At 72.2% G+C, this 54,663-nt stretch carries 53 protein-coding genes, 7 tRNA genes and 1 pseudogene; 17 read left to right on the forward strand and 44 right to left on the reverse strand.

All coding sequences use genetic code 11. From position 1 onward, the window contains the following. Nucleotides 1-140 precede the first annotated feature (140 nt). From ACIRQ9_RS34155 to pgsA, 14 genes are all read right to left on the reverse strand, one after another. A complete protein-coding gene (locus tag ACIRQ9_RS34155; protein ID WP_404182503.1) occupies nt 141-680 on the reverse strand; it encodes an adenine phosphoribosyltransferase in 540 nt (179 codons plus the stop codon). Then, nucleotides 677-1,786: a protein translocase subunit SecF gene (gene secF / locus ACIRQ9_RS34160; RefSeq protein WP_404182506.1), complete on the reverse strand. Its 1,110-nt coding sequence runs from the start codon at nt 1,784-1,786 to the stop codon at nt 677-679. Before secF ends, ACIRQ9_RS34155 begins: the two co-directional genes overlap by 4 nt. A 3-nt stretch (nt 1,787-1,789) precedes the next feature. Next, nucleotides 1,790-3,577 (reverse strand): protein translocase subunit SecD, encoded by a 1,788-nt coding sequence (gene secD / locus ACIRQ9_RS34165; RefSeq protein WP_404182509.1) that lies wholly within the window; start codon nt 3,575-3,577, stop codon nt 1,790-1,792. Between the two features lie 141 nt (nt 3,578-3,718). Continuing rightward, nucleotides 3,719-4,258 (reverse strand): preprotein translocase subunit YajC, encoded by a 540-nt coding sequence (gene yajC / locus ACIRQ9_RS34170; RefSeq protein WP_404182512.1) that lies wholly within the window; start codon nt 4,256-4,258, stop codon nt 3,719-3,721. Nucleotides 4,259-4,626: 368 nt separating this feature from the next. After that, entirely contained in the window at nt 4,627-5,694 is a 1,068-nt protein-coding gene (gene ruvB, locus ACIRQ9_RS34175; RefSeq protein ID WP_351320166.1) for a Holliday junction branch migration DNA helicase RuvB, read from the reverse strand. A gap of 27 nt (nt 5,695-5,721) precedes the next feature. Continuing rightward, on the reverse strand, nt 5,722-6,327 hold the full coding sequence (gene ruvA / locus ACIRQ9_RS34180) for a Holliday junction branch migration protein RuvA (protein WP_362178329.1): 606 nt from the start codon (nt 6,325-6,327) through the stop codon (nt 5,722-5,724). After that, complete coding sequence (gene ruvC, locus ACIRQ9_RS34185; protein WP_404182516.1) at nt 6,324-6,863, reverse strand: crossover junction endodeoxyribonuclease RuvC; 540 nt, start codon at nt 6,861-6,863, stop codon at nt 6,324-6,326. The genes ruvA and ruvC overlap by 4 nt, the downstream gene beginning before the upstream one ends. A 124-nt stretch (nt 6,864-6,987) precedes the next feature. Then, nucleotides 6,988-7,740, reverse strand: a complete 753-nt coding sequence (locus ACIRQ9_RS34190; protein WP_351320172.1) for a YebC/PmpR family DNA-binding transcriptional regulator — start codon at nt 7,738-7,740, stop codon at nt 6,988-6,990. Nucleotides 7,741-7,792: 52 nt separating this feature from the next. After that, a complete protein-coding gene (pdxT, locus tag ACIRQ9_RS34195) occupies nt 7,793-8,395 on the reverse strand; it encodes a pyridoxal 5'-phosphate synthase glutaminase subunit PdxT (RefSeq protein ID WP_404182519.1) in 603 nt (200 codons plus the stop codon). Next, on the reverse strand, nt 8,395-9,300 hold the full coding sequence (gene pdxS / locus ACIRQ9_RS34200; protein ID WP_404182522.1) for a pyridoxal 5'-phosphate synthase lyase subunit PdxS: 906 nt from the start codon (nt 9,298-9,300) through the stop codon (nt 8,395-8,397). Before pdxS ends, pdxT begins: the two co-directional genes overlap by 1 nt. A gap of 127 nt (nt 9,301-9,427) precedes the next feature. After that, nucleotides 9,428-9,991 (reverse strand): hypothetical protein, encoded by a 564-nt coding sequence (locus tag ACIRQ9_RS34205; RefSeq protein ID WP_404182525.1) that lies wholly within the window; start codon nt 9,989-9,991, stop codon nt 9,428-9,430. 102 nt (nt 9,992-10,093) lie between these two features. After that, complete coding sequence (locus tag ACIRQ9_RS34210; RefSeq protein ID WP_404182528.1) at nt 10,094-11,254, reverse strand: glycosyltransferase family 4 protein; 1,161 nt, start codon at nt 11,252-11,254, stop codon at nt 10,094-10,096. Further along, nucleotides 11,251-12,159, reverse strand: coding sequence for a phosphatidylinositol mannoside acyltransferase (locus ACIRQ9_RS34215; protein ID WP_404182531.1), 909 nt, complete (start codon nt 12,157-12,159; stop codon nt 11,251-11,253). The genes ACIRQ9_RS34210 and ACIRQ9_RS34215 overlap by 4 nt, the downstream gene beginning before the upstream one ends. Next, nucleotides 12,156-12,833 (reverse strand): phosphatidylinositol phosphate synthase, encoded by a 678-nt coding sequence (gene pgsA / locus ACIRQ9_RS34220; RefSeq protein WP_404182534.1) that lies wholly within the window; start codon nt 12,831-12,833, stop codon nt 12,156-12,158. Before pgsA ends, ACIRQ9_RS34215 begins: the two co-directional genes overlap by 4 nt. A 282-nt stretch (nt 12,834-13,115) precedes the next feature. On the opposite strand from pgsA, the gene ACIRQ9_RS34225 reads away from it, so the two are divergent. After that, complete coding sequence (locus tag ACIRQ9_RS34225; protein ID WP_404182537.1) at nt 13,116-15,314, forward strand: elongation factor G-like protein EF-G2; 2,199 nt, start codon at nt 13,116-13,118, stop codon at nt 15,312-15,314. A gap of 162 nt (nt 15,315-15,476) precedes the next feature. Beyond that, nucleotides 15,477-17,120, forward strand: a complete 1,644-nt coding sequence (locus ACIRQ9_RS34230; RefSeq protein ID WP_404182540.1) for a hypothetical protein — start codon at nt 15,477-15,479, stop codon at nt 17,118-17,120. Nucleotides 17,121-17,177: 57 nt separating this feature from the next. Here ACIRQ9_RS34230 and ACIRQ9_RS34235 read toward each other — a convergent pair whose 3' ends face one another. Beyond that, nucleotides 17,178-17,744 (reverse strand): HIT family protein, encoded by a 567-nt coding sequence (locus ACIRQ9_RS34235; protein ID WP_404182543.1) that lies wholly within the window; start codon nt 17,742-17,744, stop codon nt 17,178-17,180. Nucleotides 17,745-17,811: 67 nt separating this feature from the next. Between ACIRQ9_RS34235 and ACIRQ9_RS34240 the strand changes: the two genes are divergently transcribed. After that, nucleotides 17,812-18,495, forward strand: a complete 684-nt coding sequence (locus ACIRQ9_RS34240) for a potassium channel family protein (protein ID WP_404182546.1) — start codon at nt 17,812-17,814, stop codon at nt 18,493-18,495. Between the two features lie 30 nt (nt 18,496-18,525). On the opposite strand, the gene thrS is transcribed toward ACIRQ9_RS34240, so the two are convergent. From thrS to ACIRQ9_RS34255, 3 genes are all read right to left on the reverse strand, one after another. Then, entirely contained in the window at nt 18,526-20,502 is a 1,977-nt protein-coding gene (gene thrS, locus ACIRQ9_RS34245; RefSeq protein ID WP_404182549.1) for a threonine--tRNA ligase, read from the reverse strand. Between the two features lie 110 nt (nt 20,503-20,612). After that, a complete protein-coding gene (locus tag ACIRQ9_RS34250) occupies nt 20,613-21,839 on the reverse strand; it encodes a hypothetical protein (protein WP_404182552.1) in 1,227 nt (408 codons plus the stop codon). Beyond that, on the reverse strand, nt 21,836-22,402 hold the full coding sequence (locus ACIRQ9_RS34255) for a DUF4365 domain-containing protein (RefSeq protein WP_089103211.1): 567 nt from the start codon (nt 22,400-22,402) through the stop codon (nt 21,836-21,838). The genes ACIRQ9_RS34250 and ACIRQ9_RS34255 overlap by 4 nt, the downstream gene beginning before the upstream one ends. A gap of 169 nt (nt 22,403-22,571) precedes the next feature. Between ACIRQ9_RS34255 and ACIRQ9_RS34260 the strand changes: the two genes are divergently transcribed. After that, the gene (locus tag ACIRQ9_RS34260) at nt 22,572-23,297 is read left to right on the forward strand and encodes a 3'-5' exonuclease (protein ID WP_404182556.1); all 726 of its coding nucleotides are present in this window, start codon (nt 22,572-22,574) and stop codon (nt 23,295-23,297) included. Nucleotides 23,298-23,362: 65 nt separating this feature from the next. On the opposite strand, the gene ACIRQ9_RS34265 is transcribed toward ACIRQ9_RS34260, so the two are convergent. Together ACIRQ9_RS34265 and ACIRQ9_RS34270 are read right to left on the reverse strand one after the other, a co-directional pair. Next, nucleotides 23,363-23,779 carry an ester cyclase gene (locus tag ACIRQ9_RS34265; RefSeq protein WP_404182559.1) on the reverse strand — a complete coding sequence of 139 codons (417 nt, stop codon included), beginning with the start codon at nt 23,777-23,779 and terminating at the stop codon, nt 23,363-23,365. Nucleotides 23,780-23,835: 56 nt separating this feature from the next. Beyond that, complete coding sequence (locus tag ACIRQ9_RS34270) at nt 23,836-24,300, reverse strand: MarR family winged helix-turn-helix transcriptional regulator (protein ID WP_404182562.1); 465 nt, start codon at nt 24,298-24,300, stop codon at nt 23,836-23,838. 211 nt (nt 24,301-24,511) lie between these two features. On the opposite strand from ACIRQ9_RS34270, the pseudogene ACIRQ9_RS34275 reads away from it, so the two are divergent. Beyond that, nucleotides 24,512-25,929 (forward strand): annotated as a pseudogene (locus ACIRQ9_RS34275) (DUF488 family protein). Here the strand turns inward: ACIRQ9_RS34275 and ACIRQ9_RS34280 are convergent. Beyond that, nucleotides 25,892-26,977: a C4-dicarboxylate ABC transporter gene (locus ACIRQ9_RS34280; RefSeq protein ID WP_404182566.1), complete on the reverse strand. Its 1,086-nt coding sequence runs from the start codon at nt 26,975-26,977 to the stop codon at nt 25,892-25,894. The pseudogene ACIRQ9_RS34275 and the gene ACIRQ9_RS34280 sit on opposite strands and share 38 nt — an antisense overlap. A gap of 241 nt (nt 26,978-27,218) precedes the next feature. On the opposite strand from ACIRQ9_RS34280, the gene ACIRQ9_RS34285 reads away from it, so the two are divergent. Next, the gene (locus ACIRQ9_RS34285) at nt 27,219-28,247 is read left to right on the forward strand and encodes a GlxA family transcriptional regulator (RefSeq protein WP_404182569.1); all 1,029 of its coding nucleotides are present in this window, start codon (nt 27,219-27,221) and stop codon (nt 28,245-28,247) included. Here ACIRQ9_RS34285 and ACIRQ9_RS34290 read toward each other — a convergent pair. The 5 genes from ACIRQ9_RS34290 to ACIRQ9_RS34310 all read right to left on the reverse strand — a co-directional run bounded on the left by ACIRQ9_RS34290 (nt 28,234) and on the right by ACIRQ9_RS34310 (nt 30,809). After that, nucleotides 28,234-28,638: a nuclear transport factor 2 family protein gene (locus ACIRQ9_RS34290; RefSeq protein WP_404182572.1), complete on the reverse strand. Its 405-nt coding sequence runs from the start codon at nt 28,636-28,638 to the stop codon at nt 28,234-28,236. The two genes, ACIRQ9_RS34285 and ACIRQ9_RS34290, sit on opposite strands and share 14 nt — an antisense overlap. 116 nt (nt 28,639-28,754) lie before the next feature. Further along, a tRNA-Val gene (locus ACIRQ9_RS34295) sits at nt 28,755-28,829 on the reverse strand. Between the two features lie 39 nt (nt 28,830-28,868). Further along, on the reverse strand, nt 28,869-29,315 hold the full coding sequence (locus ACIRQ9_RS34300; protein ID WP_404182575.1) for an SRPBCC family protein: 447 nt from the start codon (nt 29,313-29,315) through the stop codon (nt 28,869-28,871). Between the two features lie 869 nt (nt 29,316-30,184). Then, a tRNA-Val gene (locus ACIRQ9_RS34305) sits at nt 30,185-30,256 on the reverse strand. 85 nt (nt 30,257-30,341) lie between these two features. Beyond that, entirely contained in the window at nt 30,342-30,809 is a 468-nt protein-coding gene (locus ACIRQ9_RS34310) for a TIGR02611 family protein (protein WP_404182578.1), read from the reverse strand. Between the two features lie 191 nt (nt 30,810-31,000). Between ACIRQ9_RS34310 and ACIRQ9_RS34315 the strand changes: the two genes are divergently transcribed. Next, on the forward strand, nt 31,001-31,414 hold the full coding sequence (locus ACIRQ9_RS34315) for an SsgA family sporulation/cell division regulator (protein WP_004002642.1): 414 nt from the start codon (nt 31,001-31,003) through the stop codon (nt 31,412-31,414). A gap of 270 nt (nt 31,415-31,684) precedes the next feature. After that, nucleotides 31,685-32,245 carry a CGNR zinc finger domain-containing protein gene (locus ACIRQ9_RS34320; RefSeq protein WP_404182581.1) on the forward strand — a complete coding sequence of 187 codons (561 nt, stop codon included), beginning with the start codon at nt 31,685-31,687 and terminating at the stop codon, nt 32,243-32,245. A gap of 115 nt (nt 32,246-32,360) precedes the next feature. Here the strand turns inward: ACIRQ9_RS34320 and ACIRQ9_RS34325 are convergent, their stop codons facing one another. Together ACIRQ9_RS34325 and ACIRQ9_RS34330 are read right to left on the reverse strand one after the other, a co-directional pair. Next, nucleotides 32,361-32,513: a hypothetical protein gene (locus ACIRQ9_RS34325; RefSeq protein WP_404182584.1), complete on the reverse strand. Its 153-nt coding sequence runs from the start codon at nt 32,511-32,513 to the stop codon at nt 32,361-32,363. A gap of 222 nt (nt 32,514-32,735) precedes the next feature. Further along, the gene (locus ACIRQ9_RS34330; RefSeq protein WP_404182587.1) at nt 32,736-33,185 is read right to left on the reverse strand and encodes a hypothetical protein; all 450 of its coding nucleotides are present in this window, start codon (nt 33,183-33,185) and stop codon (nt 32,736-32,738) included. Between the two features lie 238 nt (nt 33,186-33,423). Between ACIRQ9_RS34330 and ACIRQ9_RS34335 the strand changes: the two genes are divergently transcribed. Further along, a complete protein-coding gene (locus tag ACIRQ9_RS34335) occupies nt 33,424-33,942 on the forward strand; it encodes a DsbA family protein (RefSeq protein ID WP_404182590.1) in 519 nt (172 codons plus the stop codon). Nucleotides 33,943-34,028: 86 nt separating this feature from the next. On the opposite strand, the gene ACIRQ9_RS34340 is transcribed toward ACIRQ9_RS34335, so the two are convergent. The 3 genes from ACIRQ9_RS34340 to ACIRQ9_RS34350 form a co-directional block, all read right to left on the reverse strand. Further along, nucleotides 34,029-34,853, reverse strand: a complete 825-nt coding sequence (locus tag ACIRQ9_RS34340) for a GNAT family N-acetyltransferase (RefSeq protein WP_404182593.1) — start codon at nt 34,851-34,853, stop codon at nt 34,029-34,031. A 182-nt stretch (nt 34,854-35,035) separates the two neighbouring features. After that, nucleotides 35,036-35,857, reverse strand: a complete 822-nt coding sequence (locus tag ACIRQ9_RS34345; protein ID WP_404182596.1) for an aminotransferase class IV — start codon at nt 35,855-35,857, stop codon at nt 35,036-35,038. Then, entirely contained in the window at nt 35,854-36,897 is a 1,044-nt protein-coding gene (locus tag ACIRQ9_RS34350) for a chorismate-binding protein (RefSeq protein ID WP_404182599.1), read from the reverse strand. Before ACIRQ9_RS34350 ends, ACIRQ9_RS34345 begins: the two co-directional genes overlap by 4 nt. A gap of 178 nt (nt 36,898-37,075) precedes the next feature. Here ACIRQ9_RS34350 and ACIRQ9_RS34355 point away from each other — a divergent pair. From ACIRQ9_RS34355 to ACIRQ9_RS34375, 5 genes are all read left to right on the forward strand, one after another. Then, nucleotides 37,076-37,148, forward strand: a tRNA-Gly gene (locus ACIRQ9_RS34355). A gap of 38 nt (nt 37,149-37,186) precedes the next feature. Then, nucleotides 37,187-37,260: transfer RNA gene (locus tag ACIRQ9_RS34360), tRNA-Cys, on the forward strand. Between the two features lies 1 nt (nt 37,261). Continuing rightward, nucleotides 37,262-37,333: transfer RNA gene (locus ACIRQ9_RS34365), tRNA-Val, on the forward strand. A gap of 34 nt (nt 37,334-37,367) precedes the next feature. Beyond that, a tRNA-Val gene (locus ACIRQ9_RS34370) sits at nt 37,368-37,439 on the forward strand. Nucleotides 37,440-37,473: 34 nt separating this feature from the next. Next, nucleotides 37,474-37,545, forward strand: a tRNA-Val gene (locus tag ACIRQ9_RS34375). A gap of 54 nt (nt 37,546-37,599) precedes the next feature. On the opposite strand, the gene ACIRQ9_RS34380 is transcribed toward ACIRQ9_RS34375, so the two are convergent. The 4 genes from ACIRQ9_RS34380 to ACIRQ9_RS34395 all read right to left on the reverse strand — a co-directional run bounded on the left by ACIRQ9_RS34380 (nt 37,600) and on the right by ACIRQ9_RS34395 (nt 39,854). Further along, on the reverse strand, nt 37,600-37,899 hold the full coding sequence (locus ACIRQ9_RS34380; RefSeq protein ID WP_404182601.1) for a zf-TFIIB domain-containing protein: 300 nt from the start codon (nt 37,897-37,899) through the stop codon (nt 37,600-37,602). A gap of 121 nt (nt 37,900-38,020) precedes the next feature. After that, entirely contained in the window at nt 38,021-38,938 is a 918-nt protein-coding gene (locus ACIRQ9_RS34385) for a phosphotransferase family protein (RefSeq protein ID WP_404182604.1), read from the reverse strand. Nucleotides 38,939-39,194: 256 nt separating this feature from the next. Continuing rightward, the gene (locus tag ACIRQ9_RS34390) at nt 39,195-39,371 is read right to left on the reverse strand and encodes a hypothetical protein (protein WP_351320232.1); all 177 of its coding nucleotides are present in this window, start codon (nt 39,369-39,371) and stop codon (nt 39,195-39,197) included. 195 nt (nt 39,372-39,566) lie between these two features. After that, the gene (locus ACIRQ9_RS34395) at nt 39,567-39,854 is read right to left on the reverse strand and encodes a hypothetical protein (protein WP_404182607.1); all 288 of its coding nucleotides are present in this window, start codon (nt 39,852-39,854) and stop codon (nt 39,567-39,569) included. Between the two features lie 196 nt (nt 39,855-40,050). Between ACIRQ9_RS34395 and ACIRQ9_RS34400 the strand changes: the two genes are divergently transcribed. Then, nucleotides 40,051-41,373, forward strand: coding sequence for a protein kinase (locus tag ACIRQ9_RS34400; RefSeq protein WP_404182610.1), 1,323 nt, complete (start codon nt 40,051-40,053; stop codon nt 41,371-41,373). A 15-nt stretch (nt 41,374-41,388) separates the two neighbouring features. Here ACIRQ9_RS34400 and ACIRQ9_RS34405 read toward each other — a convergent pair whose 3' ends face one another. From ACIRQ9_RS34405 to ACIRQ9_RS34445, 9 genes are all read right to left on the reverse strand, one after another. Then, on the reverse strand, nt 41,389-42,207 hold the full coding sequence (locus ACIRQ9_RS34405; protein WP_404182613.1) for a TrmH family RNA methyltransferase: 819 nt from the start codon (nt 42,205-42,207) through the stop codon (nt 41,389-41,391). 64 nt (nt 42,208-42,271) lie between these two features. Then, a complete protein-coding gene (gene cobA / locus ACIRQ9_RS34410) occupies nt 42,272-43,519 on the reverse strand; it encodes a uroporphyrinogen-III C-methyltransferase (protein WP_404182616.1) in 1,248 nt (415 codons plus the stop codon). A gap of 588 nt (nt 43,520-44,107) precedes the next feature. Further along, entirely contained in the window at nt 44,108-47,713 is a 3,606-nt protein-coding gene (cobT, locus tag ACIRQ9_RS34415; protein ID WP_404182619.1) for a nicotinate-nucleotide--dimethylbenzimidazole phosphoribosyltransferase, read from the reverse strand. A gap of 344 nt (nt 47,714-48,057) precedes the next feature. Further along, nucleotides 48,058-49,284 (reverse strand): precorrin-6y C5,15-methyltransferase (decarboxylating) subunit CbiE, encoded by a 1,227-nt coding sequence (gene cbiE, locus ACIRQ9_RS34420; RefSeq protein WP_404182622.1) that lies wholly within the window; start codon nt 49,282-49,284, stop codon nt 48,058-48,060. 114 nt (nt 49,285-49,398) lie between these two features. Continuing rightward, the gene (locus ACIRQ9_RS34425; protein ID WP_404182625.1) at nt 49,399-50,028 is read right to left on the reverse strand and encodes a GNAT family N-acetyltransferase; all 630 of its coding nucleotides are present in this window, start codon (nt 50,026-50,028) and stop codon (nt 49,399-49,401) included. A gap of 153 nt (nt 50,029-50,181) precedes the next feature. Continuing rightward, nucleotides 50,182-51,012 carry a MetQ/NlpA family ABC transporter substrate-binding protein gene (locus tag ACIRQ9_RS34430; protein ID WP_404182628.1) on the reverse strand — a complete coding sequence of 277 codons (831 nt, stop codon included), beginning with the start codon at nt 51,010-51,012 and terminating at the stop codon, nt 50,182-50,184. 76 nt (nt 51,013-51,088) lie between these two features. After that, nucleotides 51,089-51,814 carry a methionine ABC transporter permease gene (locus ACIRQ9_RS34435; protein ID WP_351320248.1) on the reverse strand — a complete coding sequence of 242 codons (726 nt, stop codon included), beginning with the start codon at nt 51,812-51,814 and terminating at the stop codon, nt 51,089-51,091. After that, nucleotides 51,811-52,845, reverse strand: coding sequence for a methionine ABC transporter ATP-binding protein (locus ACIRQ9_RS34440; RefSeq protein ID WP_404182633.1), 1,035 nt, complete (start codon nt 52,843-52,845; stop codon nt 51,811-51,813). The genes ACIRQ9_RS34435 and ACIRQ9_RS34440 overlap by 4 nt, the downstream gene beginning before the upstream one ends. A 317-nt stretch (nt 52,846-53,162) precedes the next feature. Next, on the reverse strand, nt 53,163-53,810 hold the full coding sequence (locus ACIRQ9_RS34445) for an HAD family hydrolase (RefSeq protein ID WP_404182636.1): 648 nt from the start codon (nt 53,808-53,810) through the stop codon (nt 53,163-53,165). 69 nt (nt 53,811-53,879) lie between these two features. Here ACIRQ9_RS34445 and ACIRQ9_RS34450 point away from each other — a divergent pair, with 69 nt between their 5' ends. Beyond that, nucleotides 53,880-54,239, forward strand: a complete 360-nt coding sequence (locus ACIRQ9_RS34450) for a hypothetical protein (RefSeq protein WP_404182639.1) — start codon at nt 53,880-53,882, stop codon at nt 54,237-54,239. A gap of 1 nt (nt 54,240) precedes the next feature. Beyond that, complete coding sequence (locus ACIRQ9_RS34455) at nt 54,241-54,654, forward strand: hypothetical protein (RefSeq protein WP_404182642.1); 414 nt, start codon at nt 54,241-54,243, stop codon at nt 54,652-54,654. The last annotated feature ends 9 nt before the right edge of the window (nt 54,655-54,663 follow it).

The following is a 54,663-nucleotide window of genomic DNA, read 5'->3' on the forward strand; positions in this document are numbered from 1 at the left end:
TTACACCCTCTCCCCCAACCCCACCAAGTTCCCATTTGCAGCGGCGGGCCGCCCGGCCGAAATCAACCGGCACCAAAACACCCCCCCCCCCCCCGCCCCCCCCCCCCCCCCACGGGGCTGTCTCGTTTTCGAAGCGGAATTCAGATCGTGAGCACGGCTTCCAGGGGAGCACCCTTGAGCGCGGGTTCCAGGCGGGCGCGGCCGTCCAGGAATCCCAGCTCCATCAGGACCGCGACACCCGCGACCTCCGCGCCCGCACGGCGGATGAGCTGGAGGGAGGCCTCCGCGGTGCCGCCGGTGGCGAGGACGTCGTCGACGACCAGGACACGGTCGCCCACGGACAGGTCCTCGGCGTGCACCTCGATCTCGGCCGAGCCGTACTCCAGGTCGTAGGTCTGGCTCAGGGTGGCTCCGGGGAGCTTGCCCGCCTTGCGGACCGGGATGAAGCCGAGGCCGGCCCGGAGGGCGACCGGGGCGCCCAGGATGAAGCCCCTGGCCTCCAGTCCGATGACCTTGGTGGCGGCGGTGCGCTCGGCGATCTCCGCGAGCGCGTCCGTGAGCGCGGTGAACGCGGCAGGGTCCGCCAGGAGCGGGGTGATGTCCTTGAACATCACGCCCGGCTCCGGGTAGTCCGCGACGTCCCTGATGCGGCTGAGCAGCAGCTCCTTGATGTCCGTCATCGGCGCTTACCGGAAGGGCGGCCACGGCCGCCCCGGTTGCGGGGCGCCGACTGGTTGCGCGGGCCGACGACGGCCGGAGCGGCGTCGTCGGATCCCTCCGGGCCGCCGACCCGGGCCTCGGCCATCTCGTCCTCGGCGGCGGCCTGGGCGCGCTTGGCGAGGACGCGCTTCTTCAGCGCCTTCATCTGCGGCTCGGCCTCCTTGAGGTCGGCGACCAGCGGCGTGGCGATGAAGATCGACGAGTAGGCACCGGCGGCCAGACCGACGAACAGCGACAGCGAGATGTCGTTGAGCGTGCCCGCGCCGAGGAAGCCGCCACCGATGAACAGCAGGCCTGCCACCGGGAGCAGGGCGACGACCGTGGTGTTGACCGACCGCACCAGGGTGCCGTTGATCGAGTGGTTGGCGATGTCGCTGTACGTGAAGCGGGTCTGCTTCGTGATGTCCTTCGTCTGCTCCTTGAGGCTGTCGAAGACGACGACCGTGTCGTAGAGCGAGTAACCGAGGATCGTCAGCAGACCGATGACCGTACCGGGCGTGACCTCGAAGCCGACCAGGGCGTAGATACCGGTGGTGATGGTGATGTCGTGGATCAGCGCGACCAGGGCCGCGACCGCCATCCGCCACTCGAAGGCGATCGCCAGGTAGATCACCACGAGCACCATGAAGATCGCCAGGCCTTCCCAGGCCTTGTTGGCGATCTCGTCACCCCAGCTCGGACCGACCAGGTCGGCGTTGATGGACTCCGGGTCCATCTTCATGTCCTTGGCCAGCGCGGTCTTGGTGGCGTCCGACTTCGCGGTGTCCATGCCCGCGATCTGGATGCGAAGACCTCCCGTACCGAGCTTCTGCACGACCGCCTCGTGGCCGGAGGCCTGCGCCGCGTAGGTCTCCGCCTGGTTCACCGAGACACTGGTCTTGGAGGTGGTGAAGACGGCACCGCCCTGGAAGTCGATGCCCATGTTCAGGCCGCGCACCGCCAGGCCGACGATGGCCGTGATGGTGATCAGGATGGAGACGCCGTACCAGATCTTGCGCTTGCCGATGAAGTCGTAGCTGATCTCGCCGCGGTGCAGTCGGGCGCCGAGGTTGCCGAGTTTCGACATCGCTCACGCTTCCTTCGGGTCGACAGGGCCGGCGGGACCGGCGGGACGGCGGGTACGGCGCAGCGGGGCCTTGGCGCCCAGACCCTTCGGGTCGAGCCCCGACCACTTGTGGCCGTTCGCGAAGAACTTGCGCCGGGCGAGGATCGTCATCAGCGGCTTGGTGAAGAGGAAGACGACGACCACGTCGAGGACGGTGGTCAGACCGAGCGTGAACGCGAAGCCCTGGACCTTGCCGACGGTCACGATGAACAGCACGGCGGCGGCCAGGAAAGACACGAAGTCGGAGACGAGGATGGTCCGCCGGGCACGCGGCCAGGCCCGCTCGACGGCGGGACGCAGGGAGCGGCCCTCGCGGATCTCGTCCCTTATGCGTTCGAAGAACACGATGAACGAGTCCGCCGTGATGCCGATCGCGACGATCGCACCGCAGACGGCCGGCAGGTTCAGCGCGAAGTGGATCGCGGGGCCGAGCAGCGCCATGATCGTGTAGGTGAGGATCGCGGACACCAGCAGCGAGGGGATCGCGACGAGCGACAGACCGCGGTAGAAGGCCACCAGGTAGATGATGACCAGGGCGAGGCCGATGGCACCGGCCAGCAGACCCGCGTGCAGCTGCTCGCCACCCAGGGCGGCGGTGACGGTGGTGACGCTCTGCTCCTTGAACGAGAGCGGAAGCGCGCCGTAGGACAGCATGTTGGCGAGGCTCTGCGCCTCTTCCTGCTTGAAGCTGCCGGAGATCTCCGCCTGGCCGCCGGTGATGGACTGGCTCACGTACGGGCTGGAGACGACCTCGCCGTCAAGAACGATGCCGAACTCGTTCTGCGGCTGCTGGTTCTTGGCGAGGGAGGCGGTGACGTCGGCGAACTTCTTGGCTCCGCTGGAGCTGAAGTTCATCTGGACCTGCCAGCCGGAGGCACCCTGCGTGTCGAAGACGGCCTGAGCCTTCTTGACCTCGGTGCCGTCGACAGCGGCCGGGCCGAGCACGTACTTGTACCAGGCGCCGTCGATCTGGCCGCAGGCCACGGTGGAGTCGCTGGGCTTGGCGGTCTTGCCGGCGGTGGCGCGCTGCGACGACTTGGAGCAGTCGAGCGCGGCGTACTGGGCCTGCAGCTTGCCGGCCTCGGCGGTGGCGGCCGCATCGGCCGAGGAGGAGGCGGAGGGGCTGGAGGAAGAGCTGGGGGACGCCGAGGAGGACGGCGTCGAGTCGGCCTTCAGCGCGTCCGTGACGGCACGGCCCTGTGAGGTGGCGGACGACGACGGCGAGGAGGACGACCCGGTCGCCTTCTCGGACGACGACGCGCTGCTCGACGGGTTCGGGCTCGACGAGGGGTTGGGGCTGCCGCTGGAGGACGCGCTCGGGGAGGTGCTCGGCGCGGCGCCGGAGCTGGCCTCCTGGGCCAGGACCGGGCGGAAGTACAGCTTGGCGGTGGTGCCGACCTGCTGGCGAGCCTCTTCGGAGTTGGTGCCCTTGGGGATGTTGACGATGATGTTGCTGGTGCCCTGGGTCTGAACCTCCGTTTCCGACACGCCCAGACCGTTGACACGGCGGTTCATGATGGCGACCGCCGTGTCCATGTTGGCCTTGTTGATCGCGTTGGGCTGACCCGGCTCGTTCTGCGCCTGGAGCGTGATGCTCGTACCGCCGGCCAGGTCGATACCGAGACGCGGAGTGGTGTTTCCGGAGAGGAACATCCCTCCGGTGAGCGCCACGATGGCGATCAGGATCAAGGCCAGCGAGCGCCCTGGCTTGCTCTGGGCGCTCGCGCTCCGGCCCCTCTTAGGTGCTGCCACCTTCTCGTACTCCCTCTCGGGCCGCCGCGCGCCTGGTCGGTGCGGTCGGCCATGACATGGTGTCGGGATCCCCTGCGGGAAACAGACGCTCCCGGGGTGGGGACGGCACGCGTCAGGCGCGCCGTCCTCCCCGGGACACGGCTACTTCGCGTCGGAGTCGCCGTCGGTCTTCTTCGGGTCTTCGCCGGCCTTCGCCTCGGAGGGCTTGGCCTCCTCGGCCTTGTCCTCCACCGAACCCTCGGCCTTCTCGTCGGCCTTGTCCTCGGCCACGTCCTTCTTGCCGAAATCGACGGCCTTGTCGCCGGAGGCGGCGGCAGCGCCGGCGGGCTCGTCGTCGGTCTCGGTGAGGGCGGAGGCGTCGTCCGGGACGATGGCGGTGTCCGACTTCAGGTCGTGCTCGATGCCGTGCACGATGCGGTTGTACTCGTCGTCGGTGAGCACGGCGCCGATCGCGTTCTTCGCGAAGAGGAGGTCGACGCCCGGACCGGCGTCGACGAGGACCGTGTCCTCGTGGACCTCCTTGACCGTCGCGTACATGCCCCCGATCGTGCGGATGCCACTGCCGGGCTGGATCTCATTCCGCATCTGGGTCGCCTGCTGCTGGCGCTTCCTGTTGGAACGCGTCATCAGGAACATGGCTGCGATTAGGACGACGAAGAAGAGAAGAGGCAAGGTATTCACGAGACGGAATTTCCTTCGCGCAGCCGCGGCGGTGAGCGGCCTGGATGATGGGGGTGTGGGTCGGCGCCGCCCGCAAAGGCAGCATCGGCGGAGTCTAAGCGAGTCCGCGCGCATGGAACAACGCTCAGCATGGCACCTGGGTTCCTGCACCCGCCAATGCCCCGCCGTCACGAAGAGATCACGTCTGCCCACGGGACCCGCGGGGCGGCGGCCGAATTCCAAGGGCTGGAGGTAAGGGAGAGACGGGACACATCCCGCCGGGGACGCGCAGACCGGGCGTTCCACGGCGGCACCGGGATCGGGAACCGGACACGGTCCGAGACCGGGATCCCGGCGGGTCGACCGGCTTCCGGCCCCGGCCCCGCCTCTCAGGCGCCGAACAGGTCCTGCTGGCCGGGTCCCGTCCCGCGGGGAGGCGTCAGCCCCAGGTGGGACCAGGCCGCGGGGGTGGCGACGCGGCCGCGCGGGGTGCGGGCGAGCAGGCCCTCGCGGACCAGGAAGGGCTCGGCGACCTCCTCGACCGTCTCCCGCTCCTCCCCCACCGCGACGGCCAGGGTGGACAGGCCGACCGGACCGCCGCCGAACAGCTTGAGCAGGGCTTCGAGCACCGCGCGGTCGAGCCGGTCGAGGCCGCGCTCGTCCACCTCGTAGACGGCCAGGGCCGCGTGCGCGATCTCGCGGGTGATCAGCCCGTCGGCCTTGACCTGCGCGTAGTCGCGGACGCGGCGCAGCAGGCGGTTGGCGATCCGGGGCGTGCCGCGGGAACGACCGGCGATCTCGGCGGCGCCGGCGGGGTCGATCTCGACGTCCAGCAGGTTCGCCGAGCGGTGCACCACCCGCTCCAGTTCCCGCGGCTCGTAGAACTCCATGTGCGCGGTGAAGCCGAAGCGGTCGCGCAGCGGCGGGGGCAGCAGGCCCGCGCGCGTGGTGGCGCCGACCAGGGTGAACGGAGGCAGCTCCAGGGGGATGGCGGTGGCGCCTGGCCCCTTGCCGACGATGACGTCGACCCGGAAGTCCTCCATCGCCATGTACAGCATCTCCTCGGCGGGCCGGGACATGCGGTGGATCTCGTCGAGGAAGAGGACCTCGCCCTCCTGGAGGGAGGAGAGGATCGCGGCGAGGTCGCCGGCGTGCTGGATGGCGGGGCCCGAGGTGATGCGGATCGGGGCGCCCATCTCCGCCGCGATGATCATCGAGAGGGTGGTCTTGCCCAGGCCGGGGGCGCCGGAGAGCAGCACGTGGTCGGCGGTGGCACCGCGCGCGCGTGCGGCTCGCAGGACCAGGTCGAGCTGCTCGCGGACCTTCTCCTGGCCGATGAACTCGCCGAGGTCCTTGGGGCGCAGGGCGGCCTCGACGGCCTGGTCCTCACGGTCGGCGACGGCGCCCACCAGCCGCTCCGCGTCGGCGCCGGTGTCGGTCGTGTCGTCCCAGTTCATAAGTGATGTGCCTCAGCGGTGGTGGGGTCAGCGGGCGCGGTTGAGGGTCTGCAGGGCCGCCTTGAGGAGCTGGCCGACCTGCGGGGTGCCGGCGGCGGCCTCGGCCTGCGGGGCGACCGCGGTGACGGCCTCCTCGGCCTCCCGGGTCGCGTAGCCGAGGCCGATCAGCGCGGCGTGCAGCTGGTCGCGCCAGCCCTGGCTGACGGGCGAGCCGATCGCGGGGGTGCCGAGGGGTTCGCCGAGCCGGTCCTTCAGCTCCAGGAGCAGCTTCTGGGCGCCCTTCTTGCCGATCCCGGGGACGGCGGTGAGCGCCTTCTCGTCACCGGTGGCGACGGCCCGGCGCAGGGCGTCGGGGCTGTGCACCGCGAGCATGGCCTGGGCCAGCCGGGGGCCGACCCCGCTCGCCGTCTGCAGGAGTTCGAAGGTCTGGCGCTCGTCGTCGTCGGCGAAGCCGTACAGCGTGAGCGAGTCCTCCCGTACGACGAGGGAGGTGGCGAGCCGGGCCTGCTGGCCGGTGCGCAGTCCGGACAGGGTGTTCGGCGTGCACTGGACCGCGAGGCCGATCCCGCCCACCTCGACGACCGCGGAGTCCGGGGCGAGGGCGGCGACCGGGCCGCTCACGAAGGCGATCATGCCGTACGGCCTTTCGTTGCGTTGGCTGCGTGCAGGGCGACGGCCTGCTGGAGTCGGTTCTGGGCGGGGGCGCGCCAGATGTGGCAGATGGCGAGCGCGAGGGCGTCGGCGGCGTCGGCCGGCTTGGGGGGCGCGTCGAGGCGCAGCAGCCGCGTGACCATGGCGCCGACCTGGGCCTTGTCGGCGCGCCCGGAGCCGGTGACGGCGGCCTTGACCTCGCTCGGGGTGTGCAGGGCGACCGGGATGCCCCGGCGGGCGGCGCACAGCATGGCGACGGCGCTGGCCTGGGCGGTGCCCATCACGGTCCGGACGTTGTGCTGGCTGAACACCCGTTCCACGGCGACGAATTCGGGCCGGTGTTCGTCCAGCCACCGCTCGATGCCCTGCTCGACGGCGACGAGGCGACGGCCGAGTTCGGCGTCCGCGGGCGTGCGGACGACTCCCACGCCGATCATGGTGAGCGGCCGTCCTGCGACGCCTTCGACGACCCCGACCCCGCATCGGGTCAGTCCGGGGTCCACCCCCAATACGCGCACCGCGCCCCTCCCTTCGGTCACCTGTTTGTGCAGGCTAGCGGGTGCCACCGACAACGGCCGACATGACGACGGGCCGACGGGTGTGTCCCGTCGGCCCGCTCGGTCGGCTCAGCCCGCGGCGGCGTTACGCGTCGACCTTCTCCATGACCTCGTCGCTGACGTCGAAGTTGGCGAAGACGTTCTGCACGTCGTCGCTGTCCTCCAGGGCGTCGATCAGCTTGAAGATCTTCCGGGCGCCCTCCTCGTCCAGTTCGACCTGCATGGTCGGGACGAAGTTGGCCTCGGCGGAGTCGTAGTCGATGCCGGCGTCCTGGAGGGCGGTGCGCACGGCGACCATGTCGGTGGCCTCGCTGAGCACCTCGAAGGACTCGCCGAGGTCGTTGACCTCCTCGGCGCCCGCTTCCAGGACGGCGCCCAGGACGTCGTCCTCGGACAGCTCGCCCTTGGGGACGATCACGACGCCCTTGCGGTTGAAGAGGTACGACACCGAGCCCGGGTCGGCCATGGAGCCGCCGTTGCGGGTCATGGCGACGCGGACGTCGGAGGCCGCGCGGTTGCGGTTGTCGGTGAGGCACTCGATGAGCACCGCGACGCCGTTCGGACCGTAACCCTCGTACATGATCGTCTCGTAGTCGGCGCCGCCGGCCTCGAGGCCGCCGCCGCGCTTGACCGCGGAGTCGATGTTCTTGTTCGGGACCGACTGCTTCTTCGCCTTCTGGATGGCGTCGTAGAGAGTCGGGTTGCCCTCGATGTCGACGCCGCCCATCCGGGCCGCGACCTCGATGTTCTTGATCAGCTTCGCGAAGAGCTTGCCGCGCTTGGCGTCGATCACGGCCTTCTTGTGCTTCGTCGTAGCCCATTTAGAGTGGCCGGACATCTGCCTGTCTCCTTCGCGTAACCCATCCGAACAACGAACGCAAGAGATCCTACTAGGACTGCGCCGCCCGGTACGCGTGCACCATGTCGACGAACAGGGAGTGGACGCGGTGGTCGCCGGTCAGTTCCGGGTGGAAGGACGTGGCCAGCGCGTTGCCCTGGCGGACCGCGACGATGTGGCCGTCGTGCTCGGCGAGGACCTCGGCCGCGGCACCGACCGACTCGACCCAGGGCGCGCGGATGAACACGCCCTCCACGGGGTCGCCCGGCACGCCCCTGACGCCGACCGCGGCCTCGAAGGACTCGTTCTGGCGTCCGAAGGCGTTGCGGCGCACGATCATGTCGATGCCGCCGATCGTCTCCTGGCCCGAGCGCGGGTCGAGGATCTTGTCGGCGAGCATGATCATGCCCGCGCAGGTGCCGTAGACGGGCATGCCGGCGCGCACGCGCGCGCGGAGGGGTTCCATCACGCCGAACAGGACGGCGAGCTTGGAGATGGTGGTGGACTCGCCGCCCGGGACGACCAGGCCGTCCACCTCGGCGAGTTCCTCGGGACGGCGGACCGGGCGGCCCACGGCGTCGGCCGCGGCCAGGGCGACGAGGTGTTCCCGTACGTCGCCCTGGAGCGCGAGCACTCCGATGACCGGAGTGGTCATCACCAGCCCCGGTTCGCGTAGCGCTCGGACTCGGGGAGGGTGTCGCAGTTGATGCCGACCATGGCCTCGCCGAGGTTGCGGGACGCGTCCGCGATGATCTTCGGGTCGTCGTAGAAGGTCGTCGCCTTGACGATGGCGGCGGCGCGCTTGGCCGGGTCGCCGGACTTGAAGATGCCGGAGCCGACGAAGACGCCCTCGGCGCCCAGCTGGCGCATCAGGGCGGCGTCGGCCGGGGTGGCGACACCGCCGGCGGAGAACAGCACGACGGGCAGCTTGCCCAGCTCGGCGACCTCCTTGACCAGCTCGAACGGGGCGCGCAGCTCCTTGGCGGCGGCGTAGATCTCGTTGTTGTCGCAGCCGCGCAGCTTGGCGATCTCGCCCTTGATCTGGCGCAGGTGACGGACGGCCTCGACGACGTTGCCGGTGCCGGCCTCGCCCTTGGAGCGGATCATGGCCGCGCCCTCGGCGATCCGGCGCAGGGCCTCGCCGAGGTTGGTGGCGCCGCAGACGAACGGCGTGGTGAAGGCCCACTTGTCGGAGTGGTTGACCTCGTCGGCCGGGGTGAGGACCTCGGACTCGTCGATGTAGTCGACGCCGAGCGACTGGAGGACCTGGGCCTCGACGAAGTGGCCGATCCGGGACTTGGCCATGACCGGGATGGAGACGGCCTCGATGATGCCCTCGATCATGTCCGGGTCGGACATCCGGGCCACTCCGCCGTCCTTGCGGATGTCGGCCGGGACCCGCTCCAGGGCCATGACGGCCACGGCGCCCGCGTCCTCGGCGATCTTCGCCTGCTCCGGCGTGACGACGTCCATGATCACGCCGCCCTTGAGCTGTTCGGCCATGCCGCGCTTCACGCGGGCGGTGCCGGTCTCGGGAGCCTGGTTGTCAGTGGTGGACACGGGTGACCTCACTTGCTGAAAGAGGGTTTCTGCGAACACCGAGGAAACGCGAGCGGACCAGTCCACAGCAAGGGCCAATGGCAAGCCGGTGGATCCTTTTGGCCGTCCTTGGCCGGTTCGCCGGAGGTCAGGCGGCCGTTCCGGTGCCGCGGTCGGCCAGTGCGGCGGGCGGTTCGTCGTCCATCTCGAAGGCCATCGGGAACGGCGCGTGGCCGGCCAGCCGGAACCAGCGGACCTTGCGGTGCTCGCGCAGTCGGCGGGCCGCGCCGACGGCGTCGTTGTGGAAGCGGCGGGCCATCGGCACCCGGCGCACGGCCTCGGCCAGTTCGGTGGTCGCCGCCTCGCCGCCAGGGGCCGCGCGGACTTCCTCGACCTGCTGCGGATGCTCGAAGACCGCCCGCAGGGCCTGGCTCAGGTCGCTCTCGGCGACCTCCCGCTGGTCCTCCTCGGACTGCCGGGCCGCGTGCGCGGCCTCGTACAGCACGATCGACGCGGCCGGGTCGAGCACTCCGGAGGTCGCCAGCTCCTGGGCGACGGACGCGCGCCGCAGCAGCTGGGCGTCGAGGGCGGCGCGGGCCGCGTCGATTCGCGCGTGCAGCCGGTCGAGCCGCCCCGCGGTCCAGCTCAGGTAGAGGCCGACCACCACGAGCGCGGCGAGGATCCAGAGCGTCCAGATGAGGGTTGCGGTCACGGGCGGAACGCTATAGGAAGCGTCCGCGCGAGCGTCCCGTCAGGGGCGCGGGAACCGCGCGCCCGGCCGCGAGGGCGCCGCGGCCGTCGGACGACGCGGCGCTCAGTCCCGGGCCAGGCCGAAGCGGGACCGCAGTCCCGGGCGTTCGTCGGTGGCCACGGCCGCCGCGCCCGCGGTCACCGTCTCGTAGACGGAGAGGATGTCCGCGCCGACGGTCGACCAGTCGAAGCGGCGCACGTGCAGGCTGCCGCGGGCGCTCAGCGCGGCCCGGCGCTCCGGGTCCGCCAGGAGCCGTACCGCGGCCTCCGCCAGGGCGTCGGCGTCCTCGTTGGCGAACAGCGCGCCCGCCGCGCCCTGGTCCAGGACCTGGGCGAACGCGTCGAGGTCGGAGGCGAGGACCGGCGCACCGGCGGAGAGCGCCTCGACCAGGATGATCCCGAAGCTCTCGCCGCCCGTGTTGGGCGCGATGTACAGGTCGAGGCTGCGCAGGAAGCGGGCCTTGTCCTCGTCGCTCACCATGCCGAGGAACTCGACGCGCGAGCGCAGCTCGGCGGGCAGGGACTCGACGGCCGCCTCCTCGTCGCCGCGGCCTGCCACCAGCAGGCGGGTCCCCGGGCGGGCGGCGAGGATCTTGGGCAGGGCCTTCATCAGCACCGGCAGGCCCTTGCGGGGCTCGTCGATGCGCCCGATGAAGCCGATGGTGTCGCCCTGCCACTCGGGACGCGGCTCGGCCCTGGCGAAGAAGTCGACGTCGACGCCGTTGGGGATGACGACGGCGTCGCCGCCGAGGTGCTCGACCAGGGTCCGGCGGGCGTACTCGCTGACCGCGATCCGGGCGCTGATCTTCTCCAGCGCGGCCTGCAGGATCGAGTACGCGGCGATCATGGCGCGGGAGCGCGGGTTGGAGGTGTGGAACGTCGCCACCATGGGGCCCTGCGCCGCCCAGCAGGTCAGCAGGCCGAGGGACGGCGAGGCCGGCTCGTGGATGTGGACCACGTCGAACGCGCCGTCGTGCAGCCAGCGCCGGACCCGCGCGGCGGACAGGAACCCGAAGTTGAGGCGGGCCACCGAGCCGTTGTAGGGCACCGGCACCGCGCGTCCGGCCGAGACGACGTAGGGCGGCAGCGGGGTGTCGTCGTCGGCGGGCGCCAGGACGGAGACGTCGTGGCCGAGGCGGATGAAGTATTCGGCGAGGTCGCGGATGTGGAACTGGACGCCGCCGGGGACGTCCCAGGAGTAGGGGCAGACGATGCCGATCCTCACGACGGTCCCTTCGCGGGGTCGAGGTCGGCGAGCCACAGCCGCTGGAGCATGTGCCAGTCCTCCGGATGGTCGGCGATCCCGGTGGCGAAGGCGTCGGCCAGCGCCTGTGTCATGACAGACGTCCTGGTCGCCCGGTCACCTGACTCGGGCACGTCGACCGGCGCGTGCACCCGGCCCTTCATGACCGGTGTGTCGTCGTACCAGAGGGTCACCGGGAGCAGGGAGGCGCCGGTCTGCTGGGCCAGCAGGGCGGGGCCCGCGGGCATCCGGGCGGTGCCGCCGAAGAAGTCGACCTCGACGCCGGAGGCGGACAGGTCGCGGTCGGCGACCAGGCAGACCAGGCCGCCGTCGCGCAGTCTGCGGGCCAGGGTGCCGAAGGCGGAGCCGCCGCTGTGCGGCAGGACCTCCATGCCGAGGCCCTCGCGGTAGGCGACGAACCGGTCGTAGAGGGTCTCCGGCTTGAGGCGCTCGGCGACCGTGGTGAACGGGGTCTTCAGCTCGGTGGTGACCCAGGCGCCGGCGAGGTCCCAGTTGGCCAGGTGCGGCAGCGCGAGGATCACGCCGCGGCGGGAGGCGAGACCGTCGGTGAGGTGGTGGACGTCCTTGGGCGCGAACCCGGTCCTGACCCGGTCCTCGCTCCAGGACGGCAGCCGGAAGGACTCCATCCAGTACCGCAGGTAGGACCGCATGCCGGCCCGGGACAGCTCGCGCAGCCGCTCGGGGCTCGCGTCCGGCAGCACGCGCGCGTAGTTGGACTCCAGGCGCTGGACGCCCTTGCCGCGCTGCCGCCAGGCGAGGTCCGCGACGGTCCGGCCGAGGCGGGCGGCGACCGGTTCGGGGAGCTTCTTGACGGTGCTCCAGCCGAGCCCGTACAGACCGTCGGTGAGCCGGTCGGCGGCGCTCACGGTCCCGCCTCGCTCCCGTGGCCGACGGTCTCCCGGCCGGCCACGGCCTCCGCCTCCGCGGACTCCCGGCGGACCGTGACGACCCGCTGCACGAGGGTGACGAGGCTGCCCACGGCCACGATCCACAGGGCGATCGGCAGCAGGATCTGGATGCCCGGCACGCCGAAGTTGTGGAAACCGGCCAGACCGGCGGCGACCAGTGAGATCACCAGGCGCTCGGCCCGCTCGACCAGGCCGTTGACGGCCACCGGCAGGCCGATCGACTCGCCGCGCGCCTTGGTGTACGACACCACCTGGCCGCTGGCCAGGCAGAAGATGGAGACGGCGCACAGGACGTCGTTGTCGCCGTTGCCCGCGTACCAGAGGGCGAAGCCGCCGAAGATGGCGCCGTCGGCGACCCGGTCCAGGGTGGAGTCCAGGAAGGCGCCCCAGCGGCTGGTGCGGCCCAGCTGGCGGGCCATGTTGCCGTCCACCAGGTCCGAGAACACGAACAGCGTGATCACGATCGTGCCCCAGAAGAACTCGCCCCGGGGGAAGAAGACCAGCGCGCCCGCGACCACTCCGGCGGTGCCGAGAAGCGTGACCGTGTCCGGGCTCACACCCCGGCGGATGAGAAACGCGGCGAACGGTGTGAGGACACGCGTGAAAAATGCACGCGCGTACTTGTTCAGCATGGCCTTCCCGACGGTCGTTGCGCCGTGCGGCCCCTGTTGGCCGCCCCGGCTGGCCCATCGTAGCCACGCGCGCGTGTGTGCGACGGGTGGGCACTCGCAGCGGGCGCCGTCGGCGGCGCCCGAAGCGGCCTGGCGGGCGGGATCACGTCCTTCGTATGGACGCACCGTGACGGGAGTGGAAAGCTCGAATAACCGCGGGCGTCATCGGTGCCGCCACCGCACGCGGCCCGACATGCTCGCCCGCGCCCACAGATGACCTCACCGTGCACGGGAGGCAGAACCATGGGCGACAAGGTCAAGGAACACCCCGGGGCCGCCGGCAGGGCTACGGCGGCCGACCACCCCGCGTCCGTACGGAATGTGGTGCTGGTCGGCCACTCCGGATCCGGCAAGACCACGTTGGTGGAGGCGCTCGCACTGACCGCGGGAGCGGTGAAGCGGGCGGGCCGGGTGGAGGACGGCGGGACCGTCTCGGACTACGACGACATCGAGCACCGGCAGCAGCGCTCCGTCCAGTTGTCACTGGTGCCGGTCGAATGGAACGGAATCAAGATCAACATCCTGGACACTCCGGGATACGCCGACTTCGTCGGTGAGCTGAGGGCCGGTCTGCGCGCCGCGGACGCGGCCCTCTTCGTCGTCTCGGCCTCGGACGGGGTCGACGGCTCGACGCGGATGGTGTGGGAGGAGTGCGCGGCCGTCGGGATGCCGCGGGCGATCGTCGTCACGCACCTGGAGGCCGCCCGCGCGGACTTCGAGGAGATGACGCGGGTCTGCGCCGAGGCGTTCGGCGCCGACGACCCCGACGCCGTGCTCCCGCTCTACCTGCCGCTGCACGGACCGCAGGGTCCGGACGGGCACGCGCCCGTGACCGGTCTGGTCGGGCTGCTCACGCAGAAGCTGTTCGACTACTCCTCCGGGGAGCGCAAGGAGTCCGAGCCGGGCCCCGACCGGCTTCCGGACATCGACGAGGCCCGCAACCGGCTCATCGAGGGGATCATCTCGGAGAGCGAGGACGAGACGCTCATGGACCGCTATCTGGGCGGCGAGCGGATCGACCTCAAGACGCTGATCGAGGATCTGGAGCGGGCCGTGGCCCGCGGGGCGTTCTTCCCGGTGCTGGCCGCCGCCCCGGCCGCCGACGGCGCCCGCCAGGGCCTCGGCACGGTCGAGCTGCTGGAGCTGGTCACCGGCGGCTTCCCGACACCCTTCGAGCACCCGACGCCGGGGGTCACCACGATCGACGGCGAGCCCCGCGAGATCACTCCCTGCGACACCGGCGGCCCGCTGGTCGCCGAGGTGGTGAAGACCGCCTCCGACCCGTACGTCGGCCGGGTCTCGCTGGTGCGGGTCTTCTCCGGCACCCTGCGTCCCGACGAGACGGTCCACGTCTCCGGGCACGGCCTGGCCGACCGCGGCCACGAGGACCACGACGTCGACGAGAAGATCGGCGCCCTGTCCACGCCGTTCGGCAAGCAGCAGCGACCGGTCACGCACGTGATCGCCGGTGACCTCGCGTGCGTGGCCAAGCTCGGCCGCGCGGAGACCGGGGACACCCTGTCCCGCAGGGACGACCCGCTGCTCATGGAGCCGTGGGAGATGCCCGACCCGCTGCTGCCGCTGGCCATCCAGGCGCACAGCAAGGCGGACGAGGACAAACTCTCGCAGGGCCTGTCCCGCCTGGTGGCCGAGGATCCGACCATGCGGCTGGAACAGAACCAGGACACCCACCAGGTGGTGCTGTGGTGCCTCGGCGAGGCGCACGCGGACGTCGCCCTGGAACGGCTACGCAGCCGGTACGGCGTCCAGGTCGACGTCGTACCGCACCGGGTGTCCCTCCGGGAGACGTTCGCCGGCAGGTCCGCCGGGCGCGGCCGGCACGTCAAACAGTCCGGCGGCCACGGGCAGTTCGCGATCTGCGAGATCGAGGTGGAGCCGCTGCCGGGCGGCTCCGGCATCGAGTTCGTCGACAAGGTGGTCGGCGGCGCGGTGCCCCGGCAGTTCATCCCGTCCGTGGAGAAGGGCATCAGGGCGCAGGCCATCAAGGGGGTCGCCGCCGGCTACCAGCTGGTCGACGTGCGGGTCACCCTGCTCGACGGCAAGGCGCACTCGGTGGACTCCTCCGACGCCGCCTTCCAGACGGCGGGCGCGCTGGCGCTGCGGGAGGCCGCCGCGGACGCCAGGATCCACCTCCTCGAACCGGTGGCCGAGGTCTCCGTGCTGGTCGGCGACGACTACGTGGGCGCGGTGATGAGCGACCTGTCCGGACGGCGCGGCCGGGTGCTGGGCACCGAGCAGACCAGTGGCGGACGCACGCTGATCAAGGCGGAGGTGCCCGAGTTCGAGATCGGCCGGTACGCGGTGGACCTGCGGTCCCTCTCGCACGGCACGGCGCGTTTCAGCCGCGCGTACGCCCGTCATGAGCCGATGCCGCCGCAGATCGCCGAGAAGATTCGCGAACAGGTCAAGGAGGCCTCGTAGTCGGCCTCATAGTCGACAAGCAAGGGTGTTCGGCGGACGGCTTCGGCCGTCCGCCGACGCTCGCCGGTGGCCGGGGATACCCTGAGTACTTGATCAACAGGTGTGCGGAGTGCGGAAGTCGGGAAGGCCGCAGGAGCGGGACGGCGGCAAGTGGGGGCGGGAATGAGCTTCGAGGACTTCTTCGGGCCACAGGTGCCGAGGCCGGGTGGCGAGGCGCAGGCCCCGACCTACGCCCTGGCCTCGGCTGCCTATCGGGACACGCCGATGGAGGAGATCAAGAAGGCCGACAACGAATGGCACCAGTCCTCGGTCAACGAGGGCCGCAGGTGGGCGAAGATCTTCCGCCCCAACTTCGGTGAGGCGTACTCCCAGGCGGTCATCGACCGCATGCTGGGTGTCGACCGCAAGCCGCTGATCCAGTCCTTCGGCAGCGAACCCCAGGTGGTCGTCGAGCACTGCCTGGCGGCCAACCGCATCCGCAAGGAACGCGACAAGCGGCTGACCGCCGTCATGCTGCTGTGCGGGGTGCTGTTCCTGCCCGGCCTGGTCGTCTGGCTGCTGGTCTTCCAGCTCCGCGCGTCCATGCTCAAGGCGGACAACAAGCGGGTCTCCGGGCTCGGCAGCGCCCTGCTGGCCGCCGTCGGCGTCCTCGCGGTGATCTTCCTGATCCGGATGCCGCTGACCGGCTTCTGGGGCTGGTACGCGCGCGGCTGCATCGTGCTCCCCGTCGTCGGCTGGTACCTGGCCAAGCGGCTGTGCGAGCGGACCGCGAGGGACCTGCGCGAGGCCTGGGGCGGTCTGCTCTCCGGCGGCAGCGTCGGCGCGAAGGTCCCCGAGACGGTGCCGACCAGCCCGGACCAGGCCGCGGCCGAGCAGCTGCGCCAGTCGCTGGCCCGGCTCAGCGCCGAGCAGCAGTCCAACTCCGTCTTCTACGCCGGCACCAAGGGCATACTCGGCATGGGCACCCGCTGGGGCTCCTGGGTGCTCGCGGAGGAACTGGTCCCGCTCGACCCGGTCAAGGGCGTCCACGAGTTCCGGGCCTGGACGGTCGTCCGGGAGATCGAGAAGGAACTGAGCGTGCTGCACCGGCAGCACCTGAAGACCGGCGGCTTCCCCGAACCCCACGTCAAGCACTGGATCGTCACCCACGTCGGGGCGGGCGCCAAGGCCGTGTCCCGGCCCGAGGGCACCGACTACAAGGTGGGGCCCAAGGACGTCGAGAACATCTGCAACAGCAACCACTTCGACAAGGGCGACCGCCACTACCTGGGCGTGCAGTGGCCCTACCTGTGGAACGGCGACCTGATCATCACGATGATGACGACCGTGACCGTGCTCAAGGAGACCTTGCGCATCGAGGTCACCGGACACGCTCTCGGCCCGGTCAACGGGCTGTTCAACGGCAAGCCCGAGGCTCCGACCAAGACGGTCTCGAAGACCGTGCGGTTCTGGGAGACCCGGACCGTGAAGCTGCCGCTGGTCACCCCGGACGAGGTGGTCCGCCTGGGCGCCCGAGCCGCCGTCAGCTGGTATCCGCCGCTGCTGAAGTGGCTCGGCGGTTCGATAGGGCTGCCCGAGCCGTTCGGTCTGCGGCACGCCTGGGCCGACCAGCCCTGGGACCACCGGTTCATGGCCGACGACGCGCTGCGTGCGGCCACGCCGATACTCCGTGCCGTGCACCGGGCCGCGCTCAGCGTCCTGAAAGAGCACGACGTCGACATCGACAAGTTCAGCTCGCGCGCGGGCAACCTCAGCGGTGCGGTCCAGGACGCGTCGCCGAAGAAGGCCGACAAGTACGACGCGTGACCGGCACGACGCCGCGGCCCGTTCCCGGAGACGGTGCGTCCCCGGGAACGGGCCGTGTCAGTTCGCCGTCGCCGGCCAGGCCTCGGCCAGCATCTTGCGGGTGTCCGCCAGCAGCTGCGGCAGCACCCGGGTGTGGCCGACCACCGGCATGAAGTTCGTGTCGCCACCCCAGCGCGGGACGACGTGCTGGTGCAGGTGGGCCGCGATGCCGGCTCCGGCCACCGTGCCCTGGTTCATGCCGATGTTGAAGCCGTGGGCACCGGACGCCGTGCGCAGCGCGGCCATGGCCTGCTTGGTCAGCTCCGCCAGCTCGGCCGTCTCCGGGCCGGTCAGGTCCGTGTAGTCGGCGACATGGCGGTACGGGACCGTCATCAGGTGGCCGCCGTTGTACGGGTAGAGGTTGAGCACCGCGTAGACGTGCTCGCCGCGCCGGACGATCAGCCCGTCCTCGTCGGATTTGGCCGGGATCGAGCAGAAGGGACAGCCGTCGTCGGCACCCGGGCCGGTCGGCTTGTTCTCACCCTGGATGTAGGCCATCCGGTGGGGCGTCCACAGGCGCTGGAACGCGTCCTGCGTCCCCACTCCGATCTGCTGCTCCGGCTCACTCGTCATGCTAGGCAGCATATGGCTTCGCCCGTTCGCGGCGTGTCGCCGGGGCCAGCGGAAACCGGCGGGCGGCGAAGCTGGGCGGATGGACGACGAAAGCCGCCTGGACCGCTGGGAGCGGCGGACGGACCTCGCGCTCGGCATCGCCTCCCTGGTCTTCCTGGGCGCGTACGCGGTGCACGTGCTGGCGCCCGGCCTGCCCCGGGCCGTGCACCTCGTGTTCCTGTCGCTGACGTACGGATCGTGGGTGCTGTTCGCCGTCGACTACGGGGTGCGCTGGTGGATCAGCGGTACGGGTCCGCGCTTCGTCAGGCGGCAGTGGCTGGACACGCTCGTCGTGCTGCTGCCCCTGCTGCGGCCGGTGCAGATCGTCCGGACCTACGAGGCGATGCAGCGCCGGCACGGGCGCCCGCGGCTGGCGCTGCAGGCCCGTGTGATGTTCTACGCCAGCCTGTCGATCGCCCTGCTGGGCTTCGCCGGGGCGCTCGCCGTCTACCAGGTCGAGCGCGGCGCCCCGAACGCCACGATCCGGTCCTTCGGGGACTCCGTGTGGTGGACCTGTTCGACGCTCTCGACGGTCGGCTACGGCGACGTCACGCCGGTGACCACGCTCGGACGGATCATCGCGGTGGGGCTGATGGCCTGCGGGATCGCGCTGCTGGGCGCGGTGACCGGATCGTTCTCCTCGATGCTGCTGCAGCGGTTCGCGGTGGAGGGCGAGGAGGACCTGGCGGCGGGCCGGACGGCGCAGAGGCCCCCGCAGGAGTGATCTCCGGGGGCCTCTGGGCGGCGGGCGGGGTCAGACCTGGGTCCGCTCCTCGACCACCTGGGCGATCTTGGCGATGGCCTCCTCGAACGGGATGCCGTTCTCCTGCGAGCCGTCGCGGTAGCGGAAGGAGACCGAACCGGCCGTCATGTCCTCGTCGCCCGCGATGACCATGAAGGGCACCTTCTGCTTCTGGGCGTTGCGGATCTTCTTCTGCATCCGGTCCGACGAGGCGTCGACCTCGACCCGCAGGCCCTTCTTCCTGGCCTCGGCCGCGAACTTCCGCAGGTAATCGACGTGTCCGTCGCCGATCGGGATGCCGACCGCCTGGACCGGCGCCAGCCACGCCGGGAAGGCGCCCGCGTAGTGCTCCAGGAGCACCGCGAAGAACCGCTCGATGGAGCCGAACAGGGCGCGGTGGATCATCACCGGGCGCTGCTTGGAGCCGTCGGCGGCGGTGTACTCCAGGTCGAACCGCTCGGGCAGGTTGAAGTCGAGCTGGACGGTGGACATCTGCCAGGTGCGGCCGATCGCGTCCTTGGTCTGCACGGAGATCTTCGGGCCGTAGAAGGCGGCGCCGCCCGGGTCGGGGACGAGCGGGAGGCCCTGCTTCTCGGCGACCGCGCGCAGCGTCTCGGTCGCCTCCTCCCAGACCTCGTCGGAGCCGACGAACTTCTCCGGGTCCTTGGTGGACAGCTCCAGGTAGAAGTCGGTGAGGCCGTAGTCGCGCAGCAGGTTCAGGACGAAGGTGAGCGTCTTGTCGAGCTCCTCCGCCATCTGCTCCTTGGTGCAGTAGATGTGCGCGTCGTCCTGGGTGAAGCCGCGGGCCCGGGTCAGGCCGTGCACGACACCGGACTTCTCGTAGCGGTACACGGTGCCGAACTCGAACAGGCGCAGCGGCAGTTCACGGTAGGAGCGGCCGCGCGCGTCGAAGATCAGGTTGTGCATCGGGCAGTTCATGGGCTTGAGGTAGTAGTCCACGCCCTCGTCGAGCTGCATGGGCGGGTACATGCCGTCGGCGTACCAGTCCAGGTGCCCGGACGTCTCGAAGAGCTTCCCCTTCGTGGCGTGCGGGGTGTAGACGAACTCGTAGCCCTCCTCCTCGTGCCGGCGGCGCGAGTAGTCCTCCATGACCCGGCGGACGACGCCGCCCTTGGGGTGGAAGACGGCGAGGCCGGAGCCGATCTGCTCCGGGATGGAGAACAGGTCCAGTTCGTTGCCCAGCTTGCGGTGGTCGCGCTTCTCGGCCTCGGCGAGGAAGTCGAGGTACTGCTTCAGCTCGTCCTTGGACGGCCAGGCGGTGCCGTAGATGCGCTGGAGCATCGGGTTCTTCTCGCTGCCGCGCCAGTAGGCGGCCGCGTTGCGCATCAGCTTGAACGCCGGGATGAGGCGGGTGGAGGGCAGGTGGGGACCGCGGCAGAGGTCCTTCCAGCACAGTTCGCCGGTCTTGGCGTCCAGGTTGTCGTAGATCGTCAGCTCGCCGGCGCCGACCTCGACGTCCGCTCCGTCGTCGCTGGACGCCGAGCCCTTGAGGCCGATCAGCTCCAGCTTGTACGGCTCGTCGGCCAGCTCCTCGCGGGCGGCCTCGTCGGTCACCACCCGGCGGGAGAACTTCTGCCCGCGCTTCTGGATCTCCTGCATCTTCTTCTCGATGGCCTTGAGGTCATCGGGGTGGAACGGCTTCTCGACGTCGAAGTCGTAGTAGAAGCCGTCCTTGACGGGCGGGCCGATGCCGAGCTTCGCCTCGGGGAACAGCTCCTGCACGGCCTGGGCCATGACGTGCGCGGTCGAGTGGCGCAGGATGGCCAGCCCGTCCTCGGAGGAGATCTCGACACCCTCGACGGTCTCGCCGTCCTTCAGCTCGTACGCGAGGTCCTTCAGCTCGCCGCCCACCCGCGCGGCGATGATCGAGCGCTCGCCGGCGAAGAGGTCGGCGGCCGTAGTGCCCGTCGTCACCACGCGTTCTTCCCGCTCGGAATCGCGTTGGATGATCACACGGACGTCTGACACCGGTCTCTCCTGCCTGAAGGTGGATGCGGCGCCATACCAGGAGCGCGCGCAATACCGGATCGTACCGACCCGGCCCCACCGACCGCTAAACGGTTACCCGCGGTGGCCGGTCAGTCGCAGTCGTCCCCGGTGCACGCCTCCTCGAAGAAGTCCAGGTTCTCCTGGAGCGACTTCATCAGCCGGTCCCGCTCGGCATCGTCCACCTGGACCGGTACGACCCCGGAGGCGCCGGACAGCCGCCGGAACCCGCCCCGGCTCTCCAGCCGCCCGTGCACCCGTACCGGGAGCCCCACCAGGTGTGCCTGTCCGGCGATGCGGTAGTCCTCCTCGTCGAGGGTGACCCGGACGTAGGGCACCTCGGCGCCGGCGATGACCCGCAGCCGTACCGCGCCGTCGCCGCGCGGTTCCGCGCGCCGCATCCGGACCACGGTGCCGGTGATCCGGACCGGCACGGAGGGTTCGTCGCGCAGGAAGCGGGCGCCGGCCTCGCGCAGCACGGGCAGGTCGCCGGGCGAGAACTCGACGGGTTCGGCGGCGGACGCGCAGTCGTCGGGGACCCCGGCGGCCGGCGCCCACTCGACGGAGATCCGGGCGCCCTCGGTCCCGCGCACGAGGGTGACCAGGGCGTCGGTCAGCTCACGGCTCACGCCCGCTTCGACGGCTCCGTCGAAGGCGTCCATGCCGCCGGTGGCCCGCTGGTAGTCGATGGCCTCGCGGGCGGCGTACAGGGCCTGGTGGAGGCGTACGGCGAGCGGCCGCCCGGTGCCCACGGGCACGAAGGCGGTCAGTCCCCGGCCGCCCTCCGCCGAGCCGACGAGGACGGAGTCCAGCAGGGCGGCGGCCGCGCGCCTGTGCCGGGCGCCGTAGTAGCCGGCCCGCGCGCGCGTGGCGAGCGCACCGGCCAGCAGGGTCTGCCGGGCGGCGGTCCGCAGCTGCTCCTCGACCGTCCAGGGGGCGGTGTCGCCCGGTCCGCCGGGCACGTCCCGCCACCAGCGGATCTCGTCGCTCGGCACCGCCAGCCCGACCAGCACCTCCCGCGCGGCGGGCGTCCCGCTGCGCACGAGAGCCGTGAGCGCCTCCCCGAGCAGATCGTCACTGTCCGGGAAAGCGCGGTTCTCGGGTACCAGCAGGCTGGTGCCGGTGTTGCCCGGCCCGGGTGGGGTCCAGCGGCCGTAGCGTCCGGGGGCTCCCCCGCGCCGCTGCCAGCCGTGCCGGCGCAGCAGGGCGCCCAGCACCGCGGGGTCGACGTCGGTGGGCTCGGGGGGACGGTTCCAGTGCGGGTCCACGGGATGCGGCCGGACTTCCCGCAGCTGCTCCTCGTGCGGACGGTGCCTCATGGTCGTCCTCCCGTCCCGACCCGCGTCATGATCTCGCAGAGCGCCCGGTCGTCGAAGATGCGCGAGGTCGGAATCCGCACGGTGGTCCGGTTCCGGCCGGTGATCGGATGCCCTGCCAGGTTGACCCAGTAGCAGCAGTGGCGCAGATCGAGGCGGTCGTGGCTGGCGCGCAGCCAGTCGTCCTGGGAGCGCGGGACCAGCATCACCACGAGGATCTTGTGCACCGACACCGGTGTGCGGGCGAGCTTGCGCAGGTGGTCGTTGTCCAGCGTGAAGGAGAAGAAGCGTCCCGGGGGGTTGGGTGCGATCTGGTACGTGCACTTGAGCTGCACCTTGATCGTCACCTCGTCGTCGACGGTGTGACCGGGCGAGCCGTGGCTGACGTGCCAGTCGATGCCGTTGTCCGGGAAGGGCTGCGAGAGCGAGCAGCCGGCCGCCGCGGCGACGGCGTGCAGATATCCCACCTGCAGTGTCTCCATGCAGGCGGTGGTGGCGAGTGTGCCGCGATGGGGGCCCGTGCGTTCGGGCAGCAGCCCGCCCCGCTCGGGCTGGGCTATCGCCATGACCAACAGCCTTCCCAGCCAAAGAGTTTCCCCGTGGCGGGCCGCTGAACTGCAAAGACCCGCACTCCTGTTGTGTCCTTCCGGCGTACGCCGCAAACGGCCCGGGTATCACCAAACAGGCAGAAGACGGAACGTCAGCTGCCGTGGGTGAACAAGGAGTTGTATTGGCATGACGTGCTGGTACGAGGGGCCCTTGGCGGCCTTCGACACGGAGACCACGGGCGTGGACGTGGAGACCGACCGCATCGTGTCCGCCGCGGTCGTCGTCCAGGACGCCCCGGGCACCCGGCCCCGGGTGACCCGCTGGCTGGTGAACCCGGGCCTGCCGGTGCCGGAAGCGGCGACGGCGGTGCACGGGCTGACGGACGAACACCTGCAGCGCAACGGCCGTTGGCCGGCTCCGGTGATGTACGAGATAGCCGAGCATCTGGCCGAGCACGCGGCGATGCACCGCCCGCTGGTGGTGATGAACGCGCCGTTCGATCTGACGCTGCTGGACCGCGAGTTGCGGCGGCACCGGGCGTCCTCGCTGGACCGCTGGTTCGAGGCGAGCCCGCTGCTCGTCCTCGACCCGCGGGTCCTGGACAAACATCTGGACCGCTACCGCAAGGGCCGGCGCACCCTGACCGACCTCTGCGCGCACTACGAGGTCACGCTGGAGGGCGCGCACGACGCGGCCGCCGACGCGCTGGCCTCACTGGATCTGGTGCGGGCGCTGGGCCGCAGGTTCGCGGCCCGGCTGGAGCGCCTGAGCCCCGCCGAGCTGCACACGCTGCAGACGACGTGGCACGCGGCGCAGGCGCGCGGACTGCAGGCGTGGTTCGCGCGCAGCGGCACACCGGAGACGGTGAACACGTACTGGCCGCTGCGGCCGGAACTGCCGGCGGCGGCGTGAGGGGCGGGGCGCCGCCCGTCCGGCGCCCCGCCCCTTCATCGCTTCCTCCTCCGGCTTCCTGGGCCTCAGGTCACGGTGAGGCCGAGTTGCCGCAGCATGCCCAGTTCGTCGCTGCTGCCCCAGCGTTCGACGAGTCTGCCGTCGCTGTCGAAGCGGCTGATCTGCATGCCGCGGTAGCTCACCCTGCGGCCGGTCGCGGGGTGTCCCATCAACGGCCCCTGGTGCGTACCGGAGATGACGTACGCGAAGGCCAACTCGTCGTCGGTGGCCACCAGATGCTCCACCTGGACGTCGAGGTCGGGAAAGGCCTCCCGCAGTTCGCCGAACATGCGCTTGTACCCGTCGGGTCCCGGCCCCTGTCCCGGGGCGGGATCGTGGTCGACCGAGTCGGCCGCGACGATCTCGTCGAAGGCGTCGAAGTTCCCGGAGACGACGGCCTCGCCGAAGGCGGTCTGCGCGGTGATGTTCGCTTGCTGACTCATGTGCCCTCCCGGCGCGTCTCGGGCACCGGCCTGTGCGTCGGCTGAGAGATCCCGCTCTACGCCGTCTGTCGACCGTACCTCCGCCACTCGTCACCGGCATGCCCACCCGGCCGCCCGGCCCCTCGGGCGTCGCCCGGCCGAGGCCAGACGCCGGGATGCCGGTCCAGCAGCGCCCGGGCGGTCCGCTCGGCCTCGGCGTAACCGGCGCGTCCCGCGTCGGTGAGCGTGACCTCGACCGACCTGCGGTCGCCGGCCCGCCGCTCGCGTGCGACCAGTCCTGCTCTCTGCAGATCCCGCAGCAGCGCCGACATCCGGGTACCCGACTCCCCCAGGCGCGCCGTCAGCCCGGCCACGGACACGGGCGAGCCGCCGGCCGCCGCCTCGGCGAGCGCGCCGAGCACGAGGTAGCCGAGGAGCGTCAGCCCGTGCCGGGTCCGCAGTTCGCCGTGCAGGTGTCCCAGCACCGGCAGGATCGGCGCGGGCCGCGGCCGGTCCGTGTCCGACGGATCACTGTCGCTCATGTCGCTCCCCTGGACGGGTCCCCGGGCCGCGGATACGCGGCCCGACCCTCACAACCAGGGGCCCTGCGACACCGATCGCCTCTTTCGCGGACAGGAGACCCTCGGATCAGGACACCGTCCTAGCACGTCCCGCGGACGATCCGCCCGCACGCGCCGGAAAGCCGCATTCCACTAATATTCACTTACCGCACGAGCTGCCGGAGCGTGGGTCATGGCCAAGCAGATCACCTGTCGCGGGATCCACGGGCAGCCGCCCTCCGAGGACGGCGGACCTGCCGAACGGGTGCTGGTCGACCGCGCCTGGCCCAACGGCGTACGACGGCGGGACGCACCCGTCGACACCTGGCTGCGGGACGTGGCGCCCTCCGCCGAACTGCAGCTCTGGTACGGCCACCATCCCCGCCGCTTCGGCGAGTTCCGCCGCCGCTACCTCGTCGAGCTGGGCGATCCCGCGCACCGTGGATCGCTCGCCCGGCTGCGGGACCTGGCCGGGAACCACAGCCTCACCCTGCTCACCTCGGCCCCGGACACGGACCGCAGCCACGCCGCGGTCCTCGCCGAGTGGCTCGCGGGCCAGGGAGATCCGCCCGCCGCCGGTCCCGGACGGCCCCGCGCCGCCCTTAACGACGTCAACGCCGCGGCGCTCGCCTTCGTCATGGGCACCGGCATCGTCTCCACCTGCCTGTACGCCGACGGCGCCCACGTCCTCTCGGCCACGCTGCTGTGGGTGGCCCTGGCCGGCTTCGCGGTGCTGGTGCCCGCCTACGGCCTGCGGCTGCTGCGCCACCGGCGGCGCTTCGTCGCGGATCTCGTCGGACCGCGCGCCTTCGCCTTCCTCACGGTGGCCATCTCGTGCTGGCGGCGCGTTTCGTCCTGGACGGCCGTCCCGTGGCGGCGGGAGCGTTCCTGGCGTTCGGCACGCTGGTGTGGCTGGTGCTGGACTACGGCGTTCCGCTGGCGCTCATCACGAGCACGCGGCGGGGTCCTGCGCTCGACCAGGTGAACGGCACCTGGTTCCTGTGGGCGGTGGCGTCGGAGTCGGTGGCGGTCGGGGCGGCGGCCCTGGCCCGGCTGGTGCCGGGCCAGGCGCTGCCGGTGCTGGCGGTGGTGTGCTGGGCCGTCGGGCTGGTGCAGTACCTGCTGACCGCCGGGATCGTGCTGGCCAGGCTGCTGGTCCGGCCGGTGCGGCCGGACGGGCTCATGACGTCGGTCTGGATCTTCATGGGAGCGGCGGCCATCGCCGTGCTCGCCGGAGCGCGGCTGGTCTCGCTCCCGCAGGGGAGCCTGCTGCTGTCGCGTCCGCTGGTCATCGGCTCGTCCGTCGTCCTGTGGTCGTTCTCCAGCTGGCTGATACCGCTCCTGCTGGCGCTGGGCGTCTGGCGGCACGTCGTGCGCCGCGTCCCGCTGCGCTACGAGCTGGGCTGGTGGAACCTCGTCTTCCCGGTCGGCATGTACGCGGTCACCACCCATGAGCTCGGACGCGTGACCGGAGCCTCCTGGATGACCGCGGCCGGCCGCTGGGAGATCCGGGTCGCCGCGGTGTTCTGGGCGGTCGTGTTCGCCGCCATGGCTGCCGCGGCCTGCGGCCGTGTCACCGGCGGACGACGTGCCGCAGCGAGTGCCAGGTGACCACCGCCCAGGCGGCGGCCAGCAGCGCGTACAGGACGACGGCGGTCCAGACGAACGGCTGCGAGCCGGTGCGGGCGGCGAGGGCGCTGGTGCCGGTGACGCAGGCGCCGAGCGGGAAGATGAAGGACCACCAGGTGGGTGCGAAGGGCAGGCCGCGCCGGATCTCGCGCACGGTCAGCGCGGTGGCGAGCGCCAGCCACAGCATGGCGAAGCCCCAGATCCCGATGCCGCCGAGGAGCGCGGCGACGGCCGTCCCGCGCGCGTACGGGGCGGGCAGGGCGCTCGGCGCCGCCGTGGCCAGCGCTCCCAGTGCCGTCACCGCCTGGTCCAGCGCCCCCACGCCGATCCACACGGTGGGCACCGTCGCTCCGCCCGGCGCGTCGTGGTGCACCAGACGGCTGTAGACCATGGCCAGGACCAGCAGGACCGCCACCAGTCCGAGCCCGAGCATCGCGTAGCAGCCCAGCAGCAGGGCCAGCCGCGCCTGTCCGGCCGGTGCGCGCGGGACCAGCAGCGCGCCCGTGGCGGCGGAGACCAGCGGCGGGACCACCGGCAGCAGCCAGCCGCCGAAGGCCGCGTCCGGGGTGAAACGGTGCCGCGTGACCATCAGGTACGGCACCGCGCAGGCGGTGACGAGCCCGAGGACCGTACCGGCGGACCACAGGATCCAGTCCACGTCCGCCGCCGCCCGCTCCCCGATCAGGCGCCGCCCGAGCAGCAGCGTCCCGGCCCCGACGGTGAGCAGCGCCATCGGCGGCGCGCCGAAGAACTGCGCCAGTACCGGGTCACCGGCGTGCACGCGCAGCATCCGCTGGCCGAGGTACCGGGCGCCCAGCACGATCAGCAGCAGCGCCGCCGCGGCCCACACAGCCGTTGCGGCCGTGTCGAGGCCCGGGAGGGTCCGCGGGAGGGTGGCGGCCGCCGCGGCGACGATCCCGGTGCCCATGACGGCCGCGAACCAGCTGGGGCCGAGCCGGCTCCGCCCCCTTCGTCGGACCGGGCCGCCCTGGGCCGGGATCGCTGGGCTGGTGCTCGAATGGGATGCCACGGCGTGCAGCGCCTTCTCTTCTCGTGTCGGACTGGCCGCCGTCCGGCAGGGGCCGCGGCGACCGGCCGGCAGGTCGTCGCACGCCCGGCAGCTCACGGGGCGCGGCGAGACCGTCGGCCCGTTGGCGCTCCCGAACCTATGGCGCGGCGGGCGGCCCGCCACAGTGCGGCACGTGCCACGACGCCCTCACTCCGGGACATGACTACGCTGGAGCGAATCCGTCCGGGCAGGAGGCGCACGCATGAAGGACAGGCCCTCGGGCAGGCAGCCGCTGCTGGTGACCGTGCTGGTCTTCCCGGGCGTACGCCTGCTCGACGTCACCGGCCCGATCGAGGTGTTCTCGTCGGCCAACGACTTCGGGGGCCGCTACCGCGTGCGCACGGTGTCCCCCGACGGCGCCGACGTGGTCACCTCGGCCGGCACCGGCCTGCGGGTCGACCTGTCCGCCGCGCAGGCGCACGACGTCAGCGACGTGGTCATCGTGCCCGGCGGTCCCGAGTGGCCCACCCTCGTCAAGGACGAGGCCCTGCTGGACACGGTGCGGACGCTCGACGCGCGGGGCCGCCGTACCGCGTCGATCTGCACCGGTGCCTTCCTGCTCGCCGCCGCCGGGCTGCTCGACGGACGCACGGCGACCACGCACTGGCGCTTCGCCGACCAGCTCGCCCTGCGCTATCCGCGGGTGACGGTGGCGGCCGACGCCCTGTTCGTGCGGGACGGCCACATCATGACGTCGGCGGGCGTCAGCTCGGGGATCGACCTGTCGCTCGCCCTGGTCGAGGAGCACTTCGGCGCCGACGTGGCCCGCTCCGTGGCCAAGGACATGGTCGTGTTCATGCAGCGGCCGGGAGGCCAGTCGCAGTTCAGCGTCCGTACCCGGACGCCGCGCGCACGGCAGGAGATGCTGCGCCGGGTCCTGGACGCGGTCGCCGAGGACCCGTCCGCCGACCACACCCTGGCGGCGATGGCGCGCCGGGCGGGTGTGAGTCCCCGTCATATGGCGCGGCTGTTCCACGACGAGATGACCACGACCCCGGCCCGCTACGTCGAACGGATCCGCATGGAGGCCGCGCAGGCGATGCTGGAGGAGGGCGACGACCCCATGGCGACGGTGGCCCGGCGGACCGGTTTCGGCTCGCCGGAGTCGCTGCGCAGGGCGTTCACCCGCAACCTCGGCGTCACGCCGGGCACCTACCGGGCCCGTTTCCGCACCACCGACGCCACCGCGGCCGTCGGCGTCTCGGACTCGGCGGACGTCAGGCGTCCGTGACGGTGCGTCCCGGCATCGGCTCGGCGAGCGCGGCGCGCCAGGCCGGCGTGCCGAAGGGGCCCGCGAAGTACTGGGTCTCGTGCACCACGTGCCGCCCTTCGAACTCCATGATGCTCACCGAGTACGACGGCACGCCGTCGTAGGTGATGACGCACTCGCTCACCCAGAGGTGCCCGTGCCCGGTGATCCGCTGGACGGTGAAGTGCCGGTCGGCCGGGTGCCCGCCGCGTTGTGCCGCGATCGTCTCGCGCCCGCGGAAGCGCTCGCCGGACTGCGGGTAGTCGAGGATCGCGTCCACGGCGTAGACCGCGTGCTCCGCCTCGACGTCGCCGCGTTCCGACGCCCGCCAGTGTTCTTCGATCGCGGCCCTGATCCGGGAATCGGCGTCCATGGCGCCACCCTAGGCACTCGGGGCGGCGGGCCGCGGGCGCGCCGCCGACGGGTCCGCCGTTCGGCCGGGCCGGACAGGAAAAAGGCCGGTCCGCACAGGCGGACCGGCCTTCCCGGTGGTGGGCGATACTGGGTTCGAACCAGTGACCTCTTCGGTGTGAACGAAGCGCTCTCCCACTGAGCTAATCGCCCAGGAACGCACCGAACAATACAGGGACCGGCGGGTTACGTTCAAACCGCTTGCAGGTGCCCGCGCAGTCCGCGCCGTCCCGACCGCATCATCAGCCGGTGGTTGGCGCGGAAGAACGGCCTTCCGGGGACGGCCAGTCGGCGCAGCAGCGGCTTGGTGACGTCGACGGCCTGGTCGTAGCGGGCCAGGGTGCCGGTGCCGTCGGCGGTGACCGTCCAGCGGGCCCAGCCCTCGATGTCGCCGCTCATCGCGATCTCCAGGAGCCCGGCAGCCGGGTCGCGGCGGGTCTCGCGTGCGGTGAACGTCATGTCGTACGGCAGAACCGAGCGGATGGTGATGATGCCGGTGGTGTCGTTCAGCCGGGCGACCGTGCGCACCTGGGGCCACCAGCGCGGGTACTCCTCCACCCGTTCCAGGGCTCGGTAGACGGCCGCGGTCCCGAAGGGCAGGGGCCACAGGCTGCGGAAGCGGTAGTGGGTCCAGTCCATGGGCGGAGTCTGCCCGGCGGGGGGATCCGAGTACGCCTGCTCATGCCGCTCGGCATGACCCGGACCACGCTCGGGAGGCGAGCGCCGTCCGCCCGCGCGCCGGCGCTCCCCTGTTCCGGCCGGCCGTCGCACCGGCCCGTCGCTCCGTCAGGTCCGTCCCGTCGGACGCGAGTCCGCCGTCGGTGTCCTCGGCGATCTCCGCGGCCCGGAAGTGAGCCGGGCTCAGATTGCCTGCCCGGACGGGAGACTTGAGGCCGGGGAGAATTCCTCGCTTGTCGTACTTCTGAAGAAAGGTGACGGCATTCTGGAAAAGTGGAGCGGGAGATTTCCGCGGGCGGCCCACCGCGCGCGTCGGGCCCTTCTCCGGGATCGATTGATATGTCCGGAAGTCCGTCTTGACCGCGATCTTGCGCTCTTCTTCTCGGAGAACCTGACGGTGTGACCGATCTCCGCGACACGCCCTCGACACGTCGCCCCGCGTAACGGAACGTCACCGTCCCCTCTCGGGGACCACCTCCGCTCCGCTCCCGGCTGCCGCGATGGCGAGCCGCACGTCCGGCGTGAATCGTTCCAAGCGCGGACCGTCGGGAGTGCGACCCGCTCGCGGACGGATCGATCCCGACCGTTCCGGGGCGGACGACGGAGGGACACCTCCGACCATTCCGCCGATTCGGGACCTGGCACGACACGGCCTCCGGGTGCCGGATCACGTCGGCCCGCCGGTCCGCGCAGATCGTCCGCGGCCTCGTCGGCGCCGGTCACCGCGGCGGTCGCGCCGTCGCCTCCCGGCGGGCGGCGCCGAGGCCCCGCGGCGCCTCGGAAACGACCGCGGCCCACCTGCTGTTTCGCAGGCGGGCCGTGGTTCCGGGTGGGCGATACTGGGTTCGAACCAGTGACCTCTTCGGTGTGAACGAAGCGCTCTCCCACTGAGCTAATCGCCCGGACGCAGGAAGAACATTACCCCATGTCAGGGGGTGCCCCCGACCAGCCGCCGGGGCCACCCCGGAGCCGTGGCCGACGGCCGCGTCACTCCTCGATCCGCCACGGCATCACTATGCCGAACCTGGAGAGGTAGACCCCGGCCAGGCCGGCCACGACCACGAGACCGATCACGGTCAGCGTGATGTTCCGGCGGCGCACCTTGGGGTCGAGAGCTTTCTGTGCCGCCTCGGTGACCTTGCGTTTCGTCCAGCGGAGCACCAGCTGGGCCCAGACGAACTCGGTCGCCCAGATCGCCATGCCGGCGAAGATGATCACCCAGCCCGGTCCGGGCAACGGCAGCAGCACGATGCCGACGACCACCACTGCCAGACCGAGCGCGAAGACCCCGACCTGCCAGCTCAGGTGCAGCACCCGGCGCGCCTTGACGAACTCGGGCGCCCGCGATCCCAGTCCCCGCTCGTCGCGTGCCGCCCCGTCCGGCCCCGTACCGTCCACCTGGCTCCCGTCCGAGGCCACGGCGACCTCGCCCGCTTCGTTACTCCCCGTATTCATACGACCAAACCCTACCTGAGCGATTCCGGTCACCGGAATGGTCGTAGATCACGCCGATCTTCTCGGCCGGAAGAGTTACGCAAACACACGCAAAACCCTCAGAGGGGTTTACAACGGCACCGTAGGTGGCATGTCGATTTCGCCGACGTGCGAATCCCCGAGCGCACACTGAGCGAAAGGCCCTGGCGCTTATGAACACCACGGTCAGCTGCGAGCTGCACCTGCGCCTCGTTGTGTCGAGCGAGTCATCCCTGCCTGTCCCCGCAGGCCTGCGGTACGACACGGCCGACCCCTACGCCGTGCACGCCACCTTCCACACCGGAGCCGAGGAGACCGTCGAGTGGGTGTTCGCCCGCGACCTCCTCGCCGAGGGGCTGCATCGCCCCACCGGCACCGGCGACGTCCGCGTCTGGCCGTCCCGCAGCCACGGTCAGGGCGTCGTGTGCATCGCCCTGAGCTCTCCGGAGGGCGAAGCACTGCTCGAAGCCCCGGCGCGGGCTCTGGAGTCCTTCCTGAAGCGCACTGACGCCGCCGTGCCGCCCGGCACGGAACACCGGCACTTCGATCTCGATCAGGAGCTCTCGCACATCCTCGCGGAGAGCTAGGGCTACGCCCCTCCAAGCCGCCCGGCGCCGTCCACTCGGGGAGACGGCTCGGGCCTAGACAACCGCATACGGCAGCACCGGTGCCGCCACCGTGTCAGGTCACGGGGGCGGCTCCGGTGTGTCCGCGTGTCCTGGGAACCACCGCCGAACGGTGCGCGTTCCACAGGAGGGCGACGAGTGGGACCGAGCACGGTGCGGTGGAGCCATATGTCGCTACGATCGGCCACCATCGGCGGGCGCCCGCCCGACCCTCAGGCCAGGGAGCGAAACGTGCTGATCACCCACGACACCCGGTGTTCCCTCGATGCCGTGGTGGATCTGGTGAACACCGCGCCGGAGGACGACACGGCGCCGGACGGGCTGCCCGACGTCGCGGCACTCCACCATTTCGTACGGAACCACGACATGAGCGGCGTGGGCGTGCTCTCCGAGTTCGATCTGTCGGCGGTGCGCCGGGTCCGCGGACGGTTCGCGGCGATCTTCGCCGCCCCGGACGCCCGGGCCGCCGCGGGAATGATCAACGAACTGGTCGCCGCCGCGGGCACCACCCCGCAGCTCACCGACCACGACGGTTACGACTGGCACGTGCACTACTTCGCGCCCGGTGCCTCGATGGCCGACCACCTCGCCGCCGACTGCGGGATGGCGCTCGCGTTCTTCGTCGTCGCCGGGGAGCAGGACCGGCTGCGGCGCTGCGAGGCCCCGGACTGCCGGCGCGCCTTCGTCGACCTCTCCCGCAACCGTTCGCGCCGCTACTGCGACAGCCGGACCTGCGGGAACCGGCTGCATGTCGCCGCCTACCGGGCCCGCCGCAAGGAGTCGGCGGGCTGACGCGTCCGCCCGCCGGCCGGAGGAAGCGTCGTCGCGGCCCGTCCGGCGGGCCGCCCTGGGTTCTTCGATGCCGACGCCTGTCCCGGCGGGTGGCGCCGGGACGGGCGGGTACGGCTCACAGCCACAGCAGGTCGTGCAGCGCAGCCATGAGGAGCAGACACCCGATCACCGCAAGGAAGATCATCAGCGGTGGCTGGGAAAGGGCGAAGAGGCACCCGCGCGGCTCGTCCTCGGGCGGCGCGGCCTCGCTCTGTTTCGTGTCCAGCATCTCGCGGCGATGATGACCCAGCGGGCGTCCGCCACGCGATCAACACGCCCGAAATGGGCGGGAGTTCGCCGAATTCCGTGATGTCCGGTTCGCTTCCGTCCGCCCGGTGAACGCTTCCGCGTGCGCCGGAGACCGACTGTGTCGTTTCAATGCCTCAGGTGATTGTCGTACGCATCCGCCGACGACCCGCCCGACCAGCGTCGGCCCGGCCCCCGCGGAGCGTCATATCCCGTGCTTCTTGAGGATGGCCTCGATGTCGCTGAAATCCTCGCCGGATCCGGTGCTCCGGGGCGCCGCGGCGGGCTTGGCCGCCGGGCGGGTGCTGCCGGAGCCCAGTGACGCGGCGGAGGCCGTGGGGGCGACGGCGTCCCGGCGCTCGCCGCGGGCGGCCGCCTTGCGCTCGGCACGCGTGGAGCCGCGCCGGCGCTCCACGGCCCGCGTGGAGGCGAACAGCAGCCAGGCCGCACCGAGCACTGCGAAGCCCGCCCAGGCGGTGGGGCTGAAGGCGGTGTCGGCGAGCCAGCCGACCACTCCCGTCATGACCAGGCCCACGGGCACGAGCGAGTAGGCGGCGATCCTGACGGCCGCCAGGTACCGCTTGCGGTAGGCGGTCACCACGGCGATGCCCAGGCCTGCGGCGGACGCGGCGGAACAGACTGTCTCGGCGATCATCCGGTCCTCCTGGCGGGCTCGGGCGGGCGGGGCGGCGGACGCACGCTGCGTCGCGCCCCCTCCATCGTGCACCGCCCGACCCCTCGCGATCCATGCCCGGGCCCGACAATCAGGGGCATCTCGGGGTCCTCTCCGGGTCGCCTCCACCCCAGGCACGAGCGCTGATCACAGCGCGCCACCGGCCGCCGCCCACCGTCACGATTGGGTCGAGGGAGGCTTGCCTGGAAGACTGGTCGCCATGAACGACTCCCCCGCGCGCCCCGACGCCCCGGTCCTCGACGTCTGGTGCGAACTCCAGTGTCCCGACTGCCGCGACGCCCTGGACGACCTTCGCGCCCTGCGTGCCCGGTACGGCGACCGGCTGGAGCTGCGGCTGCGGCACTTCCCGCTGGAGAAGCACAAGCACGCCTTCGCCGCCGCGCAGGCCGCCGAGGAGGCCCAGGAGCAGGGCAAGGGCTGGGAGTACGTCGAGGCGGTCCTCGGCCGGGTCGGGGAGCTGGACCGCGCAGGCGAGCCGTTCCTGGTCGAGGTCGCCCGTGAACTGGGTCTGGACGCCGAGGAGTTCGACACCGCGCTGGTCGACGGCCGGCACATCCTGATCGTCGACGCCGACCAGGCCGAGGGCCAGGCCATCGGCGTGACCGGCACCCCGACCTACGTCATCGGCGGTGAACGCCTCGACGGCGGCAAGAGCCAGGAGGGCCTGCGCGAGCGGGTGACGGAGATCGCGGACCGGTTGCTGGCCGCCGGGGAGTGAACCCCGGGCCGATCCCCGACCCGACCCCCGTCCGCGCCCGCCACGCCCGCCACGCCCGCCACGGAGCGGCTTCCCGCACCGGTGGCTCAGAGCAGGTTCTTGTACAGGTGATGGGTGACCGTCTCGTAGCCGAGGGACTCGTAGAGCCGCTCGGCCGGGGTGTTGCCCGCGAAGACGTTCAGCAGGACGGCGGGATGGCCGGCCTCGATGCCCTGCGCCTCCGCGAGGAGCATCAGGGTGCGGCCGTGGCCCCTGCCCCGGTGACGCGCGTCGGTCTCGACCTTGAAGACGAAGGCCTCCCCCTCCCGGATGCCCGTCCACAGCGAGCCGACCGGGATCCCGTCGTGCTCCAGGACGCTGAGGACCATGTCCGGGGTGGCCAGGCCCTCGGGCAGCGCGGCCCCGGTGTCCCGCAGCGCCTTCGCCCTGGCCGCCGCCTCGGGCACCCCGCGCTCCGTCCAGCTCCGCGCGTAGTCCTCACGGTGCGCTTCCCGCCAGGGCCCGAACTCCGCCGGCGTCATGGGCCGCCCCCGGCTGCCCGCCGGCAGAGCGGGCGGGGTGTCGCCGAGCGCCTTCCGCAGGTGCCGGTTGCGGAGCTGGTACCCGAGGACGGCGGCCGCCCTCAGGGCCACCTCCGCCTCGACGGGCACCGACACCTCGATGCGGGTACACCCCCAGCCGCGCAGCACCTCCTCCGCGGCGAGCGCGGCGACCGTGCCCCGGCCGCGCCGCCGGTCCGGTTCCTCGACGCGCAGGTCCAGGATCCGGCCCACCGGGTCCTCGGGATCCGGGCTCATGGCGAGGTGGACCGTACCGACGGGACGGCTGTTCACACATACCTGGTACCGGCGCGATCGCGCCCCGTCGGCACCGTGCTGGAGCGGCTCGGCCGGCCGCAGGGTGGTGGTCATCAGAGGTGTTCTACCCGTCGCGGACTCCCGCGTCAGCTCATTAAGGCGCCGCACGTCACGCATCGCGGCGCCGCACGCCGCTCATCAAGGCGCCGCACGTCGCCGGAGCGGGCCGCCGACGTCGCCCGCGCGGGCCGCTCGCGTCACCGGAGCGGCCCGCTCATGTCACCGGAGCGGGAAGCTCACGGATCCAGGTCGTGCCCGGCCCGCTCGTCGAAGATCCGCATCGCCTTGGCGGTGACCGGGCCCGGTGCGCCGGGGAGTCCGCGGTCGTCGACCCGGTGCACGGCCTGGACGTCACGCAGGGTGGAGGTGAGGAACACCTCGTCGGCCCGCTCCAGGACGTCCAGCGGCAGGTCGGTCTCCTTCGCGCCGGTCCACTCGACGGCCAGGGCCCGGGTGATGCCGTCCAGGCAGCCGGAGGCGAGCGGCGGGGTGTGGATCTCGCCGTCCAGGACGACGAAGACGTTGGAGCCGGTGCCCTCGCAGAGCCGGTCGACGGTGTTGCCGAACAGCGCCTCGGATGCGCCGTGTTGGTGCGCGCGGGCCAGGGCGACCACGTTCTCGGCGTACGAGGTGGTCTTCAGGCCGGTGACCGCGCCCCGCTCGTTGCGCGTCCACGGGACCGTGATGACGGCGGTGGTGTCGGGACGGCGGCCGCTCTCCGCGACGGCGACCACGAGGGTCGGTCCGCGGTCGCCGCGGTCGGAGCCGAGCGGGCCGTGGCCGCCGGTGTAGGTGATGCGCAGCCGTCCCAGCGGCATCGGATTGGCCGCCAGCACCGCCTCGCAGGCCCGGCGCACCTCGTCGTGGTCCGGGTCGGGCAGGCCGAGGCCGCGGGCCGAGCGGCTCAGCCGGTCGAGGTGCCGGGTGAGCGCGAAGGGCCGGCCCTCGGTCGCCTTCACCGTCTCGAAGACGCCGTCGCCGACAGTCAGCCCGTGGTCGAACACGGAGACGCGTGCCGCCTCGGCTTCCCGCAGCCCGCCGTCCAGCCAGATCTTCACCGGAGATCCCCTTCGTTCAGGTGGTACGCACCCGACGCTACCGCGAGCAGCCGGGCGGCCTTCAGCTCGGTCTCCCGCCACTCCCCCTCGGGGTCGGACCCCCAGGTGATCCCGGCGCCGGTCCCGAACCGCAGCTCGCCCGCGTCCCGGTCGATCCAGAAGGTGCGGATGCCCACGGCCAGCTCGCCGACGCCCCGGTCCGCGTCGACCCAGCCGATGCCGCCGCAGTACGGCCCGCGCGGCGCGGTCTCCAGCTCCTCGATGATCCGCAGGGCGCTCGACTTCGGCGCGCCGGTGACGGATCCGGGCGGGAAGCCCGCAGCCAGCAGCTCCGCCCACCCCGCGTCCGCCGACAGCTCGCCCCGGACCGTGGAGACCAGATGGACGAGGCCGGGATGCTTCTCCACCACGCACAGGTCGGGGACGGTCACCGAGCCGGCGGCGCAGACCCGCCCGATGTCGTTGCGGACCAGGTCGACGATCATCACGTTCTCGGCGTAGTCCTTCTCCAGGAGATCCGCCTCGGTGCGTCCGGTGCCCTTGATCGGCCCGCTCTCCACGGTCCGTCCCGTCCGGCGCAGGAACAGCTCGGGCGACGCGGTCGCCGTCTCCACGCCCCGGCCGGGCAGCCGTATCGTTCCTGCGTACGGCGCCGGGTTGCCGCGGGCCAGCAGCGCGGTCAGGGCGTCGACGTCCGCGTCCGGGGCGACCGGCGCGGAGAGCACGCGGCAGAGGTTGGCCTGGTACACGTCTCCGGCCGCGATGTGCGCTCGGATCCGGCGCACCGCGCTCGTGTACGCGGCGCGGTCGAGGGAGGACGTCCAGTCACCGAGGGCCGGGCCGCGCCACCGCCCCGGCACCGGAGCGGGCACCGCTTCCTCCCGTACGTCGCCGAACCGGGCGCAGGTGAGCCGGCCCTCGAAGTCGGCGCACACCGCCCAGAAACCGCTGCTGTCCAGCGCCGCCGGATCGCTGGTGACGTCGAGGAGGCCGGTGGCGACACGGGCGCCGAACCGGGCGAGAGGAGGGTGATGGAGCACGTCGTCGAGTCTATGGCGGGTGTCCTGGGGATGACCCGGGCATGTCGTCAAGGGGGTCCTGACCACGCGGTCCGCCGGGTCAGGCGCAGCACGCTGCGCAAACGCGTTTTTGTGCTGGCCCCGGAATCCGCTAGAGTTCAACACGTCGCCGGGCCGCGAGAGCGGACCGAAACGACAGGCGGACGTAGCTCAGTTGGTAGAGCGCAACCTTGCCAAGGTTGAGGTCGCGAGTTCGAGCCTCGTCGTCCGCTCGAAGGAATGAGGGGTCTACCCGATCCCCTACACTCCTGGTGGAGTGGCCGAGAGGCGAGGCAACGGCCTGCAAAGCCGTCTACACGGGTTCAAATCCCGTCTCCACCTCCAAGGACGATTAGCTCAGCGGGAGAGCGCTTCCCTGACACGGAAGAGGTCACTGGTTCAATCCCAGTATCGTCCACTGGATCTTGGCCGCGAGGCCCTGTATCCGTCCCGCGCGATTAGCTCAGCGGGAGAGCGCTTCCCTGACACGGAAGAGGTCACTGGTTCAATCCCAGTATCGCGCACGCAGTGCCCGTGATCTTCGGATCGCGGTCCCGAGGACGATTAGCTCAGCGGGAGAGCGCTTCCCTGACACGGAAGAGGTCACTGGTTCAATCCCAGTATCGTCCACACCGCTCCAAGAAGCCCCCGGCCGTTCCCATGGCCGGGGGCTTCTTCGTGGTCTCAGCTGGAGAAGAGCATGTGGGCCCAGCTCTTGTGACCGTGATGACCGCCGTGGTGACCGCCGTGGCCGCCGTAGTGACCGCCGTGATGCTGCTGCGGGGCGCCCCAGGCCGGTGCCGGCGGCGCCGGGTAGGCCTGCGGGGCCGGCGGGACCGGCTTCGCCCACTGGGCCTCCATCTGGGTCAGCGCCTCCAGCTCGCCGTAGTCGAGGAAGATGCCACGGCAGCCGCTGCACTGCTCGATCTGGACGCCGTTGCGGTTGTAGGTGTGCATCGGCGCACGGCACTTCGGACACTGCATGGTCGGCTCAACTCCTCGCCGGTGAAAACTGCTTCACGTTCTCCCAGGACAGACTCCGTCCGACCCCGGTCGGTTGCACCTTACTTCGGGAATTCGAGGGCCAACCGGGCGGACGCCGGGGTCATTCCGGGGCCATACGGGCACAAGCGTCGATCAGGGACCGCTCGACCTCGTCCAGGGCGCGGTCCGCGGCGAGCGCCTTCGTCAGGTAGCGGGCCGCGGTCTGCACGGTGAGGGCGCGTGCCGGCACGTCCAGGGCCGGCCACGGATCGCCGTCCCCGGGTACGGCCGGGCCGCCGGCCGCGCGGTAGGCGCCCAGGAAGCGGGTCCAGTCGTCGGGCGGGAGCAGGCCGCAGGCGTACCAGGAGGCGGGGCGGGCCAGGTCCCAGGCGGGGACGCCGACGCCGAGGTCGTCGACGTCGATGAGCCGCCAGGGGCCGTCCGGCGCCGGATGCCGGACCAGCTGGCCGAGGTGCAGATCGCCGTGGCAGAGGGTGCGGGCGCCGGGCATCGGGGCCTCGCCGCGCGCCCAGGCCGGCAGCGCCGACCAGGCCCGCAGGACGGGCACGGCGGCGGGATGTCCGGGCGAGGCGGCGAGCGCCCCGCGAAGACGGGCGACCGCGTGCGCGGCCTTGGCCGGACCGCGCGTCACGGGCGTGCCGGGCAGCGCCGGAGTGCGGTGCAGACGGGCGAGGAGGGTGGCGGCGGCCTCCCAGGGGGCGGCGTCCGGGGCGTCGGGGTCCACCGGACGGCCGTACGGCCAGAGGGTGACCGGGCGGGTGCCGAGCACGGTCGCCGGGGTGGCCGTGAGCGGGGCGAGGAAGAGGTCGGGCAGACGGGCGGCGATGGCCAGGCGGCCGGCCAGGTCGGCGGGGTCGGTGCCGGGGGCGTGGGCCTTGGCGACGGTCTCCGCGTGGCGCAGGACCGTGGTGTCGGGGCGGTCGGCGAGGGTGGTGGTGCCGCAGGCGCAGCGGGCCGCGCCCGGATGGGCGGCAGCTCTGACCTCGGCGGTCAGCTGAGGCAGTACGTCTGCGGTCATGGGGTCCCCCGGACGGTGCGGCTGTGCTGCGGTGAGGGTACGCGGGCGCGGTGCGCCCGGGTCCGCGTGCGGCCGGGTCGCCGCTCCCAGGCGGTGCGCGGGGCCGGTACAGGGCGGCGGGTGCCGGGGAAAAGCAATGCCGGCGCAGCTCCCCAGCTGCGCCGGCATTTGTGCCGTCCGCCGCACCCCCGTCCCCACGGGGTTTCATGGGTGGATGTCCCCGCCCGGACCGCTCTTCCGGGCCTGGGGTCGCCGCTCAGCGCCCCAGCATCACTCCCACGGACGACGCCTGTGTGGCCACCGTCTCCCAGCCGTCGAAGACGAGCAGGAGCAGGGCCGCCAGGGGAAGGGCCATCAGCGTCGCCACCAGGGGGTGGCGGCGGCCCTGCCGGCGGGGGCGGGTGGTGCGTGTCCGCTGTGCCGCAAGAGCCATGGTCCCTCTCCTGACCGTTCAGTTGTCGTGGGCAGCGGCGGGTGTCTGACCTCGGGGGACGAGTGCTGCACCCGCCGCTTGACCTCAAATCTAGGGGCCCGGCGCCCCGCGGACGTCATGCCCTCGTACCGAATCACTGGCCTCCGAGAGGATGAGCCGTGACCTGCGCTCTACTCCCCTGGGTGGAGACGAGTCCTACGCCTCGTCCCGGGCCTCGGGGTCTTCCCTGAGGGGGTGCCCGGTCCCTCCCGTTTTTTCCGAGCCGTCCTCGCGGGGCACGGGCTGCTCGACCAGGGCCAGCACCCGGGTCGCCATGAAACGGGCCGTACGGACGACGCTGCCGTTTCGCGTGACTTCGCTCACTTCCACCACCCCTCGCCGTACCGCCGTCTCGACCCGGCGGCCCGCCCTGGCGGCCACCACCTCGTACGTGCGGGTCGTGTCACCGGCGTCCACCACTATCTCCACCCGATCACCCTTCACAGCCTCAATCCCCCTTCTGTGACGGCTTGTTGGAGCGGACATGCAGTCAAAGGCCCCCATTACGGCGCCTTCCTGACCACTCCTCAAGTCTCCCACCCGGCACTGACAATCCGTGGGGCCGAGAGGGCGCGGCCTCTGCGCGCGGGCGGCCGTGGAAACGTAAGCTGTGCCACGTCACACGGACCGGGCAGCGGGGATGAACATGGCGATGATGCGCCTGAGGCGCGAGGACCCGCGCGTCGTCGGCTCGTTCAGGCTTCACCGGAGGCTCGGCGCCGGCGGCATGGGCGTGGTCTACCTGGGCTCCGACAAGAAGGGGCAGCGCGTCGCGCTGAAGGTCATCCGGCCCGACCTGGCGGAGGACCAGGAGTTCCGGTCGCGCTTCGCCCGTGAGGTCTCGGCGGCCCGGCGGATCCGGGGCGGCTGCACGGCCCGGCTGGTCGCCGCGGACCTGGAGGCCGAGCGGCCGTGGTTCGCCACCCAGTACGTTCCCGGGCCCTCGCTGCACGACAAGGTCGCCGACGACGGCCCGCTGATCGCGGCGGACGCGGCGGCGGTCGGGGCGGCGCTGTCCGAGGGCCTGGTCGCCGTCCACGAGGCGGGGGTCGTCCACCGGGATCTCAAGCCGTCCAACATCCTGCTGTCCCCGAAGGGGCCGCGGATCATCGACTTCGGCATCGCCTGGGCCACCGGCGCCTCCACCCTCACGCACGTCGGTACGGCCGTGGGCTCCCCCGGGTTCCTCGCGCCCGAGCAGGTGCGCGGGGCGGCCGTCACCCCGGCCACGGACGTCTTCTCGCTGGGTGCGACGCTGGCGTACGCGTCGACCGGCGACTCGCCCTTCGGGCACGGCAGTTCCGAGGTGATGCTCTACCGCGTGGTGCACGAGGAGCCGCACCTGCACGGGGTCCCGGACGCGCTGGCCCCGCTGGTGCGGGCCTGCCTCGCGAAGGACCCGGAGGAACGGCCGAGCACACTGCAGCTGTCGCTCCGGCTGAAGGAGATCGCCGCCCGTGAGGCGCAGGGGCTGCCGGACGTACGGCCGCCGGCGCCGCGGTCCGGGGAGGCGGACCGGCCCACCGGGCGGCTCGCGGAGACCTACCCGGAGTCGCAGCGCTTCCAGCGGCGCCCGCCGCACTCCTCGCCGGGGACGCCGGTACGGGGCAACGCGCCTTCGCGCGGCGGCAGCGGTCCCCGGCCGAACGGCGGTACGCCGTCCCGTCCGGGCCGCTCGCGTCCCACGCCCGCTTCGCGCGGCAACGGCAGCAGGCCGGGCGGCACCGGCGCGAACCGGTCCGGGCCGCGCAGCGGCACCGGCCGTCCGGGGCCGCGTCCCACGGGCGCCGGACGGCGTCCGGCCAACCCCCGGCTGCTGCGTCAGCGGCTGTTCGTGTTCGTCGTGGTGACGCTGCTGGTGGCGCTGGGAATCGCGCTGGCCCAGGGCTGTTCCGGTCCCGCGCACTCCATGGGCGTACCCGGCGGGACCGTCTCCGCGAAGCCGGCCGCCGCCAGGGAGTAGTGCGGGTCGGGAAGCCTAGTCCCGCGGGCGGCCGGCGGTCACCGCGTAGAAGGCGACCGCCGCCGCCGCGCCGACGTTGAGGGAGTCGACGCCGTGGGACATCGGGATGCGGACCCATTCGTCGGCGGCGACCAGGGCCTGGGTGGAGAGGCCGTCGCCCTCCGCGCCGAGCATCAGCGCCACCCGGTCCATGCGGTGCGGCGCGGCCTCGTCGAGGCTGCGGGCCTTCTCGTCCGGGGTGAGGGCGAGCAGCGTGAACCCGGCCTCGCGGACCGAGTCGAGCCCCTTGGGCCAGGTGTCGAGACGGGCGTACGGCACGGAGAAGACCGCCCCCATCGAGACCTTCACGCTGCGGCGGTAGAGGGGGTCGGCGCAGTCCGGGGAGAGCAGCACCGCGTCCATGCCGAGGGCCGCCGCCGAACGGAAGATCGCGCCGATGTTGGTGTGGTCGTTGACCGACTCCATGACGACGACCCGGCGGGTGGTGCGCAGCAGTTCGGCCGCCGTCGGCAGCGGCTTGCGCTGCATGGAGGCGAGCGCGCCGCGGTGCACGTGGTAGCCGGTGACCCGCTCGGCCAGCTCCGGGCTGACCGCGTAGACGGGGGCCGGGAGTTCGTCGATGACGTCGCGCATGACGTCGACCCACTTGGCCGAGAGGAGCATCGAACGCATCTCGTAGCCCGCGTCCTTCGCCCTGCGGATGACTTTCTCGCCCTCCGCGATGAACAGGCCCTCCGCCGGTTCGCGCTTGCGGCGCAACTCGACGTCGGTCAGGCCCGTGTAGTCACGCAGGCGCGGGTCGTCGGGATCCTCGACGGTGATGAGATCGGCCACAGGGTGATACTGCCTTGTCCTGGGTGCGGTGCCAACGGGCTGGGACGGGTTGTGTTACCCGGGGTTACGCAGGGGTCCGTCCGGCGGACGGGAGCAGGCCGACGTTCACGACCTCGCCGACGACGATGACGGCCGGGGGCTTCACGTCCTGCGTGCGGACCACCTCCGCCACCGTGGCCAGGGTCGCGTCGACGCGGCGCTGGGCCGCGGTGGTGCCCTCCTGGACCAGCGCGACCGGGGTGTCGGGGGACTTGCCGTGGGCCACCAGGGTCTCGGCGATCCTGCCTATCTTGTCGACGCCCATCAGGATCACCAGGGTCCCGGTGAGCTTCGCGAGGGACGGCCAGTCGACGAGCGAGCGCGCGTCGTCCGGTGCGACATGGCCGCTGACCACGGTGAACTCGTGCGCGACGCCGCGGTGCGTGACCGGGATGCCGGCCGCGCTCGGGACCGAGATCGAGCTGGAGATGCCGGGCACGACCGTGCAGGGGATGCCGGCCTCGGCGAGCGCCTGGACCTCCTCCATGCCCCGGCCGAAGACGTAGGGGTCGCCGCCCTTGAGCCGTACGACCGACCTGCCCTGCCTGGCGTGCTCGATCAGGGCGTTGTTGATGGCCTCCTGGGCCATGTAACGGCCGTACGGGATCTTCGCCGCGTCGATCACCTCGACGTGCGGCGGGAGTTCGGCGAGCAGGTCGCGCGGGCCGAGCCGGTCGGCGATCACCACGTCGGCCTCGGCGAGCAGGCGGCGGCCGCGGACCGTGATCAGGTCGGGGTCGCCGGGGCCGCCGCCGACCAGGGCGACGCCCGCGGTGCGGGTGCGGTGGTGCGGGGCGACGAGGGTGCCGTCGCGCAGCCCCTCGACGACCGCGTCCCGGACGGCGGCGGTGTGGCGGGGGTCGCGGCCCCGCGCGTCGGTGGTGAGCACGGCGACCGTGACGCCCTCGCTGTGGCCGGTGGCCGGGGTCCAGGCGGTGGCACGGTCCGCGTCGTCGGAGCGGACGCACCAGACGCGGTGCCGTTCGGCTTCGGCGGAGGCGGCGGTGTTGGCGTCGGCGTCGTCGGTGGCGACGAGGGCGTACCAGGCGTCGGCGAGGTCGCCGTCCCGGTAGGGCCGCCTGGCCCAGGTGATCTCACCGGCGTCGGCCATCGCCTCGACGGAGGGGGTGGCCTCGGGCGAGACGAGGGTGATGTCGGCGCCGGCCGCGATGAGCGCGGGGAGCCGGCGCTGGGCGACCTGACCGGCGCCGAGCACGACCACCTTGCGGCCGGTGAGGCGGAGGCCTACGGGGTAGGCGGGGTGTTCGGCCATGCGGGTGCGACTCCCTGGTGTGGCGGCGATGCGATGCCCTGACGTGCAGATTTTACGGGCCGGGCGGATACGGCGGGACGGCGCCCGGAGCCCGGCGGCGACGAGTGGTGCCCGGAGCCCGGCGGGCCACGATGCCCGGAGTCCGGAGTCCGGAGTCCGGCGGGCCACGGAGCCCGGCGACCCACGGAGCCCGGAGCCCGGAGCCCGGCGGGCCACGGTGTCCGGAGTCCGGAGCCCGGCGGCCCACGGAGCCCGGAGCCCGGCGGCCCACGATGCCCGGAGCCGGGCGGAGTGGCCGGGAACGGGCGCCCGGCCCATGACGGCACCCGGCCCGTACCGACACCCCGGCCCGTACCGATGCCCCGGCCCGTACCGGCAGCCGTCCGGTCCGCCGCGCGGAACGTCCGCGTCCGGCCCGGACACCCCGTCCGCCCGTGGGCGGCACGCGGGGTCCGTCCCGGCAGGACCGGCCCGCCGCGCGGAATGCCGCGCGGGCGAAAGCCGGGACCGGCCGCGCGATGCGCCCGCACGGACCGGTCGGTCCCGGTCCGCACGGTGCTCCCGTGCTGCCTCTCGGTCCCGCGTGGGCTACTTCTCGGTCACGCCCGCCGAGTCGAACGTGGCCACCTCGTGCATGGCCCGCGCCGTGCTCTGCACCAACGGCAGGGCCAGCAGCGCGCCCGTGCCCTCGCCGAGGCGCAGGTCGAGGTCGACCAGCGGGCGCAGGCCCAGCTTGTTGAGGGCGGCGACGTGGCCGGGCTCCGCGCTGCGGTGGCCGGCGATGCACGCGGCCAGGACCTCGGGGGCGATCGCGCGGGCCACCAGGGCGGCGGCACCGGCGCTGACGCCGTCCAGGATCACCGGGGTGCGCAGGGACGCGCCGCCGAGCAGCAGGCCCACCATCGCGGCGTGTTCGAAGCCGCCGATCGCGGCGAGGACGCCGATGGGGTCGGCCGGGTCCGGCTGGTGGAGGTCGAGGGCGCGCCGGACGACCTCGGTCTTGCGGGCCAGCGTCTCGTCGTTGATGCCGGTGCCGCGGCCGGTGACCTCGGCGGGGTCGGCGCCGGTGTAGACGGAGATGAGCGCGGCGGACGCCGTGGTGTTGGCGATGCCCATCTCGCCGGTGAGCAGCGCCTTGTTGCCGGCGGCCACCAGGTCGCGGGCGGTCTCGATGCCGACCTCGATGGCCTGCTTGGCCTCCTCGCGGGTCATCGCGGGGCCGGTCGTCATGTCGGAGGTGCCCGCGCGGACCTTGCGGGGCAGCAGGCCGGGCGTGGCCGGGAGCTCGGAGGCGACGCCGACGTCCACCACGCACACCTCGGCGCCCACCTGGGAGGCGAACGCGTTGCAGACCGCTCCCCCGCCGAGGAAGTTGGCCACCATCTGGGCGGTGACCTCCTGCGGCCAGGGGGTGACGCCCTGGGCGTGCACGCCGTGGTCACCGGCGAAGATGGCGACGGCCGCGGGCTCCGGGATCGGCGGCGGGCACTGCCGGGACAGGCCGGACAGCTGAGCGGAGATGATCTCCAGCATGCCGAGCGCACCGGCCGGCTTGGTCATCCGCTTCTGCCGTTCCCAGGCCTCGCCGAGCGCCTTGGCGTCCAGCGGGCGGATCCCGGCGACGGTCTCGGCGAGCAGGTCGTGCGGGTCCTCGCCGGGCAGCGCGCGGCGGCCGTAGGTCTCCTCGTGCACCACCCAGGACAGCGGGCGCCGCTTGGACCAGCCGGCCTGCATCAGCTCGGGCTCGTCCGGGAACTCGTCGACGTACCCGACGCACAGGTAGGCGATGACCTCCAGGTGCTCGGGCAGGCCGAGCGCGCGGACCATCTCGCGCTCGTCGAAGAAGCTGACCCAGCCGACGCCGAGGCCCTCCGCGCGGGCGGCGAGCCAGAGGTTCTCGACGGCGAGGGCCGCGGAGTAGGGCGCCATCTGCGGCTGGGTGTGCCGGCCGAGGGTGTGGCGACCGCCGCGGGTGGGGTCGGCGGTGACGACGATGTTGACCGGGGTGTCGAGGATGGCCTCGATCTTCAGTTCCTTGAACTGCTTCGCGCGGCCCTTGGGGAGCGACTTGGCGTAGGCGTCGCGCTGGCGCATGGCCAGTTCGTGCATGGAGCGGCGGGTGTCCGCCGAGCGGATCACCACGAAGTCCCACGGCTGGGAGTGGCCGACGGAGGGCGCGGTGTGGGCCGCCTCCAGGACGCGCAGCAGCACCTCGTGCGGGATGGGATCGCCGCGGAAGCCGTTGCGGATGTCCCGGCGTTCGCGCATGACCTTGAGCACGGCCTCGCGCTCGGCGTCGTCGTAGGCGGGCGCGGCCGGGCCGGTGGACCGTGGTGCCTCTGCCACGGGGGCCGTGCTCTCCTCCTGGTCGGCGGCCCTGGTCTCCAGGTCCTCCGCGTGCTGTACGACGTCGAGGCGGGGCTCCGCCTGCGCGCCGGGCTCGGCCTCGCGCGGGGCGGGCACGGTGGCGGCCTGTTCCGGCGCGTTCTCGCCCATGTCCTGGGCGGGCAGCACGAGCGGGTGCGGCGGGGTCGGGGCGAGGTGCGGGGTGGTCGGGACCTGGCCGTCGACGGCGACGAACTCGCCCAGGGGCCGGTCCTGCGCGGGTGGCGCGGGGGCTTCCGCGGCCGCGGGCTCCTGGGGCTCCGAGGTCTCCTCCGGAAGGGCCTCGGGGGCCGCGTCCTGGATCTGGGGACCGGCGGGCGGCTGGACGGGCAGCGGCTCGGGCGCTTCGGGGGCGACGGCGGGCTCGGCCTGCGGTACGACGGCCGCGGCCTGGAACCCCGCCGCGGCCACGGTCTCCGCCGTGGGCTGCTCGGTCGCGGGGGCGGCGAGGGGCTGCGGCGTCTCGGCGGCGGCCTCGGCGGCGGGCGCCTCGGCGATCTCCTCGGCGGGGTGCGCCGGGACGGCCGGCGGGACCGGAAGGGGCTCGGGCAGGACCGTCTCGGGCGCCGGGAACGGCTCGGGCGCGACGGGCGCCGCGGCCTGCTCGGGGCCGGCGGGTTCCGGGGCCTCGGGTTCGGGTGCGACCGGCGGCGCGGGCGGGACGGGCAGGGGCTGCGCGGGCTCGGCGGCGGCGGCCGGTTCGACGGTCACCGCGTCCGTGGGCGGGCCCGCGGGCTCGGCCGCCGCGTCGGGCGCCGGCACGGCACCGGGCGCGGGCGCCGTGTCCTGCCGGGCCGTGGGTCGCGGGGCTTCCTGGACCTGCGGGACGGGCACGGGCCGCGGGGCGTCCGGAACCTGCGGGACCAGCGGGATCTGCGGGACGAGCCCGGCGTGCGGGGCTTCCGCGACCGGCGGTGCGGGCTCCGGCAGCGGGGTCTGGACACCGTCCGGCGCGGCGGCACCCCAGGGCGCCGCGGGGACGGCCGCCGGCATCGCGGCTCCCGCCTCGGAAGCCTGGGCCACGCCCTCGGGGCCGTATGCGCTCTCGGGCCAGACCCCGGGACCGGCGGGCGCCTGCTGCTCCGCGGTGACGGCGGTGCCGCCCGCCGCCAGGTGTCCGGGGGCGGCGGCCGGGGCGGCCGCGACGGCCACGGGCTCCGGGGCGGCCACGGCCTCGGGTGCCGGGACGGCCGGAACAACCGTTTCGGCAGCCGGGGCCTGTGCGGCCACCTGTGCCACCGGCGCCACCTGCTGGGCGGCCGGGTGCGGGACCGCCTGCGGCGCGCCCCAGGGCGCGGCGGGCTGCGGCGCGGCCTCGCCCATGGGCTGGGCGTCGAGGTATTCGGGTCCGGGCACCGCCAGGCCGGGCTGGCGGGCCGCCGGTGCGCCGGCCGGGCCGCGGTCGGCGAGGGAGCGGACCGGGCTGGCGGAGGCGTCGGGGATCGGCGGGCCGAGGTGCAGCGGGCGGCGCGGGGCCGGTGCGGTGGCCGGGTCGTGCGGCACCGAGAGGATCGGGGACGCCGGCACCGAGTTGGGCAGCCGGACGGCGCTCAGGTCGACCGAGCCGCTGTCCCGGCCGTCCGTCTCGTGCGGGCCGGGCTCGTGGACGGTCTCGACGACCGGCTCCGGGGGCGGCGGCGGGACTTCATTGCCCCAGGCACCCTGTGCGCCGGGGAGCAGCAGGTCTTCGTCCTCGGCGGGCGACTCGGAGAGGTAGGTGTACGCGCCGTGGGCGGGAACGCCCGGCTGCTCCACCATGCCTGCGCTCTCCGGCAGTCCCTCGCCCGGGACCTGGCCGGTGTCCGTCATGCGTACCCCTCGCCCATCGGTTAGTGCCTTCTACGACCAGCTCGCTCGGGGCGGCGCACCGACCGCCCCGCAGTGAAGAACGAGCGTGCGTGCCCAGCGGCACGAACGACCCGCCGGAAAAGGCGACAAAGCCATTCAGTGGCATTGTCCCGGCCGTTCGACCGTCGCGGCAGCGTGATCCGCGACAGCCCGCTGTGGACTGCGCCACGTTGCGCGTCCCCGGTTCTGCCGTACCACACCCGCCCCAAAAGGAGCGCGTTTCCCGGATATTGACGAACGAATTTCCGGGCCACCGGTGCGGTGCAGCGATCGGCCAGCCTACCGCGCGCAATATGACAACAGGATCACGGGGCACGGTCGGGCAGCACGCCGCTGAGCAGGAACGCGACGTTCCGCTCGGTCTCCGTCCAGGCCTTGGTGTCGAGTTCCACGGACTGCAGGAGGGCGCATTCGACCTGATATCCGTGCTCGGTCAGGTCACGTCCGATGAGTTCGGCCGCGTCCCGGGTGGCGGCGTGCGCCACGATGCGCTGCGGACGCCGGTCGGCGACCGCGCCGACCACGGCCGCGCCGCCGCCGCCGACCCGTACGACGTCGGGTTCGGGCAGGTTCTCCAGGACGTGCGGCGCGTCGCCGTGCACGATCTGGAGCTGGACCCCGAACCCGCGGGCGGCCGCGTCGCTGCGCACGCAGGCCGCGAGGTCCCGGTCGACGGCGATGACGGCGGCACCGGCGCGGGCCGCGTCGGTGGCGAACGCCCCGCTGCCGCAGCCGATGTCCCAGACGAGGTCTCCCACCCGCGGGCCGAGCCGGGCGAGTTGGGCGGCCCGCAGCAGGTCCGTCTCCCCTTCGCCGAGCACGGCTCCCTCGCCGTAGGCCGCGTCGGGCTGCACCCAGCCGCGCGGACCGGCCGCCGGGTCCCGGCCGGCGATCCAGCCGCCGCCCTCGCCCGCCGGCACCGGAGCGGACGAGCCGCCGACGACGATGACGACGTTGGGGTCGCGCCAGCTGTGGTCGGCGGCCTTGTCGGAGGTGACGACGCTCACCTGCTCGCGGTCGGTGCCCAGTTCCTCGCAGATGACGAAGGTGCGGTGGACGCCCTCCATCAGCAGGCCGAGTTCGGCGGGACCGGCGCCGGGCGAGGTGAGGACCGCGACCTTGGTGTGGGCGCGGCACACGTTCACCGCGCGGCGCAGGGTGCGCCGGTGTGCGACGACCACCTGCGCGTCGTCCCAGGCCATGCCGGCGCGGGCGAACGCGGCCGCCACCGAGGACACCGCGGGGACGACCTCGACCTCCAGCCCGAACTCCGGTGCGCGCAGGGTCCGTACGACACCGAAGAAGGCGGGGTCGCCGTCGGCGAGCACCACCGCGGTGCCGCGGTGGCTGGCGATGCGGCGGGCCGCGAGGCCCACGCTGCCGAGGCGGACGCGTTCGGCGGTCTCTGGCACGTCGGGAAGGGCAAGATGGTGGGCCGCGCCCGCGACGAGCGTGGCGGCGCCGAGCGCCCCCCGTCCCGCGGCGGTCAGCGGCGAGCCGTCCCAGCCGATCACCGTGACCCGGTCGGCCATCGTCGTCAGTCTCCAGGGATGTCGCAGGTCGTCAGGGGCGGGGGCCCGTGGCCGGGCTCCGTGAGGGTACCTGGTGGAGTTGGCGGGCGGATGACGGGGCGGGCCCCGCCGTCGTCAGTTCCAGGAGGTGAAGCCGTCGTCGCCGCCGAGATCCCCGCCGGCGCCCTCCAGATCCTCCGGGAGCAGACTCCACACGATGTAGTCGGTCCGCAGGTCCGCCCAGGTGCCGTCCTCGGTGCGGACGTGCACTATGCAGGCGTTGCGCAGCACGCCCTCGCTGATGCAGCCGATCTTCTGCGCCACCTGCTGGGCGGCGGTGTTGTCGGCGGCGGTGCGCAGCTCCATGCGCTCGAACTTCTGGTCGCCGAAGAACCACTGCGCGGTGGCGAGCGCGGCCTCGGAGGCGTAGCCCTCGCCGCGTGCCCAGGGCGCGACGATGTACGACAACTCGGCGGACCGGATGCGCCAGTCGGCCTTGGCCAGCCGGATGACGCCGACCAGGCGCTGGGTGAGGAACTCGGTGACCGCGAGGTCCAGGCCGCGGCCGGCGAGCCGTTCGGCCGGGGCGTGGTCGGTGATCCAGCGCCGGGCGCTGTCCTCGCCGTACGGCTGCGGGACGCCGGTCCAGACCCCCACCTGCTCGTCGTTCATCATGTCGGCCAGTGCGGGCACGTCGTCCTCGTCGAGGGCACGCAGCACCAACCGCTCCGTGCTGATGGAGATGTTGGGGAAGGTGCTAGTCATGCGCCACTCCGTAACCTTCGGAAATCCTGCAGGGCGTGCGAACTGCCCAGCATGCAGCATGAAACCACTGAACGGGACGACGGGCCCCACCCGCGGTGAGCGAGTGGGGCCCGTGCGTGGCGATACGCCGTATACGTGCCGTCGGAAAGTGCCTCAGAAGGAAGGGATGACCGAGCCCTGGTACTTGTCCTCGATGAACTTCTTGACCTCGGGCGAGGTGAGGAGCTTGGCGAGCTTCTTCACCCGCGGGTCCTTCTCGTTGCCCTTCTTCACGGCGAGGAAGTTGCCGTACGGGCTGTTCTTCGCGGACTCCAGGACGAGGGCGTCCTTGGCGGGCTTGATGCCGGCCGAGATGGCGTAGTTGCCGTTGATGACGGCGGCGTCGACGTCGTCCAGGGAGCGCGCGGTCTGGGCCGCCTCGACCTCCTTGAACTTCAGGTTCTTCGGGTTCTTGGCGATGTCCTGCGGGGTCGCCTCGGTGCCGGCGCCGTCCTTCAGGGTGATGAGCCCGTTGGCGGCCAGCAGCTTGAGGGCACGCGCCTCGTTCACCGCGTCGTTCGGGACGGCCACGGTCGCCCCGCTCTTCAGCGCGTCGGCGCTCTTCACCTTGTGGGAGTAGAGGCCGAGCGGCTCCAGGTGCACCGTGACGACGGGCACGATGTGGGTGCCGCGCTTCTTGTTGAAGTCGTCCAGGTACGGCTGGTTCTGGAAGTAGTTGGCGTCCACCGAACCGTCCTCGGTCGCCGTGTTCGGCACGATGTAGTCCTGGAACTCCTTCACCTCCAGGTCGAGTCCGGCCTTCTTCGCCAGGTTGTCCTTGACGAAGTTCAGGATCTCGGCGTGCGGGGTGGGGCTCGCGGCGACGACGAGCGGCCCGCTGTAGTCGGCGGCGGCGGAGTCCTTGTCCGAGCCGCAGGCGGTGAGCCCGAGGGCGAGCGTTCCGGCGGCGAGGACGGCGGCGGTGAGTTTGGCGGTGTTACGCACGAAAAGTGCCTTTCCTTAAGGGTGGAGCGGCCCCGCGGTGGTGGTGCGGGGAAATCTGGGGGGGTGCCCGGAGGACTCAGACGGTCTTGCCGGTGGCCGTGGCGGCCTTCAGCAGCCGCAGCCTCGGCACGGGTCCCGAGTGGCCGCCGCGGCGGTGCAGGGACCGGGCGGCGAAGTCGCCGGCGAACTGGATGAGGGAGATGACGACGGCGAGGATCGCCACCGTGATCCACATCAGTTCGGTCTCGAAGCGCTGGTAGCCGTAGCGGATCGCGATGTCGCCGAGGCCGCCGGCGCCGACCGTGCCCGCCATGGCCGAGTAGCCGATGAGCGCGACGACGGTGGTCGTGGTGGAGGAGATCAGCGAGGGCAGCGACTCGGGCACGAGGACCTTGCGCACGACGGTCCAGGTGTTGCCGCCCATCGACTGCACGGCCTCGACCAGCCCGCCGTCCACCTCGCGGACGGCCGTCTCGACCAGCCTCGCGAAGAACGGGATCGCGCCGATGGCGAGCGGCACGATGGCGGCCTCACGGCCGATGGTCGTCCCGGTGAGCGAACGCGTGAAGTTCATCAGCGCGACCATCAGGATGATGAACGGCATCGAGCGGGCGATGTTCACGACCTGCCCGATGACCTTGTTGGCCAGCACGTTCTGCAGCAGTCCGCCGCGGTCGGTGAGGACGAGCAGGACACCGAGCGGGAGTCCGCCGACGACGGCGATCAGCGTGGACCAGCCGACCATGTAGAGCGTGTCCCAACACGCCTGGGACAGCAGCGGCTGCATCTCGGACCAGCTCACTTGGCACCTTCCTTCACCGGCACGGGCTCCTGGCCCACCACGTCGATCTGCAGGCCCTGTTCGCGCAGGAAGCCGATCGGCACCACGTTGTCCTCGTAGCGGCTGGGCAGTTCGATGCGCATCCGCCCGATCTGGAGGCCGCCTACGGTGTCGATGGCGGCACCGAGGATCGATATGTCGATGTTGTAGGTGCGGGAGAGCTGGGAGATGACCGGCTGGGTCGCGGCCTCGCCGTGGAAGGTGACGTCGAGGACGGTGCGGTCGTCGCCGGAGGCCTCGCCGCCGACCGGGAACAGCGCGGAGGCCAGTTCGGACCCCGGGGTGCCGAGCAGTTCGCTGACGGTCCCGGACTCGACGACGCGCCCCTTCTCCATGAGGGCGGCCGAGTCGCAGACCGACTTCACGACGTCCATCTCGTGCGTGATGAGCAGGACGGTCAGGCCCAACTGCCGGTTCAGGTCGCGCAGCAGCCGCAGGATGGAGCGGGTGGTCTCCGGGTCGAGGGCGCTGGTGGCCTCGTCGGAGAGCAGCACCTTCGGGTCGCCGGCGAGCGCGCGGGCGATGCCGACGCGCTGCTTCTGGCCGCCGGACAGCTGGGCCGGGTAGGCCTTCGCCTTGTCGGCGAGACCGACCAGGTCGAGCAGCCCCAGCGCCTTGCTGGAACGTTCCTTCCCCGACATGCCGAGGATTTCGAGCGGCAGCTCGACGTTGTCCTGGACCGTCCGGGAGGAGAGCAGGTTGAAGTGCTGGAAGACCATGCCGATACGGCTGCGCGCCTGCCGCAGCTCCCGGCCCGCCCGCGGACCGCGTCCGGCGAGGGCGGTGAGGTCCAGGCCGTCGACCGTCACGGTGCCGGCGGTGGGGCGCTCCAGGAGGTTGACGCAGCGGATGAGCGAGGACTTGCCGGCGCCGGACTGTCCGATGACGCCGTACACCTCGCCCTCACGGACGTGCAGATCGACGCCGTCGAGGGCGGTGACCTCACGGCCGCGGGAGCGGTAGACCTTGGTCAGGCCCGTTGTCGTGATCACTGGGATTCCGTCACTGTTGAGTACCCGGGCGTGGGTGTGCCCTGGTACGGGAGGGAAAATGTGCGCGGGGCAGCCGGGTCACGTACGGCTCAGGGCGTACGGACGGGCCACGACGGCGGCTCGCTTCGGGGCGCGAGGCTCTGGGTGGTGCGGGGGCCCTCTAACAGGCGCACATTCGACACATACAACGAGCACCGGGCGTCATGGTCGCCTCGGTCGCAGGGGTGCGTTCGCTCGTCGTGGTCATGCGATCAGTAAACCAGACCGACGGTCCTGACAGACCGCCGCTGTCCGCATGCCGGACAGCGGCGGACAGCTCAGCGGCGCACGGAGACCTCCACGAGGTGGTCGGTGACCAGTACCGACAAGGCCGAGAGGTCGGGCACCACGAGGTCCGCGTCCAACTCGTGCGCCGGGTGGGTTGTGGCCAACGCCACGGTGGCCATCCCGGCGGCGCGGCCCGCCCGGAGGCCGGCCGGGGCGTCCTCGAAGACCACGCAGCGGGCCGGGTCGACGCCGAGCCGGCGGGCGGCGAGCAGGTAGGGCTGCGGGTCGGGCTTGCCGCGGGTGATGTCGTCGGCGGCTATCAGCGTCTTGGGCAGGATCCCGACCGCGTCCAGGCGGGCCTCGGCGAGCCGGCGGGTGGCGGAGGTGACGACGGCCCAGCGCTCGGCGGGCAGGGCGTCGAGGAGGGCCGCGGTGCCGGGCAGCAGCCGGACACCGCCGTTGGGCACGTCCTCCACCTCCAGCTGCTCGACCCGGGCGACGGCCTCCGGGACGAGATGGGCGGGGAGCAGGTCGGCGACGATGTCCGCGGCGGTCCTGCCGTGCAGTTCGACGCGGGCGAACTCGTCCGTGACGCCGTACTCCGCCGCCCAGCGGGTCCAGCAGCGCTCCACGGAGTCGAGGGAGGAGACGAGGGTGCCGTCGTTGTCGAAGAGCAGGGCTTGTGCGTGGATCGTCATGGCCTCGACCCTACGGCGTTGAGCAGGGGCGACGGCGTGGGGCCGATTCCGCCGTAATAAGGTCGCCGCATGCTCAATGCCCTGCTGCTGGTGACCGGAGTCGCCGCGCTGCTGCTCGCCGCCTGGTGCGGCTGGGCCGCGTACCGGGACCAGCCGACGAAGGACTGGCACTTCATCGGGATGGCCGTGGTGTCGGTGCTGGCGGTGATCCAGCTGGTGGCCGGGATCGTGCTGCTGGCCGGGGGCGACAAGCCGGCGCAGGGCACGACGATCTTTGTGGCGTATCTGCTGGGCGCCTTCGCGTGCGTCCCGGCGGCGGGGTTCATGTCGCTGGCCGAGCGGACCCGGTGGGGTTCTGTGACGGTCGCGGCCGCCGGTGTGGTGCTGGCCGTTCTGGAGGTGCGGCTCTATGACATCTGGGGAGGGTGAGATGACGACCGTGGAGCAGGGCCCGAAGCGGCTCACCAGTGGGCCGGGCACGCTTCTCGTGTGGTTCTACGGCGTGATGGTCGTCGGCGCGCTGTCGCGGTCCGTCTACCAGATCGCGACCGAGTTCGACCGGGCGCCGCTCGCGTACTCGCTGTCCGCGGTGGCCGGTCTGGTGTACGCGTTCATCACGTACACGCTGGTGCGGGGCGGCGAAGCCGCGCGCCGGGCGGCGCAGGTGTGCTGCGCCGCCGAACTCGCGGGGGTGTTGATCGTGGGGACGTGGACCCTGGTCGACTCGTCCGCCTTCCCGGACGCGACCGTGTGGTCGGACTACGGGATGGGGTACGTGTTCATTCCGGTGCTGCTGCCGGTCTCCGCGTTGTACTGGTTGCGGAAGCACGCCAGGGAGGCGTGAGCCGAAGGG

Origin of the sequence: Streptomyces sp. NPDC101237, assembly GCF_044767465.1 — a bacterium.
GTDB lineage: Bacteria > Actinomycetota > Actinomycetes > Streptomycetales > Streptomycetaceae > Streptomyces > Streptomyces gramineus.

Bases quoted from the DNA above. Each gene is read 5' to 3' on its own strand.
- cobT (WP_404182619.1), bottom strand. From the start codon at position 47,713: ATGACGGACACCGGCCAGGTCCCGGGCGAGGGACTGCCGGAGAGCGCA.
- ruvA (WP_362178329.1), bottom strand. From the start codon at position 6,327: ATGATCGCCTTCGTGAGCGGCCCGGTCGCCGCCCTCGCCCCGGACTCC.
- cbiE (WP_404182622.1), bottom strand. From the start codon at position 49,284: ATGGCCGACCGGGTCACGGTGATCGGCTGGGACGGCTCGCCGCTGACC.
- ACIRQ9_RS34425 (WP_404182625.1), bottom strand. From the start codon at position 50,028: ATGACTAGCACCTTCCCCAACATCTCCATCAGCACGGAGCGGTTGGTG.
- cobA (WP_404182616.1), bottom strand. From the start codon at position 43,519: ATGGCCGAACACCCCGCCTACCCCGTAGGCCTCCGCCTCACCGGCCGC.
- ACIRQ9_RS34285 (WP_404182569.1), top strand. From the start codon at position 27,219: ATGAAGGACAGGCCCTCGGGCAGGCAGCCGCTGCTGGTGACCGTGCTG.
- ACIRQ9_RS34450 (WP_404182639.1), top strand. From the start codon at position 53,880: ATGCTCAATGCCCTGCTGCTGGTGACCGGAGTCGCCGCGCTGCTGCTC.
- ACIRQ9_RS34290 (WP_404182572.1), bottom strand. From the start codon at position 28,638: ATGGACGCCGATTCCCGGATCAGGGCCGCGATCGAAGAACACTGGCGG.
- ruvB (WP_351320166.1), bottom strand. From the start codon at position 5,694: ATGAACTGGGACGACACGACCGACACCGGCGCCGACGCGGAGCGGCTG.
- ACIRQ9_RS34190 (WP_351320172.1), bottom strand. From the start codon at position 7,740: ATGTCCGGCCACTCTAAATGGGCTACGACGAAGCACAAGAAGGCCGTG.
- ACIRQ9_RS34340 (WP_404182593.1), bottom strand. From the start codon at position 34,853: ATGACCACCACCCTGCGGCCGGCCGAGCCGCTCCAGCACGGTGCCGAC.
- ACIRQ9_RS34330 (WP_404182587.1), bottom strand. From the start codon at position 33,185: ATGATCGCCGAGACAGTCTGTTCCGCCGCGTCCGCCGCAGGCCTGGGC.
- ACIRQ9_RS34265 (WP_404182559.1), bottom strand. From the start codon at position 23,779: ATGAGTCAGCAAGCGAACATCACCGCGCAGACCGCCTTCGGCGAGGCC.
- ACIRQ9_RS34315 (WP_004002642.1), top strand. From the start codon at position 31,001: ATGAACACCACGGTCAGCTGCGAGCTGCACCTGCGCCTCGTTGTGTCG.
- ACIRQ9_RS34335 (WP_404182590.1), top strand. From the start codon at position 33,424: ATGAACGACTCCCCCGCGCGCCCCGACGCCCCGGTCCTCGACGTCTGG.
- pdxT (WP_404182519.1), bottom strand. From the start codon at position 8,395: ATGACCACTCCGGTCATCGGAGTGCTCGCGCTCCAGGGCGACGTACGG.
- pgsA (WP_404182534.1), bottom strand. From the start codon at position 12,833: ATGCTGAACAAGTACGCGCGTGCATTTTTCACGCGTGTCCTCACACCG.
- ACIRQ9_RS34390 (WP_351320232.1), bottom strand. From the start codon at position 39,371: ATGGCTCTTGCGGCACAGCGGACACGCACCACCCGCCCCCGCCGGCAG.
- ACIRQ9_RS34255 (WP_089103211.1), bottom strand. From the start codon at position 22,402: ATGGCGATAGCCCAGCCCGAGCGGGGCGGGCTGCTGCCCGAACGCACG.
- ACIRQ9_RS34230 (WP_404182540.1), top strand. From the start codon at position 15,477: ATGAGCTTCGAGGACTTCTTCGGGCCACAGGTGCCGAGGCCGGGTGGC.
- ACIRQ9_RS34445 (WP_404182636.1), bottom strand. From the start codon at position 53,810: ATGACGATCCACGCACAAGCCCTGCTCTTCGACAACGACGGCACCCTC.
- ACIRQ9_RS34300 (WP_404182575.1), bottom strand. From the start codon at position 29,315: ATGGACTGGACCCACTACCGCTTCCGCAGCCTGTGGCCCCTGCCCTTC.
- ACIRQ9_RS34225 (WP_404182537.1), top strand. From the start codon at position 13,116: ATGGGCGACAAGGTCAAGGAACACCCCGGGGCCGCCGGCAGGGCTACG.
- ACIRQ9_RS34260 (WP_404182556.1), top strand. From the start codon at position 22,572: ATGACGTGCTGGTACGAGGGGCCCTTGGCGGCCTTCGACACGGAGACC.
- ACIRQ9_RS34240 (WP_404182546.1), top strand. From the start codon at position 17,812: ATGGACGACGAAAGCCGCCTGGACCGCTGGGAGCGGCGGACGGACCTC.
- ACIRQ9_RS34325 (WP_404182584.1), bottom strand. From the start codon at position 32,513: ATGCTGGACACGAAACAGAGCGAGGCCGCGCCGCCCGAGGACGAGCCG.
- ACIRQ9_RS34155 (WP_404182503.1), bottom strand. From the start codon at position 680: ATGACGGACATCAAGGAGCTGCTGCTCAGCCGCATCAGGGACGTCGCG.
- secF (WP_404182506.1), bottom strand. From the start codon at position 1,786: ATGTCGAAACTCGGCAACCTCGGCGCCCGACTGCACCGCGGCGAGATC.
- ACIRQ9_RS34400 (WP_404182610.1), top strand. From the start codon at position 40,051: ATGAACATGGCGATGATGCGCCTGAGGCGCGAGGACCCGCGCGTCGTC.
- ACIRQ9_RS34270 (WP_404182562.1), bottom strand. From the start codon at position 24,300: ATGAGCGACAGTGATCCGTCGGACACGGACCGGCCGCGGCCCGCGCCG.
- ACIRQ9_RS34380 (WP_404182601.1), bottom strand. From the start codon at position 37,899: ATGCAGTGTCCGAAGTGCCGTGCGCCGATGCACACCTACAACCGCAAC.
- ACIRQ9_RS34235 (WP_404182543.1), bottom strand. From the start codon at position 17,744: ATGCTGCCTAGCATGACGAGTGAGCCGGAGCAGCAGATCGGAGTGGGG.
- ACIRQ9_RS34310 (WP_404182578.1), bottom strand. From the start codon at position 30,809: ATGAATACGGGGAGTAACGAAGCGGGCGAGGTCGCCGTGGCCTCGGAC.
- ACIRQ9_RS34455 (WP_404182642.1), top strand. From the start codon at position 54,241: ATGACGACCGTGGAGCAGGGCCCGAAGCGGCTCACCAGTGGGCCGGGC.
- ACIRQ9_RS34385 (WP_404182604.1), bottom strand. From the start codon at position 38,938: ATGACCGCAGACGTACTGCCTCAGCTGACCGCCGAGGTCAGAGCTGCC.
- ACIRQ9_RS34250 (WP_404182552.1), bottom strand. From the start codon at position 21,839: ATGAGGCACCGTCCGCACGAGGAGCAGCTGCGGGAAGTCCGGCCGCAT.